This window comes from Streptomyces sp. NPDC008137, from assembly GCF_042957035.1.
Taxonomy (GTDB): Bacteria; Actinomycetota; Actinomycetes; order Streptomycetales; family Streptomycetaceae; genus Streptomyces.
This window is the reverse complement of the sequence record NZ_JBIBHN010000012.1, coordinates 1-57,671: the sequence shown is the minus strand read 5'-3', so window position 1 is coordinate 57,671 and position 57,671 is coordinate 1. Positions and strand designations below refer to the sequence as shown.

Annotated in this window: 43 protein-coding genes and 1 pseudogene (1 of these 44 running past the window's edge); 15 read left to right on the top strand and 29 right to left on the bottom strand. The window is 71.0% G+C overall.

The genetic code is table 11. From position 1 onward, the window contains the following. On the bottom strand, positions 1 to 130 hold the start of the coding sequence (locus ACFZBT_RS20650; protein WP_391105419.1) for a hypothetical protein. It extends 359 nt beyond the left edge of the window; only the first 130 of its 489 coding nucleotides appear in the window; the start codon lies at positions 128 to 130; the stop codon falls past the left edge of the window. After that, positions 84 to 314, bottom strand: coding sequence for a hypothetical protein (locus tag ACFZBT_RS20645; protein ID WP_391105417.1), 231 nt, complete (start codon positions 312 to 314; stop codon positions 84 to 86). The genes ACFZBT_RS20650 and ACFZBT_RS20645 overlap by 47 nt, the downstream gene beginning before the upstream one ends. A gap of 191 nt (positions 315 to 505) precedes the next feature. Here ACFZBT_RS20645 and ACFZBT_RS20640 point away from each other — a divergent pair, with 191 nt between their 5' ends. The 4 genes from ACFZBT_RS20640 to ACFZBT_RS20625 all read left to right on the top strand — a co-directional run bounded on the left by ACFZBT_RS20640 (position 506) and on the right by ACFZBT_RS20625 (position 5,581). Then, complete coding sequence (locus ACFZBT_RS20640; protein ID WP_328336874.1) at positions 506 to 982, top strand: Lrp/AsnC family transcriptional regulator; 477 nt, start codon at positions 506 to 508, stop codon at positions 980 to 982. Between the two features lie 44 nt (positions 983 to 1,026). Further along, complete coding sequence (locus tag ACFZBT_RS20635) at positions 1,027 to 1,722, top strand: HAD-IA family hydrolase (protein WP_391105414.1); 696 nt, start codon at positions 1,027 to 1,029, stop codon at positions 1,720 to 1,722. A 127-nt stretch (positions 1,723 to 1,849) separates the two neighbouring features. Next, a complete protein-coding gene (locus ACFZBT_RS20630; protein WP_391105412.1) occupies positions 1,850 to 4,669 on the top strand; it encodes a beta-L-arabinofuranosidase domain-containing protein in 2,820 nt (939 codons plus the stop codon). A gap of 150 nt (positions 4,670 to 4,819) precedes the next feature. Then, complete coding sequence (locus tag ACFZBT_RS20625; RefSeq protein WP_391105410.1) at positions 4,820 to 5,581, top strand: DUF4142 domain-containing protein; 762 nt, start codon at positions 4,820 to 4,822, stop codon at positions 5,579 to 5,581. A gap of 228 nt (positions 5,582 to 5,809) precedes the next feature. Here ACFZBT_RS20625 and ACFZBT_RS20620 read toward each other — a convergent pair whose 3' ends face one another. Then, entirely contained in the window at positions 5,810 to 6,583 is a 774-nt protein-coding gene (locus ACFZBT_RS20620; protein WP_391105408.1) for a LysR substrate-binding domain-containing protein, read from the bottom strand. Between the two features lie 58 nt (positions 6,584 to 6,641). On the opposite strand from ACFZBT_RS20620, the gene ACFZBT_RS20615 reads away from it, so the two are divergent. From ACFZBT_RS20615 to ACFZBT_RS20590, 6 genes are all read left to right on the top strand, one after another. Continuing rightward, positions 6,642 to 7,025: a DUF5997 family protein gene (locus tag ACFZBT_RS20615; RefSeq protein WP_391105406.1), complete on the top strand. Its 384-nt coding sequence runs from the start codon at positions 6,642 to 6,644 to the stop codon at positions 7,023 to 7,025. Between the two features lie 182 nt (positions 7,026 to 7,207). Then, positions 7,208 to 8,536 carry a sugar ABC transporter substrate-binding protein gene (locus ACFZBT_RS20610; RefSeq protein WP_391105404.1) on the top strand — a complete coding sequence of 443 codons (1,329 nt, stop codon included), beginning with the start codon at positions 7,208 to 7,210 and terminating at the stop codon, positions 8,534 to 8,536. Next, positions 8,533 to 9,444, top strand: a complete 912-nt coding sequence (locus ACFZBT_RS20605; RefSeq protein ID WP_391105402.1) for an ABC transporter permease subunit — start codon at positions 8,533 to 8,535, stop codon at positions 9,442 to 9,444. Before ACFZBT_RS20610 ends, ACFZBT_RS20605 begins: the two co-directional genes overlap by 4 nt. Next, on the top strand, positions 9,441 to 10,385 hold the full coding sequence (locus ACFZBT_RS20600; protein WP_391105400.1) for an ABC transporter permease subunit: 945 nt from the start codon (positions 9,441 to 9,443) through the stop codon (positions 10,383 to 10,385). Before ACFZBT_RS20605 ends, ACFZBT_RS20600 begins: the two co-directional genes overlap by 4 nt. A 28-nt stretch (positions 10,386 to 10,413) precedes the next feature. Further along, positions 10,414 to 11,322 (top strand): 5-dehydro-4-deoxyglucarate dehydratase, encoded by a 909-nt coding sequence (locus ACFZBT_RS20595; RefSeq protein WP_391105398.1) that lies wholly within the window; start codon positions 10,414 to 10,416, stop codon positions 11,320 to 11,322. After that, positions 11,319 to 12,569 (top strand): enolase C-terminal domain-like protein, encoded by a 1,251-nt coding sequence (locus tag ACFZBT_RS20590; protein WP_391105396.1) that lies wholly within the window; start codon positions 11,319 to 11,321, stop codon positions 12,567 to 12,569. The genes ACFZBT_RS20595 and ACFZBT_RS20590 overlap by 4 nt, the downstream gene beginning before the upstream one ends. A gap of 40 nt (positions 12,570 to 12,609) precedes the next feature. On the opposite strand, the gene ACFZBT_RS20585 is transcribed toward ACFZBT_RS20590, so the two are convergent. From ACFZBT_RS20585 to ACFZBT_RS20490, 20 genes are all read right to left on the bottom strand, one after another. Then, entirely contained in the window at positions 12,610 to 13,506 is an 897-nt protein-coding gene (locus tag ACFZBT_RS20585; protein ID WP_391105394.1) for a peptidoglycan-binding protein, read from the bottom strand. Continuing rightward, on the bottom strand, positions 13,506 to 15,050 hold the full coding sequence (locus ACFZBT_RS20580; RefSeq protein WP_391105392.1) for a DUF6519 domain-containing protein: 1,545 nt from the start codon (positions 15,048 to 15,050) through the stop codon (positions 13,506 to 13,508). The genes ACFZBT_RS20585 and ACFZBT_RS20580 overlap by 1 nt, the downstream gene beginning before the upstream one ends. Before the next feature lie 59 nt (positions 15,051 to 15,109). Further along, positions 15,110 to 17,257, bottom strand: a complete 2,148-nt coding sequence (locus ACFZBT_RS20575; RefSeq protein WP_391105390.1) for a hypothetical protein — start codon at positions 17,255 to 17,257, stop codon at positions 15,110 to 15,112. Beyond that, entirely contained in the window at positions 17,257 to 21,078 is a 3,822-nt protein-coding gene (locus tag ACFZBT_RS20570; RefSeq protein ID WP_391105388.1) for a putative baseplate assembly protein, read from the bottom strand. Before ACFZBT_RS20570 ends, ACFZBT_RS20575 begins: the two co-directional genes overlap by 1 nt. Then, a complete protein-coding gene (locus tag ACFZBT_RS20565) occupies positions 21,075 to 24,185 on the bottom strand; it encodes a putative baseplate assembly protein (protein WP_391105386.1) in 3,111 nt (1,036 codons plus the stop codon). The genes ACFZBT_RS20570 and ACFZBT_RS20565 overlap by 4 nt, the downstream gene beginning before the upstream one ends. Beyond that, on the bottom strand, positions 24,182 to 24,586 hold the full coding sequence (locus ACFZBT_RS20560; RefSeq protein ID WP_391105384.1) for a GPW/gp25 family protein: 405 nt from the start codon (positions 24,584 to 24,586) through the stop codon (positions 24,182 to 24,184). The genes ACFZBT_RS20565 and ACFZBT_RS20560 overlap by 4 nt, the downstream gene beginning before the upstream one ends. Continuing rightward, positions 24,583 to 24,918, bottom strand: a complete 336-nt coding sequence (locus ACFZBT_RS20555; RefSeq protein ID WP_391105382.1) for a hypothetical protein — start codon at positions 24,916 to 24,918, stop codon at positions 24,583 to 24,585. The genes ACFZBT_RS20560 and ACFZBT_RS20555 overlap by 4 nt, the downstream gene beginning before the upstream one ends. A gap of 15 nt (positions 24,919 to 24,933) precedes the next feature. Further along, positions 24,934 to 25,470, bottom strand: a complete 537-nt coding sequence (locus tag ACFZBT_RS20550; RefSeq protein ID WP_391105380.1) for a phage baseplate assembly protein V — start codon at positions 25,468 to 25,470, stop codon at positions 24,934 to 24,936. 41 nt (positions 25,471 to 25,511) lie between these two features. Further along, on the bottom strand, positions 25,512 to 26,651 hold the full coding sequence (locus tag ACFZBT_RS20545) for a hypothetical protein (protein ID WP_391105378.1): 1,140 nt from the start codon (positions 26,649 to 26,651) through the stop codon (positions 25,512 to 25,514). Then, positions 26,644 to 27,018 (bottom strand): hypothetical protein, encoded by a 375-nt coding sequence (locus ACFZBT_RS20540; protein WP_391105376.1) that lies wholly within the window; start codon positions 27,016 to 27,018, stop codon positions 26,644 to 26,646. The genes ACFZBT_RS20545 and ACFZBT_RS20540 overlap by 8 nt, the downstream gene beginning before the upstream one ends. A gap of 8 nt (positions 27,019 to 27,026) precedes the next feature. Then, complete coding sequence (locus ACFZBT_RS20535; RefSeq protein WP_391105374.1) at positions 27,027 to 27,725, bottom strand: hypothetical protein; 699 nt, start codon at positions 27,723 to 27,725, stop codon at positions 27,027 to 27,029. A 16-nt stretch (positions 27,726 to 27,741) separates the two neighbouring features. Further along, complete coding sequence (locus ACFZBT_RS20530; RefSeq protein WP_391105372.1) at positions 27,742 to 28,362, bottom strand: hypothetical protein; 621 nt, start codon at positions 28,360 to 28,362, stop codon at positions 27,742 to 27,744. A gap of 91 nt (positions 28,363 to 28,453) precedes the next feature. Beyond that, positions 28,454 to 35,356 carry a DUF4157 domain-containing protein gene (locus ACFZBT_RS20525; protein WP_391105370.1) on the bottom strand — a complete coding sequence of 2,301 codons (6,903 nt, stop codon included), beginning with the start codon at positions 35,354 to 35,356 and terminating at the stop codon, positions 28,454 to 28,456. Then, positions 35,356 to 35,637 carry a hypothetical protein gene (locus ACFZBT_RS20520; RefSeq protein WP_391105368.1) on the bottom strand — a complete coding sequence of 94 codons (282 nt, stop codon included), beginning with the start codon at positions 35,635 to 35,637 and terminating at the stop codon, positions 35,356 to 35,358. Before ACFZBT_RS20520 ends, ACFZBT_RS20525 begins: the two co-directional genes overlap by 1 nt. A 35-nt stretch (positions 35,638 to 35,672) precedes the next feature. Next, positions 35,673 to 37,649, bottom strand: a complete 1,977-nt coding sequence (locus ACFZBT_RS20515; protein ID WP_391105366.1) for an AAA family ATPase — start codon at positions 37,647 to 37,649, stop codon at positions 35,673 to 35,675. A 32-nt stretch (positions 37,650 to 37,681) separates the two neighbouring features. Then, positions 37,682 to 38,545 (bottom strand): Pvc16 family protein, encoded by an 864-nt coding sequence (locus ACFZBT_RS20510; protein WP_391105364.1) that lies wholly within the window; start codon positions 38,543 to 38,545, stop codon positions 37,682 to 37,684. 73 nt (positions 38,546 to 38,618) lie between these two features. Beyond that, the gene (locus ACFZBT_RS20505; RefSeq protein ID WP_391105362.1) at positions 38,619 to 39,374 is read right to left on the bottom strand and encodes a hypothetical protein; all 756 of its coding nucleotides are present in this window, start codon (positions 39,372 to 39,374) and stop codon (positions 38,619 to 38,621) included. Then, positions 39,367 to 40,101, bottom strand: coding sequence for a hypothetical protein (locus ACFZBT_RS20500; RefSeq protein ID WP_391105360.1), 735 nt, complete (start codon positions 40,099 to 40,101; stop codon positions 39,367 to 39,369). The genes ACFZBT_RS20505 and ACFZBT_RS20500 overlap by 8 nt, the downstream gene beginning before the upstream one ends. Positions 40,102 to 40,206: 105 nt before the next feature. After that, positions 40,207 to 40,731, bottom strand: coding sequence for a phage tail protein (locus tag ACFZBT_RS20495; RefSeq protein WP_015662275.1), 525 nt, complete (start codon positions 40,729 to 40,731; stop codon positions 40,207 to 40,209). A 33-nt stretch (positions 40,732 to 40,764) separates the two neighbouring features. Continuing rightward, positions 40,765 to 42,630, bottom strand: a complete 1,866-nt coding sequence (locus tag ACFZBT_RS20490; protein WP_391105357.1) for a phage tail sheath subtilisin-like domain-containing protein — start codon at positions 42,628 to 42,630, stop codon at positions 40,765 to 40,767. A 708-nt stretch (positions 42,631 to 43,338) separates the two neighbouring features. Between ACFZBT_RS20490 and ACFZBT_RS20485 the strand changes: the two genes are divergently transcribed. The 3 genes from ACFZBT_RS20485 (at position 43,339) to adh (ending at position 47,717) form a co-directional block, all read left to right on the top strand. Continuing rightward, positions 43,339 to 43,827 carry a hypothetical protein gene (locus ACFZBT_RS20485; protein WP_391105666.1) on the top strand — a complete coding sequence of 163 codons (489 nt, stop codon included), beginning with the start codon at positions 43,339 to 43,341 and terminating at the stop codon, positions 43,825 to 43,827. A gap of 1,036 nt (positions 43,828 to 44,863) precedes the next feature. Beyond that, positions 44,864 to 46,117: a transcriptional regulator gene (locus tag ACFZBT_RS20480; protein ID WP_391105355.1), complete on the top strand. Its 1,254-nt coding sequence runs from the start codon at positions 44,864 to 44,866 to the stop codon at positions 46,115 to 46,117. Positions 46,118 to 46,199: 82 nt separating this feature from the next. Then, entirely contained in the window at positions 46,200 to 47,717 is a 1,518-nt protein-coding gene (adh, locus tag ACFZBT_RS20475; protein ID WP_391105353.1) for an aldehyde dehydrogenase, read from the top strand. Positions 47,718 to 47,915: 198 nt separating this feature from the next. On the opposite strand, the gene ACFZBT_RS20470 is transcribed toward adh, so the two are convergent. The 4 genes from ACFZBT_RS20470 to ACFZBT_RS20455 all read right to left on the bottom strand — a co-directional run bounded on the left by ACFZBT_RS20470 (position 47,916) and on the right by ACFZBT_RS20455 (position 54,020). Continuing rightward, complete coding sequence (locus ACFZBT_RS20470; RefSeq protein WP_391105351.1) at positions 47,916 to 48,116, bottom strand: hypothetical protein; 201 nt, start codon at positions 48,114 to 48,116, stop codon at positions 47,916 to 47,918. A 38-nt stretch (positions 48,117 to 48,154) separates the two neighbouring features. After that, positions 48,155 to 48,703 carry a hypothetical protein gene (locus tag ACFZBT_RS20465; RefSeq protein ID WP_391105349.1) on the bottom strand — a complete coding sequence of 183 codons (549 nt, stop codon included), beginning with the start codon at positions 48,701 to 48,703 and terminating at the stop codon, positions 48,155 to 48,157. Positions 48,704 to 49,824: 1,121 nt separating this feature from the next. Continuing rightward, positions 49,825 to 52,002: a dynamin family protein gene (locus ACFZBT_RS20460; protein ID WP_391105347.1), complete on the bottom strand. Its 2,178-nt coding sequence runs from the start codon at positions 52,000 to 52,002 to the stop codon at positions 49,825 to 49,827. Between the two features lie 2 nt (positions 52,003 to 52,004). Beyond that, positions 52,005 to 54,020 (bottom strand): dynamin family protein, encoded by a 2,016-nt coding sequence (locus ACFZBT_RS20455; RefSeq protein ID WP_391105345.1) that lies wholly within the window; start codon positions 54,018 to 54,020, stop codon positions 52,005 to 52,007. Between the two features lie 223 nt (positions 54,021 to 54,243). Between ACFZBT_RS20455 and ACFZBT_RS20450 the strand changes: the two genes are divergently transcribed. Then, the gene (locus ACFZBT_RS20450) at positions 54,244 to 55,521 is read left to right on the top strand and encodes a hypothetical protein (protein ID WP_391105343.1); all 1,278 of its coding nucleotides are present in this window, start codon (positions 54,244 to 54,246) and stop codon (positions 55,519 to 55,521) included. A gap of 125 nt (positions 55,522 to 55,646) precedes the next feature. Here ACFZBT_RS20450 and ACFZBT_RS20445 read toward each other — a convergent pair. Then, a pseudogene (locus tag ACFZBT_RS20445) lies at positions 55,647 to 55,880 on the bottom strand (IS110 family transposase); the annotation flags it as partial. Between the two features lie 59 nt (positions 55,881 to 55,939). Next, positions 55,940 to 56,221, bottom strand: a complete 282-nt coding sequence (locus tag ACFZBT_RS20440) for a winged helix-turn-helix transcriptional regulator (RefSeq protein WP_391105341.1) — start codon at positions 56,219 to 56,221, stop codon at positions 55,940 to 55,942. A gap of 226 nt (positions 56,222 to 56,447) precedes the next feature. On the opposite strand from ACFZBT_RS20440, the gene ACFZBT_RS20435 reads away from it, so the two are divergent. Beyond that, positions 56,448 to 57,338, top strand: a complete 891-nt coding sequence (locus tag ACFZBT_RS20435; protein WP_391105339.1) for an NAD(P)-binding domain-containing protein — start codon at positions 56,448 to 56,450, stop codon at positions 57,336 to 57,338. Positions 57,339 to 57,671 lie beyond the last annotated feature (333 nt).

The window sequence follows — 57,671 nt, the reverse complement described above, 5'->3', positions numbered from 1 at the left end:
CGAGTTCCTGCACTCGGAACTTCGCCGTCCAGGTGGTGTGGTCGCCGTCGCCGCCCGCCAGCAGGTAGAGGGTGGGCCGGCGTTCACCTGGTCCGCGCCGGTCCCAGCCACGAGGGGTGCAGGGCCACACGGCTGGAACCGCCCAGAGCCGGGGAGTCGATGGTCACCTCGATCAGCCGCTCGGCCAAGCGTCGCTCCGCGAGGATCCGGCCCGTGGCCTTGGCAGGTGCTGTCCCCTGGAGAGATGCCCCGCCGGCGGTCAGCAGGGCCGCGCAGGTGAGCACCGTGCGGCGTCGTGCACGCGAGGCTGGCATACCCCCGTCTTTCGGCCGACGTCTCCCGGGCCTTGAGGTTGCCGCGCGGACGTACCACCAGCGGCACACGAGAAACGGACGGCCCTCCAGGCCCAATCGTCGAACAGGGTGCGCTCTAGACTGAGCCATTGGTACAGCGGAGGCGGCCGTTGAGTGGCCGCTGTGGAGCCGAGGGACGAGGAGGGTGCGGCATGCCGGTGGACGAGCTCGACACCCGCATCCTGCGGCTGCTGCTGGAGCAGCCGCGCACGAGCGTGCGCGAGTACGCCCGTATCCTCGGCGTGGCCCGGGGCACGCTCCAGGCCCGGCTCGACCGCCTGGAGCGGGACGGTGTGATCACCGGCACGGCGCCGGACCTCTCCCCCGCCGCGCTCGGCCATCCGGTGCTCGCGTTCGTGCACATCGAGGTCACCCAGGGCCATCTCGACGAGGTGGGCGACGCGCTCGCGGCGGTGCCGGAGATCGTCGAGGCGTTCTCCATCACAGGTGGCGGGGATCTGCTGACCCGGGTCGTGGCGCGGGACAACGCGCATCTGGAGGACGTCGTGCAGAAGCTGATCAGCCTGCCCGGCGTGGTCCGCACCCGTACCGAGATCGCGCTGCGGGAGCGCGTCTCCCATCGGCTGCTGCCACTGGTGGAGTCGATCGGTCGCGCGGCCCGGTCCTGACCCCCTCAGGGTCCCTGGATCACGGTCTTTGACATGCTGACACCATGAGCAATCTCGGCGGCGTATCGGTCATCTTCGATCTCGACGGAACGCTCGTGGACAGCGAGCCCAACTACTACGAGGCAGGCCGGCAGACCCTCGCCGAGCACGGCGTCACCGACTTCAGCTGGGCGGACCACGAGCGGTACGTGGGCATCAGCACGCAGGAGACGGTCGCGGACTGGAGGGAGCGGTACGGTCTGCGGGCCTCCGTGGAGGAGCTGTTCACCGTCAAGAACCGCCGCTATCTCGAACTCGCCCGCAGTTCCACGCGCGCCTACCCCGAGATGCGCGAGTTCGTCGAGCTGCTGGCGGCCGAGGACGTGCCCATGGCGGTGGCCTCGGGGTCCTCGCCCGGGGCCATCGAGGCGGTCCTGGCCGGTACGGGCCTGGACACCCATCTGCGCACCGTCGTCTCGGCCGACGAGGTCGCGCACGGCAAGCCGGCCCCCGATGTCTTCCTGGAGGCGGCCCGCCGGCTCGGGGCGGACCCGGCCCGCTGTGTGGTCCTGGAGGACGCCGCCCCCGGCGCCGCAGCCGCGCACGCGGCGGGGATGCGGTGCATCGCGATCCCGTACGTCCCGGCGCAGGCGGACGCCCCGGAGTTCACCACCGCCGGACTGCTGCTGCGGGGCGGCCAGGAGGAGTTCACGGCACGGGCGGCGTACGACTGGCTGGTCCGCTCGGCAGGTCTTTCCTGAACTCGCCTCTCCCGCCCCGTTGACGCTCCCCCGTCCCCTCCCTAAGGTCTGGTCGATCACTCGCACAGCATTCGGAATTTCGAACGCGTCGAGTCCGTGGACCCGTTGGCCTCGTGGAGGAGCACACATGGCACGGCCCCTCTCCAGACGATCCCTTCTCCAGGCGGCGACCCTCGCCGCCGCCGTACCCGCGCTCTCCGAGGCGGCGACCGGCCGGGCGGTCGCCGCCCCCGCGGCCGCGGCCGCCGCCGGCATCCCGGCCGCCTGGACCGTACGGCCGTTCGGGCTGGAGGACGTACGCCTCGGCCGGGGTGTCTTCGCCGACAAGCGGCAGTTGATGCTGGACCACGCCCGTGGCTACGACGTGAACCGGCTGCTCCAGGTGTTCCGCGCCAACGCCGGTCTCGCCACGGGCGGCGCGGTTGCCCCGGGCGGCTGGGAGGGCCTGGACGGCGAGGCCAACGGCAATCTGCGCGGGCACTACACCGGCCACTTCCTGACCATGCTGGCGCAGGCCTACCGGAGCACGAAGGAGCAGGTGTTCGCCGACCGGATCAACACCATGGTCGAGGCGCTGGCCGAGGTGCGGACGGCGTTGCGGCGAGAGCCGGAGGTGCTGAGCGTCGCCGGGAAGTTCGGGACCGCCGCCGACCAGGTGCGGGGCTCCTACCAGTACGTGGATCTGCCGGCCGCCGTGCTCGGCGGGGCCTCGGCCGTCACCCTCTCCGTCTGGGTGCGGCCCACGCACGACGCCAACTGGACCCGCGTCTTCGACTTCGGCGACGACACCACGCGTTACCTCTATCTGGCCGCCCGCAACCAGGCGGGAGTGCCGCGCTTCGCCATCACCGCGTCGGGCCCGGGCGGCGAGCAGGGCCTCGACGGCACGGCCCCGCTGCCGCTGAACCAGTGGAGCCATCTGGCGGTGACGATCGCGGACGGCACCGGCACCCTCCACGTCAACGGCACCGCCGTCGCCCGGAACGCCGCGATGAGCCTCACCCCGGCGGCTCTCGGCACACTGAAGAACAACTGGCTGGGCCGCTCGAACTACTCCGCGGACCCCGTCTTCGCGGGCGCCTTCGAGGGGTTCGACGTCTTCTCGCGGGCGCTGACCGCCGCCGAGATCACCGAGTTGCAGAGCCGCCGGGCCGCCGACGCCTCCACGGGCCGGGGCGACCTGGTGTCGTACGCCTTCGACGAGACGGCCGGCGGGACCTTCGCGGACGCCTCCGGGCGCGGACTGACCGCCACCCTGCGCCGCACCTGGGGCGGGCCCAGCCACCCCGGGTTCCTCGCGGCGTACCCGGAGACCCAGTTCATCGACCTGGAGTCGAGGACCTCTCCCGACTACACGAAGGTGTGGGCGCCGTACTACACCGCGCACAAGATCCTCAGGGGCCTGCTCGACGCGTACACCGCCACGGACGACGACCGGGCCCTGGACCTCGCGTCCGGCATGTGCGACTGGATGCACTCCCGGCTGTCCAGGCTGCCGAAGACCACGCTCCAGCGCATGTGGGGGATCTTCTCCAGCGGCGAGTTCGGCGGCATCGTCGAGGCGATCTGCGACTTGCACACGATCACCGACAAGACCGAACACCTCGCGCTGGCAAAGCTGTTCGACCTGGACCGGCTGATCGACGCGTGCGCCGCGAACACCGACATCCTCGACGGGCTGCACGCCAACCAGCACATCCCGATCTTCACCGGGTACGTGCGGCTGTACGACGAGACGGGCGAGGAGCGCTATCTCACCTCGGCGAAGAACTTCTGGGACATGGTCGTCCCGCACCGGATGTACGGCATCGGCGGCACCAGCACCGGGGAGTTCTGGAAGGCCCGGGACGTGATCGCGGGCACCCTGAGCGCCACCACCGCGGAGACCTGCTGCGCGTACAACATGCTCAAGCTGAGCCGGGCCCTGTTCTTCCACGCGCAGGAACCGAAGTACATGGACTACTACGAGCGGGCACTGTACAACCAGGTGCTCGGCTCGAAGCAGGACAAGCCGGACGCGGAGAAGCCGCTCGTCACCTACTTCATCGGGCTGACGCCCGGTCATGTCCGTGACTACACACCCAAGCAGGGCACGACCTGCTGCGAGGGCACCGGCATGGAGAGCGCCACGAAGTACCAGGACTCGGTGTACTTCGCGAAGTCCGACGGCAGCGCCCTGTACGTCAACCTCTACAGCCCGTCCACGCTGACCTGGGCGGAGAAGGGCGTGACGGTCACGCAGACCACCGGCTATCCCAGGGAGCAGGGCAGCACGCTCACCTTCGGCGGCGGCCGGGCCTCCTTCACGCTGCGGTTGCGCGTGCCGTCCTGGGCGACCGCCGGGTTCCGGGTGACCGTCAACGGGCGTGCCGTGCGGGGCACTCCGAAGCCGGGCAGCTACTTCGACGTGTCGCGGACCTGGCGGGCCGGTGACACCGTCCGGGTCGCCCTGCCGTTCCGGACACGGGTGGAGAAGGCCCTCGACGACCCCTCCCTGCAGACCCTGTTCCACGGGCCGGTCAACCTGGTCGCCCGCTCCTCCGCGACGGAGTACCTGAAGGCCGGGTTGTACCGCGACGCCGGGCTGTCCGGCGACCTGACCGCCTCCCTCACGCCGGTGCCGGGCAAGCCGCTCCACTTCACGCTGGACGGGACCGAGTGGGCGCCGTTCGCCGAGGGGACGGAGGATCCGGCACACGCCTACTTCCGGCGCGCGGAGCCGAAGGTCGTCTTCGGCGGCCGGGACTCGGGCGTGGCGAACCCCGCGAAGGCCGACGGCACCACCCTTCTGGAAGAGGTCTGGGCCGGTGCACCCTTCCGGAACAAGGGGGCGCTGGTGGCGCGGGTGCGGTCCACGGTGGACGTGTGGGTGGCGGCCGGACTGCTGAGCAGGGCCGACGGGGACAAGGTCGTGAGTACGGCGGGTGCGGCCTCGTACGAACCCTGAGCGGACGGAGCGGCGTTCGGGTGGGCCCGGTGCTGTGGGTTCCGGCACCGGGCCCCGTCACATCCGGAACTTTTTTGCGGCAGGGGTGATTGTTTCGCGTCCGGCATCCGTACTTCTCGGTGTTGGGCCGTTCATATCCCAGGAGGCACGATGCGCATCTCGCGCAGCACGGCAGGAACCGCGTTCGTGGGCGGTGCGATGATCCTTACGCTCACCGCGCTCGCCTACCCCAGCATGCTGGGTGTGGAGAACGCGGCTTCCGGCCAGGACCGCATCATCGCCAACACGCAGTGGGGCCCGCTGACCGAGGCGGACCGCGACTTCGTGGTGAAGGTGCGTGCGGCCGGGCTGTGGGAATTCCCCATGGGGCAAATGATCATGGAGCGGAGCACGTCGCCGGAGATGAAGGAAGCCGCGGAGCATCTGCTCGTGGGGCACGGCCGGCTCGACGCGGGCTGCCGCAAGATCTCCACGGACCTGGGCATCACCCTGCCGAACGAGGCGTCACCGCAGCAGCAGAACTTCGTGGCGACGGCGGAAGGCAGCTCGGGCAGGGAGTTCGAGTCCACGGCCGTGACCCTCATGCGCATCGCGCACGGGGGCATCTTCCCGACGATCGCCAAGATCCGGGCGACGACCCGGAACAGCCTGGTGCGGGAGCTCGCCGACACGACCAACGACACCGTGCTCGACCACATCACGGTCCTGGAGAAGACCGGCCTGATCAACCACGAGCAGGTCAGCTTCCAGATCACCGCCCCGCCCAAGCTGCCCCAGGAGCAGACGACACCGCCGCCGCCGCAGCAGGGTGCGCCGGTCCGGGTGCTGGAGGTCCCGGAGGACCTGAAGGATCTGCAGACGGTCGCCCCCAACCCGTCCTACGGGGCTCAGCCGTCTCCGTCGGCCGGCTGAGCCGATGGCGGTCCGGGGTTCGCGCTCCTGCGACGGGCCCCTGGGCAGGCCCTGGGTGGTGTCCGCAAAGTCCCGTCGTCCGCCCGGAGGGCGGGCCTCGCGGCGTCTGGTGCGTGCTCTCGGTGTGCCGGGTGGAGCCCCCCGTACTGGATGTACTTGGGGGTTCGCCCGGTGCGGCGAGAGTGCGTGCCAGGCGTCGCGGGGCAGGCGGGACTTTGCGGAAACGGCCTAGGAACGGCGGCGGGGCTTGCCGCGCCCGTCGCCCTTCGGGGCGCCACGGCCGCCCTTGCCGGTGCGCTTCGCGCCCGCGGACCGCCCGGCCGCCGGCTTCCCGGACACCGGTTTGCGCCGGGCGCCGCCCCGGTCGGACGCCGCGGACTCGTCCGGCTGCTTGCGGCCCCGGGTGCTGTTGACCGTGCGGCCGCGGACGATGCCGATGAAGTCCTCGACCTGGTCCGTCGTCGCGTCCTGGGGCCAGGCCAGTGCCACGCTCGATTCGGGTGCGTCCTTGAGGGGGCGGTGCGTGAGGTCCTTGCGGTGGTGGAGGCGGGCGAGCGACAGGGGCACCACGAGGACGCCGATCCCGGCCGCGACCAGTTCGACGGCGTCGGCCGTGGTGGCGGGGCGTTCGAAGGCGGGCCGTCCGGGGAGGTTCTCCCAGTCGAGGACGTCGTCGAGGGGGTGCAGCACGATGTCGTCGGCGAGATCCTCCGGGACCACCTCGTCGACCGCCGTGACCAGGTGGTCCTTGGGCACCACGACGACCGTCTGCTCGGTGTAGAGGGGGATCGCGCTGAAGACCGTCCGGTCCACGGGCAGCCGGACGAGCCCCGCGTCGGCGTCCCCGCCCAGCAGCCGCTCCGCCACCGCCCCGGCGGCCACCTGCGTCAGGTCCAGCGGGACACCGGGCTGCCGCTCGTTCCAGGTACGCACCCACTTGTCGGGCATCACCCCGGGGACGTACACGAGCCGGAACGAGAGAGAAACATCCGAGCCTGTCACCGGGCCAGGTTACCGGGCGTGGTCAGGGGTCGTGCACACGCTCGATACGCTTGATGCCATGACGTCGCACCAGAGCACCCAGACGATGAAGCCCGCCACCGCGGCGAAGAAGCTGGGTGTGTACCTCGAGGCCACACCCGCCGAGTTCCAGGAGGGTGTCGTCTCGCGCGCCGAGCTGAACGAGCTCCAGGCGAACCCGCCGCAGTGGCTGCAGGACCTGCGGCACAACGGCCCGCACCCCCGCCCGGTGGTCGCGGCGAAGCTCGGGGTCTCCATCGCGGGGCTCGCCCGCGCCGGTGTCACCGAGCCCCTGACCACCGAGCAGATCGAGACACTGAAGCAGGAAGGCCCCGAGTGGCTGGAGCGGGAGCGCGCCACCCAGGCGGAGGTCCGCAAGGAGGCGGCCCGCCTCAAGAAGAAGAACGCCGAGCGCCAGGCCTGACACCCGGCGCCCTCCCTTTCAGGACGGCCCCCACCGGATCATCCGGTGGGGGCCGTCGCTGTTACCCCTGGATGTCGTCAAAGTTTTCGGCCATGTCTTGACATGGCGCGGAAACGCTCCGTAGCTTGGCCGATCATTTAGATTCGTGAAGCGCGTTCACGAATATGAACGGAGCAACCACCATGCGGGATCGTCTGCGAAGTCACCGCCTGGCCGCCGCGCTCGCCGTCTCGGGACTCCTGTTCGGAACGGCTGCCTGCGGCTCCGGTTCCGGCAGTGCCCGGGCCGGCGATCCGAACACGCTGGAGGTGTGGACCCGGAGCGACCCGGAGTCCGCCCAGACCTACCAGAGGGTGTTCGCCGCCTTCACCAAGAAGACCGGCATCAAGATCGACTACCAGCCGGTCATGAACTTCGACCAGCAGTTGCAGAGCCGTGCGTCCACCAAGGACCTGCCGGACGTCATGATCAACGACACGGCCCTGATGGGCAGCTACCAGGCCCAGGGCCTGCTCAAGCCCATCGCCCCGGACTCGATCGCCGGACATGACGAGATCACCGCCAAGTCCTGGGCCTCCACCGTGGGCCTCGACGGCCGGCACTACGGCATCCCGTACTCCCGTCAGGCCATGACCCTGTTCGTCCGCAAGGACTGGCGGGAGAAGCTCGGCCTGCCGCAGCCGAAGACCTGGCAGGACACGCTCGCCCTCGCCAAGGCCTTCGCCACCCGCGACCCGGACGGGGACGGCAGGAAGGACACGTACGGCATGGTGGTCCCCGGCAGTGCCCAGAACGGCTATGTCGCCTGGTGGGGTTCGAGCTGGCTGTGGCAGGGCGGCGTGCGGATCCTTCAGAAGGAGGGCACGGGCTACCGGCCCGCCATGGACTCGGCTGCGGCCCTGCGCACCGTCGGCTGGCTGAAGAAGAACCTCTTCTGCGGCGACAGCGGCGTCATCCAGCCCAGCGCCCTGACCTCCGTCACCGCGAACACCACCAACTTCCAGGACGGCAACGCCGGGATGTACCTCACCGGCCCGTACAACATCTCCACGTTCGACAAGGCGCTCGGCAAGGACAAGTACGAGGTCCTGCCCGCGCCAACCGGCCCGGCCGGGAACAACGACGTGCTGGCCGACGGAGAGAACATCTACTTCGGCGCGAAGACCGGTAGGGCGAAGCTGGAGCAGACACTCGCCGCCTTCCTCGTCTCCCCCGAGGGCCAGACGCTCGCCATGACCGGCGACCACCAGCCCGTCGTGCGCATCCCCGTCAACTCCACCCTCGACGCCGCGAAGGTCCGCCAGGACCCGCGCTGGAGCGTCGTCCAGAAGGCGTACGAGAACGACTCCCAGCAGTTCCCCAACGCCCCCGACTGGGCCCCGATGAAGCAGGACACCGCCGACGCGCTCAACGCGATCTTCACGTACTGCGGCAGCGACGTCCGCTCCGGCCTGAAGGAACTCAACGACACCCTCGCCGGTGACCTCAAGGACCAGGACCTGTTGAAATGACCGCGACCGTGACGACACCCGGGCCGCGCAGAGCCCGGATCCTCGGCAAGAGGGCCGTACTGCCCTGGCTGTTCCTCGCCCCGGGCCTGCTGCTCGCCCTCGTCTTCAAGTTCCTGCCCATGGGCAAGGGCGTCTGGCTGAGCTTCTTCGACGTGCGGCCCTTCCTCGGTGACAAGTGGGTCGGCCTCGACAACTACACCCGGGTCCTGACCGACCACCGCTTCCAGGACGCCATCGGCCACACCCTGCTCCTGGGCATCGGGATGTCCCTCGGCGGCATCGTCGCCGGTTTCCTCCTCGCCCTGCTGCTGGAGGGTCAGGCCCGCTCGCTGAAGATCATCCGCACCGCCGTGTTCCTGCCCGTCGTCACCGCGACCGCGGTGGTCGGCGAGATGTGGCGGCTGATGTACTACCCGACCTCCGACGGCCTCATCAACAGCGGTCTCGGGCTGCTGGGCCTCGGGCCGGTGCCCTACCTGGACAACCCCGACACGGCACTGTGGGCGACGATGGCCATGGGCATCTGGATGCTCGCCCCGTACAACATGGTGATCATCCTCGCCGGACTGGCGGGCGTGGACCGCTCGTTGTACGAGGCCGCCGCGATGGACGGTGTCTCGCTCTGGCAGCGGCTGCGCCACATCACGCTGCCCGCGATCCGCCCCGCCCTGGGCATCGTCCTCACCCTCGCCGCCATCCGCGGGCTGCGCGTCTTCACCGAGGTGTACGTCCTCACCGGCGGCGGCCCGGCCGGGTCCACCGACGTGTGGATGACCCGCGCCTACACCCTCGGCTTCACCCGTAACGACATCGGCGGCGCCTCGGCCGCCTCCGTGGTCCTGCTCTGCGTGACGCTGCTGCTCACCGTCACGGTCAACTACCTCCGCAAGAGGGGAGACGTGAGATGAGCGCCCCCGCCATCGACCCCGTCCGGACCCCGGTGACCGCCTCTCCCGCGCGGAAGTCCGCCGGGAAGCAGCGCACCACCCCCGCCCGCTTCGACACCGCCCTCGGCTGGAGCGACCGGCCCGGCCCCGCCTGGGCGCTGCGCGTCCTGCTCTGCGTGCTCGCCCTGGGCGTCTTCGCGGCGCCGTTCCTGACGATCTTCTCCGGCTCGTTCAGCGAGAAGGCCAGCGGTTCGACCCTGTCGTTCCTCCCCCACCATCCGACCCTGCTGAACTTCCGGGTGGCGGGCGAGCGCGGCATCTGGGACTACTTCGGCAACTCGCTCTTCATTGCGGGCGGCGGGCTGCTGCTGCAGCTCGTCGTCTGCACGCTGGCCGCGTACGCGCTGGCCCGGCACAGGTTCCGCGGCCAGGCGCTCATCCTCACCCTGTTCATGCTGACGATGATGCTCCCCGAGGAGGTCATCGCCATCCCGCTGTCCCTGGTCCTCGGCCATGTGCCCGTGGTCGGCATCGACCTCAAGGGCACCGTCTGGGGCGTGATCCTGCCGCTCGGCGCCTGGGGATTCTCGGTGATGCTGCTGACCGAGTTCATGAAGGACATCCCCGCCGAGATCGAGGAGGCCGCCCGGATCGACGGCGTGGGCGAGCTGCGGATGCTGTGGCAGGTCGTCCTGCCGCTGTGCAAGCCCGCCCTCGGCGTGGCCGGGGTGCTCGGCTTCATCATGATCTGGGACCAGTACCTTCTGCCCCTGATCGCCGCCAAGGACCCCACCGACTACACGGTCACCGTCGCCCTGTCCATCCTGCGCACCGACCCCGAGGTCGGCTCCGGGGTGGTGCTGGCCGGTGCGGTCATCGCCCTCGTCCCCAGCCTGATCGTCTATCTGCTCCTCCAGCGCTCGCTGGTCACCGGCATCGCCGCCGGGGCCACGAAGGGCTGACCACCCACCCCCCACGTTTGAGGGAGACATGAAGTTTCACGGAGTGCTGTTCTTCCCGGTCACGCCGTTCGCGGCGGACGGTTCACTGGACGAGGAACGGCTGGCCCAGCACATCGAGTCGGGTGTCGCCGCGGGCGCGGGAGGTGTGTTCGTCGCCTGCGGCACCGGCGAGTTCCACGCGCTGTCGGCCGATGAGATCGAGCGGGCCACCCGGGTCGCCGTCGAGACCACGGCCGGACGCGTGCCGGTCCTCGCGGCGGCCGGCGGCCCCACCCCGGTCGCCCGGGACCAGGCCGCCCGCGTCGAACGGGCCGGTGCCGACGGCATCCTGCTGCTGCCGCCCTACCTGGTCAGCGCCCCGCAGCGGGGCCTGGTGCGGTACGTCGAGGAGGTATCGGCCGCCACCCGGCTGCCGGTCGTCTTCTACCAGCGGGGCACCGCCCGGCTCACCGCGGAGACGGCCGCCGAGATCGCCGCCCTGCCCGGGGTCGTCGGCCTCAAGGACGGCATCGGGGACATCGAGCGGATGCACCGCATCGTCCGCGCGGTACATGCCGTGCCGGGCACGGAGGACTTCCAGTTCTTCAACGGCCTGCCCACCGCCGAGATGACCGCTCCCGCCTACCAGGGCGTCGGCGTCGAGCTGTACTCCTCGGCGGTGTTCGCCTTCGCCCCGGAGATCGCGCTCGCCTTCCACCGCGCCCTCGCCGGGGGCGACGTCGCCCTGGTCAACCGGCTCCTCGACGAGTTCTACGGCCCGCTGGTCGCCCTGCGCGACGAGGTCCCGGGATACGCCGTGTCGCTCGTCAAGGCGGGGGTGACGCTGCGCGGCCTGGACGTCGGCGGCGTACGGGCGCCGCTGCTCGACCCGACACCGGAACATCTCGCCCGGCTGTCCGAACTCCTCGACCACGGACTGAAGGTGGCCGCCGCATGACCTCCACGCGCATCCGCGAGCTGATCGTCACCCCGATCGCCTTCGGCGACCCGCCGCTGCTCAACTCCAACGGTGTGCACGAGCCGCTCGCCCTGCGGATCATCCTCCAGCTAGTCCTGGAGGACGGCACGGTGGGGCTCGGCGAGTCCCCGGGCGGCACGGCCCGCCTGGAGCGGCTGCGCACCGCCGCGAAGACGGTCGTCGGCATGGACGTCTTCGACACCACGGCCGTGGCCGCCGCGATCGACGCGGCCCTGCTGCCGACCGTGCCCAGCTCCCACGAGCGCGGCTGGACCACCTCGGCGATCGAGGTGGCCTGCCTCGACGCGCAGGGCAAGCTGCTCGGCCGTCCGGTCAGCGACCTGCTGGGCGGCAAGGTACGCGACGCGGTGCCGTTCGCCGCGTACCTCTTCTACAAGTGGGGCGAGCACCCCGCCCTCGACGGCCGCCCGGCCATCACCGACGACTGGGGTGAGGCCCTGGACCCCGCCGGGATCGTCGAGCAGGCCCGGCTGATGCGGGAGCGGTACGGCTTCCAGTCGTTCAAGCTCAAGGGCGGCGTCTTCCCGCCCGACGAGGAGATCGCCGCGATGCGTGCCCTCGCGGAGGCCTTCCCCGGGCAGCCGCTGCGCCTCGACCCCAACACGGCGTGGACGGTGGAGACGTCGAAGTACGTCGCCCGTGAACTCGACGGCGTCCTGGAGTACCTGGAGGACCCCGCCAAGGGCATCGAGGGCATGGCGGAGGTGGCGAAGGAGTCGCCCATGCCGCTCGCGACCAACATGTGCGTGATCGCCTGGGAGCATCTGAAGCCGGCCGTCGAGCAGAACGCCATCCAGGTCCTGCTCACCGACCACCACTACTGGGGCGGACTGCGCCGCACCCGGGAACTGGCCGCCGTCTGCGAGGCGTTCGGGCTCGCCCTGTCGATGCACTCCAACTCGCACCTGGGCATCAGCCTCGCCGCGATGACCCATGTCGGCGCCGCCATCCCCAACCTCGACCACTCCTGCGACACGCACTACCCGTGGAACTCGGCGGACGACGTGATCGTGCCGGGCGTGCTGGAGCTGCGCGACGGGGAGGTCAAGGTGCCCACCGGTCCGGGGCTCGGCGTCGAACTCGACCACGACAAGCTCGATGAGCTGCACCGGCGTTACATCGACTCCGGGATGCGCAGCCGCGACGACACCGGCTACATGCGGCGCTTCCAGCCGGAGTACGAGCGGCTGCTCCCCCGCTGGTGACACCCCCCGTGCGCCCCTCCTCGGCGAGGGGCGCACGCGCTCATTTCCCGGACCCCGGCACCTTCAGCCGGTCCCAGGTCAGCTTGCCGGGGATGCCGTCGGCGTCCCGCCCCGAGAAGCCCTGCTTCTGCTGCCAGAGGGCGTAGGACCGGCGGTCGGCCTCGGACCAGTCGGGGCTCGGCCCCTCCTCGTAGCGGCTGCAGCCCTCGGCGACCAGGCGGCGGCCCATCGCCGTGATGATCGGCGAGCGCTGCCCGACGTGGAAGAACGCGGCGCCCGGGAACGGCTCGTAGGACGGCTTGGGCGCGGGCTTGGGGTCCGGGGCCGGCTTGGTGCCGCCTCCGGCGCCCTTCAGCCGGTCGGAGATGCGTTTGCGCATGCTGTCCATGGTGAAGCCGCGCGGGTCCACCTTGCCCGGCTGCCACTCCTTGTGGCCGATGACGGAGCGCTCGGACCAGCCGTGGTGCCGGCAGATCGCCGCCGACACCTTCTCGATGGCCTCCTTCTGCGCCTCGGGCCAAGGGTCCTTGCCGTTGCCGAGGTTGATGCACTCGAAGCCGTAGAAGTGCCGGTTGCCGTCGGTGTCGGCCTCGTTGTCGCCCGGCAGCTTCGACTCGTTGATCACCGCGCGCAGGACGTCGCTGTCGCCGAGGCCGGCGTGGTTGGCCCGGCCGTTGCCGACCAGGTGCACATGGCCCTTCTTGTCGATGACGCCGTGGCACAGCGGGCCGGGCAGGCTCGAGTAGCCGTCGTAGCAGATGTCGACGGAGGCGGCGGTGCCGGAGGTGACGGTGTGGTGGATCATCACGCCGTTCACCGGGCCCCAGGGGCCCTTGCTGTTGCGGTTGTGGGTGCGCCAGCTGCGGACCTCGTGGACGGTCACGCCCTCGGCTCGCAGGATCTCCACCAGCTTCGACGCGCTGAGCGGCTTGGCCATCAGTTGTCTCCTTCGACGGCGGCTTCCGCCTCCGCTGTGGTCTGGGACCTCCCCTGTGAGGGGTCCTCGGCGGCCAGCTCCTCGCGGCGGGCCTGTTCTTCCGCGGCGAGCGTCGCCTCGTCGGCGGCCGGCATGCCGCTCGCCAGCGGTCCGAACGCCAGGCGCAGATCGACCGCGCTGCCCTCGCCCTTGATCAGGGCCAGCGGGGCGAAGTGCCGGGCGATGCCGGCCGGTCCCCGCAGCAGCGGGCGGCGGGCCGGGTCGACCGGCCACTCGACGCCGCCGGTGGCGGTGCGGGCGGGCACGATCCAGTGGTCGCCGGTGCGGTAGGCGCCGCCCTTGGCGAAGTACACCTCGACACCGTCCTCCAGGGGCAGCCACTCCCCCTCCGTGACGGGGATCGCCCCGCCGCGCAGGTCGGTGCTGCGGCCCTTGCGCCTCGGGCCGCCTCGGTGGTCCCAGCGGCGCAGGTACGGGTTGAGATGCGCCAGCCGTCCGACGCCCGGGTCCGGTTCGGCCGAGAGGCGGACGCGGCGGCCGGGCAGGTCCAGCTCTTCGACGCGCAGCAGCGGCAGGGGCTCCAGGCGGGAGGCGTAGGCGGTGTCGGTGAACTCCACGTGGTCGCCGACGTCCAGGTCCAGCTTGTCGTCGTGGCCGAGGGACGCCAACCGCACCCAGGTGCCGTCGAGTTCGTCGACGGGGAAGACGACGGAGCCGTTCTCCCTGGACCACTTGAAGGTGGCGTCCTTCGCCTCGCCGCCGGCGTGGACCTCCACCCGGTACAGCTGGTTCTCCGGGCCCCGGTAGCGGGCGTCCGGCTTGACCAGGCAGGGGTCCTCGTCGGCGTGGCCGGGCCGCTCGCTGCGGGCGGCGAGCCGGGCCGAGGGGGCCGACTGCCGCTGCGCCCAACGGGTGAAGGCGGCCCGGACGACCTCCTTGGACGGGTCGGTCTCCTCGATCTCCAGCTCGGTGAGGGACAGCGGCAGTACCTGCCAGACGACCTTGAGGCGGGCGGCGGTGTCGGGCATGGCGGCACCGAGGGCGACCTCGCGCAGCGCGGGGTCCTCGGCCGCGTTGACCGACCGCTCCCACACGTTCAGGTAGACGAGGAACGGTGTCTGGGCGGGCGAGGGCAGCCGGTCGCCGGGCTTCTCCGGGTCGCGGAAGCCGTCGGGCTGGTCCCAGTAGGTCCACTGCGCGGGCGGCTCCGGGGCGGACTCCTCGCCTACCTCGTCGGTGACGGGCACGCCGGCCGCCGGGCGGTCGGCGTCGCAGAGGATGCCGTCGACGTAGTAGCGGCCGCCGTGGACGACGAGGGTGTCGATCTCGTGCTTGCCGCCCACGTACTCGATGCGGAAGCCGGCGGCGTCGCGCGGCCCGCCGTGCGGTCCGATCAGGTCGGCGGCGAGGCCCCGGGCCTGGTGGAGCTGGATCGCTGTCTGCTCGTTGAGGTCGGCGTCGAGCTGGACGCGGCCCTGCTGGGCGACGACCGCCGAGTAGTGCCGCTCCGGGCGGAACGTGGAGCGGGAGAGATCTGCGTGCATGAAGGGTGTCCCCCTGTTTCAGAAGTGCGGGTTCACAAGGTCGGTGGCGGGTGCGCGCCTCACGTCACGAAGAAGATCCCGGCGTCGGTGCCGGCCGGGGTGTACTCGGCGAGCCGGGCCCGCAAACCGTCCTCGCGCTGCGGCCGGTACAGGTCGTGGAAGGCGCCGAGCTCGGCACCGTCGTCCGCGCCGCGCCGGATCTCCTCCGGGCAGCGGTCCGCCAACAGCCCGTACCAGGGCGTGCCGTAGCGCCGGGAGGCGATCAGCGGCTTGGTGTCCGCGCAGCGGTGCCGGCGCGGGGTGCGCGAGCCGGAGGGGACGTAGGAGTAGCGCACGCATCCGATGCCGCGCCGGGCCACATGGAGCCGCCCCGTGAAGACCGAGTTCTCGGCGATCCGCACCGCGTGCGTGTGGATCTCGCCGATGACGGTGGTGCGGTGCAGGTGCAGCACGGCGTGGGCGTGGCGGCAGTCCGGGGCGGACAGGGCCTCGCGGTCGTCGGCGGTGGCGTCGAGGACGCTGTCCCGGATGTGGATGTCGAGGGGGTCCTCGCCCACCTCGTCGCCGATGACCTCGATGGTGCCGAGGACGCTGTGCTCGACCTGGAGGCAGGCGGTGGTGCGGTCCAGGACGATGCTCGGCTCCTCGGGCGAGTGCGGATCGCACTCGGGCTCCAGGGACCAGCCGGGCACGAGCGTGCTGTGCCGTACGACGACGGCGCCCATCGCGCCGGTCACGTTGATGCCGCGTCCGGCGACCAGCAGCCCGTCGAGGACGACACGCGGCCGCTCGTGCGGGGCGCAGTCCTCGGACACCGCGCGGATGTTGAGCGCGTCGGGGCGGTTGCTGTACCAGTCGAGCAGGCGGATGACGGGTCGGGTGCCCTCCGCCGCCCGCAGTTCGAGCCGGTCGCCGGGGTCGAGGTCGAAGTCGAGCTGCTCCTGGTAGGCGCCGCTGTGCGTGATCTCGATGATGCCGTCGGGCCCGGTGCGGCCGGCCCGGCGGTCGTGCTGCCAGGCCCGGTAGGCGTCCATGATCTGCCGGTGGGGCTGTCCGGGCCCGACCCGGTAGAACTCCGCGTCCGGGCGCGGCTCGCGGTCACGCTCGTACTCGCCGCCGCCCATGTCGGCCGGGAACGCGTAGTGGTAGTCCACCCAGACGCCCTGCCGGGGCGCGGACCGCGAGCCGAACGCGATCCGGCCGAGCTCCGGGTCGACGGCCACCTGGCCGCGCTTGGGGCGGTAGCGCCAGCCCGACAGGTCGGCGACCACGATGTCCGAGGGCGGTACGGGGTTGTCCTCGCCGTCGCGCCGGATGACGAAGCTCTTGCCGGGGCCGTAGTAGTCGAGCAGCCGGTCGTGCAGGAGACGGCGCGTGATGAACGCCGGGACGTTGTCGACGGTGGCGATGTGTGTCGGCGAAGGTTCCGGGAACGGCTTGGTGGCCAGCGGGGTGTCGTTGCCGAGGATCGAGAAGGTGTAGAGGTTGCGGGCCCTGTCGATGCAGTAGGCCGGGGTCCGGGTCAGCGCGTACGCCTTCAGCCGCCATACGAACAGGGCGACTCCGGCGGGGGTCCAGCCGCCCTGCCGGTGCCGGGACTCGGCGCGGCGGACGTCGGCCGTACGGGCGCTGTTGGCGAAGGGGCCGCCGCCGAGGGCGAGTTCGGCGCCGTCGCGCAGGTCGGTGAGCCGGCCGCGCTCGCCCCGGTGGGTGCCGGTGCCGTACAGCTTCACCGGCTGGGTGTGGGCGACCTGCCGGGACAGCTCGACGGCCCGGGCGGGCCAGGCCGCGACCTGCTCGGACAGTTCCTCCAGCAGGTGCAGGGTGCCCTTGCGGCGGCGGCTCGCGACCGTGGCGGCCACGTCCCGGCGCGGGGCGACGGCCTCGGCGAGGGCGGCCCGGCCGCCGTCGTGCAGGCCGGTGGTGAGGACGCGTTCGTAGCCGGGCAGGGTTCGGTAGCCGACGAGATCGCCGAGGTACGGCAGCACCCAGGGGGCAGCCGTCTCCACGAACAGGTCCTCGTAGCCCTGCTGGACGCCGTCGCGGACGCGGTCGACCTGCTCGGCGATCACGGCGAGCAACGCGCGCAGCGGCTCGCCCTCCTCGGCGTCGCGCAGCCGGTGCCAGCGGGGCAGCAGGTCGGCGAGACCGTCCGGCTCCCTGGGCACCACCGGGCCCGGCGTCTCCAACTGGGGATCCGGGGACATCACTTGACCTCCGTCAGAATCAGGGTGTCCGCGGCCCGGGGCGACAGCAGCGCGAGCTGGGCCGGGCGGATGCCGCGCAAGACGTACACCGACCGGCCCCGGGGCAGGCGCCGAGTGTCGGTGATGTCGGGGTTGAGGCGCAGGAGTTCGGCGAGGGGCACGCCGTAGCGCGCGCAGATCTCCGACAGCGTCTCGCCGTTCTCGGCACGGACCGTGTGGGTCTTCTCGTCGTACGTCGCCGGGTGCGCGGGGACAGTCGCCCTGGGCGGGCCGGGGCGGGTGAGCAGATCGGTGAGCTCCTCCGGGGTGGCGGAGGCGGGCACACCAGTGAAGACGTCGACGTCCACGTAGTCGACGCCGGGCACGGTGTGGGCGGTGGCCAGGACCTCGGAGAGGCGGGCGGGCCGGCCCAGCTCCCGGCCCTCGAAGCCGAGCCGGTTCAGCAGGGCCTGCCGCAGGCGCGGCTCGACGTGCTGCCAGGCGTGGCCGGGGGCCACCTTCACCTGGGCGGCGATCAGCAGCAGGACCAGTTCCCGGCCGTCGACGCGGACCGGGAGGTTGGGGTCGCCGTACTCGGTGAGGGCACCCCGCAGGGCGCGCAGGGTGTCCGAGTCCGGGGCGATGGGCACGTCGTCCGTGCCCGCGACCGTCACGTGCAGCACGCGCCGCCGTCCGTCGAAGAGCTCGCGTGCCGAGGCCCGGCCGATGCCGGCTCGGGAGCGGGCGAAGTCCTCGTAGTCGGACTCGGACACCAGCCGGTCCAGCGCCGAGACGGCCAGCGGGACGGTACGGCGGGTCAGGCCGGGGCCGTCGGCGTCGGCACCGCCGGTGGCCGGACGCGGGTTGGTGACCGCGGTGACGCCCAGCGGCCGGGTGAGGGGCTGGGTGACGCGGTCGGCGGGCACGTTGGCCGCCCTGCCGGTGCCGAAGCGGTAGCGGGCGCGGACGTTCTCGTGTCCGGAGGGCAGCCGGGCGCCGTGCACACCGTCTCCGAAGGTCACGGTCGTCCGGCCGTCGGCGGTGGTGCCGCTGATGTAGACCCGCTCGGTGGGGCCGCGCCCGGCCAGGCTGTCGACCTCGCGCCACAGCACACCGTCGATCCGGATCTCCAGCACCGGGGTGGCCCCGAGGGGGTTGTCGTCGGCGAGCCAGGTCAGCGGGGACTGCCAGAGCGCGAACGTCTGGTTGACGCGGTCGGAGTCGCCGCTGCCGATGGCCTCCTCGCGGCTCTCGCCGTGGGTGGCCTCGACGACGTTGCCGAGGATGCGGACCGTCTCGCGGCGGTAGCGGTGGGCGAGGTCCGCGGTGAGGGTGAGCCGGGTGTGGACGTGGTCGCCGGGGAGTCGGGGGTCGACCGCGGGGTCGGCGGCGGCGACCGTGACCACCTCGGTGGCCTTGACGCCCGCCGTGCCCGGGATGTCGCCGCGTTCACCGGTCACCATGAGCGTGCGGCCCGGCCGCAGCCCCTCGTACAGCTCGGCGAGTTCGATCTCGTTGCCGTGCACGTCCTCGCCGAGGGGCTCGTCGGCGAGACGCAGGGGCTCCCCGGCCGCGTGCACGGTGGTGTCGCGGACGTGGGACAGCAGGACGTCGAACTCGTCCAGCCAGGGGTCGGCGAGGGTGAGTTCGGTGCCGCGTCCGGTGATGCCGTAGTTGGTGTACGCGGCCGTACGCGCGGCCACCACCTGGGTGGTGACGAACGCCAGCTTCGGGTCGCCGGGCACTTTGCCCTCGGCTCCCTTGGCGGGCCGCTGGATCGCCACCCAGCTGCCGACGGTGATGCCCTCGTGCACGGTGTCCAGCTGGAGGGTGCGGCGGTTGACCGGCTCCGGCTTGCTGGCGATGACGACCTCGACGTTCGGCTCGGCGCTGCCAACCGTGTACTTGAGGCTGACCTCGTGGTCGCCGTGCGTGAACTGCTCGCCGGCGCCCGGCCGCAGGGCGATCTGCTCGGAAGTGCCGTTGTGAACGCCGACGTGGACCAGGCCTTCGTCGTCCGGCCGGGACACGAAGAGCGTGCGCTCGGGCAGTCCCGAGTGGAGCCGGGCCGTGACGCCGGGCTCCTGGGAGTCGGCAGGTCGCCGGTTGAGCCAGCTCAGGTCGCGGTCCTGGCCGGAGCGCACGGACAGTTCGACCTGACCGGGGCCGAGGGTGAAGGTGACCGGCTGGGCGACGGGCAGGTTCTCCGCGCGCTGGTCGGAGCTGCTGCCCTCGACGTACTGGAACTCGGCCCGCACCGGGGTCTTTCCCGCCGTGTCGAAGACGACCCGCATGGTCGCCAGCACCGCCCCGGTCAGCGGCCAGTCGGCGGTACGGATGACCCGGCCGCGATCGTCCTGAACCGGCTTCAACGGGGCCGTGGCGCCGAACGGGGCCGCGGTGACGCGCAGCGCGAGCAACTCGCGCAGCAGCTGCGGGGTACCGGGGGCGGCGGCCGTGCGCCAGGCCGGGTAGAGACTGCCGAGGCCGGGGTTGAGGGCGGAGAGGAGGCGGGCGGTGTCGGTGCCGGGTAGCTGCCGCCGGGGGGTGCCAGGGGGGTTGGGGGCCGTGGCACGGAGGGCGGGGAGTACAGCGCCCAGGGCTTTCAGAGCGGCGTTGGAGTCACCCCTCAGGGGCGCGGGGAACTGCGCGACCAGCCCCGACGGCGCAGCAGACGGCCGCGCACCCACCACCACACCCTCCTCATCCGTCTGCGCAGGCGCCAACTCCAGAGCCCGCTCGACAAGTTCGGCCAGCACCGCTTCCAACTGCTCGAACCACGCCGCCACCCCCTCATACGGAGCAGCCAGCACCTGCGCCTCACCGAGCCGGGCAAGAGGCTCGGCAAGCCGCGCCGCGAGCCACTCGGGCGTCTTGACCTCCTCCAGGTCGTCACGCAGCGGTTCGAGGACCTGGTCCTCGAAGTCCTCGATCAGCCGGCTGACCGGCCGCGGGTTGGGAACCTCCGGCGTGGGCGGCTCCTCCCCCGGCTCACCGGGCTGCGCGGGCAGCGCGATCCAGCTCCGCACCTCGTCGAGGAGTTCCTCAAGGGTCGCCGGCGCCGACTTCGGCAGCGAGATCGCCGTGATCTCGTCGTCCCGGTCGACCCGCGCCTTCGAAACCGGCAGCAGCTTGCGCGCACCGCCCGCGCCCTCCCCGAAGACGAACAGCAACTGGTCGCCGCTCTGGAGGGAGAGCCCCGTGCCCTCGACGAACAGCTCGGAGCGCTTCTCGAGGTCCTGCGGCGTGAGCAGCGAGGGACGACGTCGACGGACCTTCAGCTCGTTGAAGTCCCAGCGGGCCGTCAGATCCCGTGCGGTCTCGAACGTCAGCGACGCCTCATCGGCGGAGGCCGGCACGCTGTGGCTGCGCGCGCCGCGCGGGATCAGCACGTTCTGCGCCTCGGCGCGCGGGTCGCGTTCGAGGGTGTACGCCAGATGTGTGGCGGCGGCGACACCGGGACGCGGGCGGTGCCCGACGAGCCGGCCGAGCAGCACCAGGGAGCGGTGCTCGTCGGCGGTGCGGAGGTAGGCCTCGTCGGCGATCCGCTCGGAGTGGAAGGTGAGCAGGTCGCCGAGGACGGCCGTGGCGTCGAGCAGGCCGATCGCCGGGTCGTCCGGGGTGCGGACGGTGAGGCGGTTCAACGCCGGGTAGGCGGGCGAGGCGAGCCGGTCGAGCAGGGCGGCCAGGAACGAGCCGTACTCGCCGACGCGGTAGTCCAGCGCGGTTCTGCCGGGCGGGTTGTGCGGCGGCGTCGGCGCGAGGCGCTCGTCGTGGCCGCCGTGGCAGGCGCCGCCGCAGCCGCAGTCGTCGGTCGAGGGGATCGGGTGCGGGTCCGTCATCGGGCACCTCCCAGGGATATCGCCAGCAGGCCGTTCTCCGGCCGGTCCGGGTCGTTGTCGCAGGTGGCGATCTCCAGCGGGCCGAGCCGCAGCACGCCGTCCTCCCTCTCTCCTCGGTCCTGTCCGGACAGCCGGCGCAGCCGGGTGACCTCGACGCTCTCCACCCCTGGCACGGCGGCGGCCACGGCGACCAGGCGGCTGAGCCGGACCGGTTCGCCGAAGGTCAGCGCGTCGGGGTGGAAGAAGCCGAGCCGCCCGCCGGGCAGCCGTCCGCTGCCGAGTACGCGGTACAGCTCGGCCAGGATCTGCCCGTGTTGATGGCCGGGCTTGACGCAGACGCTCAGCGCGATGTCGAGCGGCACCACGCGGGCGGGCCCCACGACGAGGTCGTGGCCGATGCGCCGGTAGCTCTCCAGGGCCTGGGCGACCGAGTCGAGCAGGCCCGGCGACGGGTCGGCGGTGCCGTACGCGTCGATGGCGATGTGTGCTTCCTGGACGCTACCGGTCCAGCGGATCTCGGCCGCCGCCCGCCGCACGCCCGGCAGGGCTCCGGCGAGGGCGGCGTAGTCGTCGGCGGTGACCGCGCGCAGCCGGGTGCGGCGCAGGTCGAGCGGGGCCAGCTGGCGTACCTGCTCGACGGGTTCGGGCTGGATGCCGCCGGTGGCGGGCAGCGGGTTGCGCACCACGGCGGCCGGGGCGTCGCAGTCGCCCTGCACGACCAGGTGGTTGATGGCCTCGGCGCCGACGTTGCCCGCGGTGCCGCCGCCGAGCCGGTAGCGCAGCTCCAGGCGGGAGCCCGGGGTGGGCCTCGCACCGTGCCGGCCGTCCCCGAAGCGCAGCGCGAGGCGGCCGTCGTCCTCCAGTTCGCCGACGAAGTGCCGCTCGCGCGGGCCGCTGTCGAGCAGGTCGCGGCGCGGCAGCCAGGTCTGCTCCCCGTCGTGCGGGCGGACGGCGGGCAGCGCCCGGCGCGGGTCCTGGGCGAGGGCGGCGGTCGCCGAGCCGCGCAGCACCGTCTCCTCGGGGTGGAGTCCGCTCGCGTAGGCCGGGCCCCAGGCGTGGGCGATCTCCCAGGCGATGTGCCCGTCGAGGACGGTTCCCGCCCGGGACCGGGCGGCGAGGACCTGTGCGCGGCGCAGCTTGGTGTCGAGCAACTGGTCGCTGCGGTAGAGCAGTTCGCGCAGGGCGCGGACCGGGTGGCGGTGCAGTTCGAACCGCTCCAGCACGTTCAGGCCGTAGATCACGGCGAGTTCGGCGATCTCCTCCTGGCCGAGTCCGTCCCGGTCGCGGGCACTGCGCCACAGCTCGACGAGGCGCTGCCGCACCCGGCCCGGGATGGCCGCGATCCGCTCGGCCTGCCCGGCGGCGACGGTGCCGGGGTCGGGGAAGGGCACCGCCTGGGTGACGGGCGTTCGGCAGAGGACCGGGCGGAAGCGGGGCGCGATGCCGGGGTAGACGGACTGGGCGAGCAGGGTGCGCAGGGCGGTGGCCTGGGCGTACGCGGTGCCGGGCACGACCTGTTCGTGCCGTTGCCCGGCACTCTCCAGGCCGAGTCCGGCGCGGTTGGTCGCCGCCTCCCCCACGACGTCGAAGAGTTCGCGGACGTCACCGGCTACGAGAGCCCGGCCCGACTCGGCTTTGTCCGTCAGGACGTTGATCAGCCGTGCGGGGGCGTTGCCCTCCTCGGTGTCGTGGCAGCCGAAGGCGGGAGGGTCGCAGGGGGCGGTCACGGCGGGCACGGGCGGCACGGTGACCGTCTCGGGCAGGCCGGTCAGCGTCCGGCCGTGGTCGACGAGGACGACGTTGCCCCGGGCGAGGGTGACGTCCTCGACGGGCAGGCAGTCACGTCCGCCGCGGGTGGTGAGGCAGAGCGGGAAGCGCAGCGCGTCCTCGGCGGCCCAGGTGATCTCCAGGACCGGCTGGTCCTCGATCCGGTCGAGTCCGGGTGTGACGGAGGTGATCCGGACGGCCTGGCGGTGGGCGGGGTCGGCGTCGCCGGGGGTGCCGGTGCGCGGGCCCTTCACCTCCTCCAGGACGAGCACATCGCCCGGCCTGAGGGACAGCCGCCGCTCGCGGCAGGTCTCCGGGTCCACCCAGGCGTCCCGCAGGCTGGCGGCGGTGGCGCCCCGCGGCAGGGTGCACACCTCGCCGCCCCAGGTCCACAGCCGGATCGCGTTGTGCGCGACCCGCAGCTCCAGCGGGTCGGTGGCGACGACCGGTTCGAAGACCTCCACCGAGCCGCGCTCGTCGAGATCGCCGAGGTCGGCCTCGTCGATCACCGTGCCCGGTTCGGGGCGGTCGTGCGGGTCGAGGCTGCGTACGTCGACGGAGGCGAAGCGGAAGGTGCCCGGGGCGAGCGTGACGTCGTCGGCGGTCCGGACGGTGACGTAGGCGCGGGCGTTGCAGCCGTCGTGCATCGCGTAGTCGATGAGCTTCACGTGGCGGCGTACGGAGACCCGGCGGCGGGCGGTGTCGAGGTAGGCCTCGGTGGCGACCGCGTCCTGGTGGTAGCTGATCTGGTCGCCGGTGTGGGCGAGGAGTTCGACGAGGGTCATACCCAGGTCGGCGGGGTTGCGCTCGACCCATTCGGGGGTGGTGAGCGCGAGCCGGTCCAGGAGCAGCTTGCGGATGGTGTCGTAGTCGCGGGCCGTGTAGTCGATGACGGGCGCGGCGGGGAAGTCCGGCTCCGGCCGGTGCTCGTCCTCGCAGTCGAACGGGGTGGGGCAGTCGGGCCGGAAGGAGAACGTGGCGCTGTGGTAGCGCTGGTCGAAGCCGCGGTACGGCTCGGTGCCGGGCCGTCCGTACGGGTCGGTCTCGACGAGGGAGAGCCGGTAGCGGGAGGTGTCTCCGGCCCGGTCGAGGGTGACGTAGAGCCGGTCGTCGAGCTCAGGGTCCTCCTCGCGTTCGACGCTGACGTCGACGGCGGTGATGCCGGTGACGCGGCGGCCACCGTCGATGCGGACGTTCTCGGGGCAGAGGCCGTGCGGGGCCTTGCCGAGGAAGGTGACGGTGAGCAGCAGGCCGTCGTCGCCGGTCTCGACGGTGTCGACGCCCTTGAGCTGGGCGGCCCTCACCTTGGCGCGGCGGGACGCTGTGGTGCCGGTCGTCATGCGGCGGCCCTCCCTTCGAAGACGTCGTCGCGCCGGGTGCCGGTGGCCCGGACGGTGTACGACAGGAACACGCGGACGACGCCGTCCTCACCGCCCTCGCTGACGATGTCGAGGGCCGTGACCTCGATGAGGTCGCCGAGCCAGCGCTGCAGCGCGGCCTGCACGGAGAGTTCGAGCGTGCTGATCAGCTCGGGGCTGTTGGGCGCGAACACCAGGTCGAGGAGCCCGCAGCCGAAGTCGGGGCGCATCACGCGCTCGCCGGGGCTGGTGAACAGCAACTGCTCGATCAGGTCGTGGACGTGTTCGCCGTGTCCGGCGTGCGCGGTACGCCCGCGGCGGTCGGCACGGAAGGGGAAGGCGAGGTCGGAACGGGGCCTGCCGGCCCTGGTTGCGGGGCTCATCGGACGGTGACCTTTCGCTGCGCGGCTTGGACGACGGGCGGCCCCTGCGGGACGAAGGCCGCGCTGAAGCACTGGGCCGCGGAGGTGTCGAGCAGCACGGGCGCGCCGTCGACGGTTATGCCGGTGCCACCCGCGGTCCACCGGACGGTGGCGCACGGCGAGGGCACCCGGTCGACGGTGTGCGGGCAGCCGGTGACCACATAGCTGTGCGCGGCGGTGCCGACGGCGGCACCCGCGACGCGTACGCCCCCGGCGGGTGGCGTGGCGGCGGTGACCCGGCCGCCGTGCGGGCAGCCGATCACCGTGCCCGCGTCGAGCAGATTCCCGGACAAGATCTCTTCCCCCGTCTATCGCTTCGAGAGCACGGTCAGCTGGCCCTCGTTGATCGTCACTTCACGTCCGCGCAGTACGACCTCGGCGCCCGCGCCGGTCGCGATGACCACGGCTTCCTTGGTGATGCGGATGTAGGCGCCGCCCTGGGCCTGGAGGAGGATCCCCTGCTCGGCGCCGGGCGTGTCGTTCATGACGAGCTTGTGCGCCTGCGGTGTCTGCACGACGACCGGCTTGCTCGGCGAGTTCGCCTGGAGCTCGCGGCGCGCGTCGGGCGGCAGCTCGTCGGCGGCGCCGTACCAGCACCCCGTCCACACCGGGAAGCTGGGGTCCCCCTGCTCGAACTCCACCCACACGCCCGCGCCGGGCGGGGGCACCACGAACTGCCCGGACTCCGGCCCGGTGAAGGGCAGGCAGGGCAGCGCCCAGGTCGACGGCTCGTCGCCGAGCACGTCGGGAACCTCGACGGTGACGCGGCCGATGCGCAGCGGGTCGTTGTTGTCGACGACCCGGCCGCGGAACTTGCCGAGGTAGCGATTGCTGGGTGCCGCCATGGTGGAGGTGCTCCTGGTCGATGGTCGGGTCGTGGGTGGGTTTACGGCCGTACGTAGTCGCTGCGGGCTTCGAGGCCCTCCCGGGAGAGGGTGAAGTTCTGCTGGAAGGAGCCCGGCCGCAGGTTGTGGGTGACGGACTTGACGTAGTAGTCGCCGTCGTAGGCGCGTCCGGCGCCCCGTACGCCGACGAGCTGGCGCGGCTGGAGGATGTAGCCGTGCCGGTTGACGTCGAGGGAGCCGGAGCCGGAGACGACGTCGGCGGAGACGGCGGCGCGGGCGAGCAGTTCGGCCTCGGCCTGCTCGCGCTGCTGCTTGGCGGTGCCGGACAGCGTCTTGCGCTTCAGGGCCGGGGTGGGGCGCCTGCCGAGGGGCGGGCGCAGCGGGCTGATCGGCGGTTGCGGCAGCAGGGTGGACTGCCGGGTGCCGGGGTCCTGCCAGCGTGCCTGCGGCTCTTCGCGCGCCGTCCCGTCGTAGGCGAACGTCATCTGGTCGACGGTGGACTGGGCGTCCATGTTGACGTTGAGGGCGTGCTGGCGGATGCCGAGCCGGACCTCCGGGCCCCAACGGGCGGACGACTGACCGGGGTCGGGGCCGGGCTCCAGGTAGAAGGTGTAGCCGTTGGCGCGGGCGAGCTCGGTGACGTACTGGAGGTCGGTGCCGGTCTGGTAGTGCACGCGCAGGTCTTGGTGCGGGGGCTGGGCGACCTTCTCGGTGTAGACGTCGGGCCGGATGCCGTAGTCGGAGTAGCGGCGCAGGATGGCGAGGGCCCGCTCGGAGGGCGGCAGGTTGGGGTAGCGGGCGGTGCGCTCCTCCAGGTCCATCAGCAGGGTGAGGTCCTCGCCCGTGACGGTGAGGGTGGAATGCCCGGGCCGGTTGCTGGCACCGACCTCCTGACGCACCACCAGCCCGTCGAAGAGCACGGCGGCCGTGCCCCGCACGTTGACGGTCACGATCAGGCGGGTCTTCGGATCGAAGAATCCCTCGGGCAGCAGCCGGCGGCTGATGATGCCGTTCTTGGTGAGGTCGAAGGCGAGCTGGAATCCGCTGCGCTCGCCCGCGGTGGCGGTGATCTGCGCGGAGAGCAGGGCCTCGGTGACCTCGGCGGGCACGGGGCGGGCGAGCTTGGGCCCCATGAGGAGGGTGATGTGCACGGGGCCCTGCCCCACGGGCAGGTCAAACACGCCTGTCCCCCTGCGGGAAGCCACCGGCGATCGGAATACCGATGATCCGCCCGGCCTCGTCGGTCAACTCGCGTGGATCGAGCACCGGGTTGGCGTCGGCGATCTGCCACCACTGCCCGGGGTCGCCGAAGTACCGCTGGGCGAGCAGGTCGGGCCGCTCCCCCGCGCCGACGACGTGAGGCTGGGCCTCCTGGTGGCCGCCGTCGTCCAGAGGCGGCAGCAACCGGCGCTTGGTGTACCGGACTTCACTGCCGTCAGGGCGACGGTGCACCCCGATCTCGGCGTCGTGGTACCGGCTGGTGCGCGGATACGGATGAGCGCCGGGGATGGCGTCCAGGGCGCTCTCGTACGGTTCGACGTCGGCCATGGTGTGGCTCAGCCCCTCCTGATCGATGCGCTCGCTGCTCCGATGCCGCCGCCGAGTCCCAGCGCGCCGAGGCTGCCGCCCCGGGCTGCGGCGGCCAGCCGCTCCTTCTGCGCGAGATGCGCGAGATAGAGATCGGCACCGCGGTGCCCGGCGGGCAGATCACTGACGGTGAGGATCTTCATGCCGATGCTGAGGGAGGCGCGGATGGGATTGAGGTTCACGTCGAAGGCGGACTCGTTCACGGACAGCTCCGTCAACCGCACCGGCATGACCCGCTTGCTCCCCCACGTGAACAGCGTCAGGGGCATCTCGATCGGGCTGATCTCGATGGCACCCTTCTGCGACAGCCGGCTGGCGGCGCGCAGTTGCGCGGTGGTCGGCTGTACGAGCATCTCCAGCGTGGCGAGCTGAGGGTGGATCCCGTCGGGCACCGCGATCTCGAACTGATCCGTCGCGTCGATCTCGGCGGTGAACTTCCAGGTCTCCTGCGCGGGGCCCTTGAGCCTCAGCGCCTCGTTCCGGTCGCCGCTACCGGTCCCGCCGCCTCCGGCGTCACCGCTGTCACCGGCCGACTGCGGGCTCACGCTGCGTTCGAGGGTGTCCGGGTTGAACTGCAGCACGATGATGCGTTGGGGGGTGCCGGTGTCGGGGTCGACGACGACGATGCCGGAGCGGATGGGTTTGGGGATGTCGGCGTAGCGGGTCATGGGTTCCTGTCCGTATCTAGCGCAGACGCTCGGCGAGCCGGACTCGCAGCGGTTCGTAGTCGTGCGCGGGGAACAAGTCTGGGAAGACGCGGAGCATTTCGTTGAGAAATCGCACGGTCACCTCGAATCGGTCGTGCGCCAGGGAAACGTCCGTGAACAGGTACTGCCAGCCCAACGTTCCCTTGGTGACCCGCAAAGCGTCGAGGTAACCGCACAGATCGACATCCATGTGATGGATGCCGCCACGCACGTCACTGAACCATATCTCCGGATTGTGTACGGAGCCTTGCCGGATACGCAGCGAGGCGACCTTGCCCGTGCCCGACAGGCTAGTAGTGTCGAAATCCCGGAGCTCGGACAGAAACTCCCGCTGCTCCGGCGAGGGGTCAGGCGAGCGGTCGACCGGTGCGGAGTCACGCAGCGCCCGGACGAGGGGGATGACATCGAACTCCCCGGCGAACAAAGGGTCTTCATCCTCTTCGGTCATCCCGGCCCCCCAGCCGGCCGCCACATCCGAAAAACGCAAATAACACTCTTTCAACGAGGCATCGAGGACGATACCGTCTCGCTCTGCGAGCGACGCGAAAGCGGCATCCGCATCTGCGACCTCCCCGTCGGGGAATTCCAGGGTGTCCATGTCCAAGAGAACATCGGGACAGTTCCTCAACTCTTCGAATACATCGATCCAGGCGCTCTCAACAGCTGTTGGTTCCATCATTCTCCCCACCTCAGAAATTGATCTTCACTCGTGCAGCGATCAGCTTCGCGAGGTCCTTTCGCAGCCGCTGAGCCGGTTCCCCAGTGAGGCCCGCAGCACCGGAGGACAGAGCCCCGACGAGGTCGTCTACGCTGTGATAGCTTCCGGGGGCGGCAGCGAGCAGCTTGACTATTTTCTGCGCGGTCGAGTCGGATACTCGCGTCACCATTCTCACCGTGGCCGCTTTCGCCTTCTTGATATCGAATCCTGCTGTGATGTTCGGCGCCGGAAAATTCTCCGCCCAGGTGCTTGTCGAACCCTTCTCCTGCCACTGATTGCCGGACACCTTGTAGCCGCCCCAGCGCACCCCCACGCGCCGCGGAAACCCTGGATACTGTCCCCGGTAATTAATGGACACCTGATACCAGATCATGTCTTCCGGGTCGGCCGGAATCGTTCCGTGCTCGACCACGTGCCCGAGAGCCGCTTGAGCGGGATGCTCGATCTGCACCATGGCCCTTGTATTGATGGCTCCCAACGCGGGCACGAGGTTGGACGTGGACGAATGGCCGCCGATCTTCGCCGGAAGCATGTGCATGCGCACCCAGAATCGACCTCGTTCGGAGCGTCCACCCGGGAGTTTATCCAGCTCCTTCCAGCCCACCGGATGGGCGCTGCGTCGCTCGTCCGCCTCCGTACCCTTCGGCGTGCTCTTCTTGATGAATCTGGCCTTGAAGTTGAAGGCCATGGGCCCGTCGGCGAACGGCGGCAGGATGGTGTCCGGCTTCGGCGGCTCCTTGTCGCCGGCATTCCGCTGCTCCAGCAACTCCGCCAGGCCCTCCATGGCGTCCCGGAGCCGCTCGATTCGACGCTGGAAGGCCACGTCGCCCAGCGTGCCTCGGCTGATGCCATGACGGTTGCGGGGTTTGGGCAGGGAGTTCTGCATGGTTTCGACCGTCTGGGCCTGGCGACGTGCCGCGGCAATGACATCCGTCATCGCATCCGCGAGGTCCGTCTTTCCCTTGTTCCTGAGTCCCTGGATCTCTGTATCCCAGTCCCCGAAGTACCCGGTCATGGCCTGCAGGACACTACGGACCGCCAGGTCGGCGCTCTTGCCCTTCCCGTCGAAGAGGAGGGTGTGGGGCTCGCCGTCCTTCGTGCGGAACCGGACCCTGGGCAGTTCGAAGTCCGTGATGCCGTTGTTCTCCCGCTGACGCTCTTCTTCCCGTCGCCGATCGCGGCCGTGACCACGGGTCCGGTCCCTGCCGTGTTCGTTCCGGCGTCGCCACTGCTCCCGCAGCCGACGCAAGCGATCGCTCAGGTGATTGCCTATCCTGCGGCGGGCCTTTCCATAGAGCCTGCGGCCTGCCCTGCGGGCCCTGTTGACCGCCGACTTGATGGTCTGGCGGGCGCGGCGGAGCGGCCGGCGGCGGGGGCGGTCCTTGTCGGTGTCGCGGCGCTTGTCGTCGTCACGGCGGCGGTCGTCGGTGCGGTCTTCGTCGCGACGGCGGCCGTCGTCCCGTCGGCGGTCGGTCCTGCGGTCGTCGTCACGGCGACGGTCGTCCGTGCGGCGTTCGCCCGGACGCGTGTTCTTCGGGTCGCGGTCACGGTCGCGGTCGTTCGCGTCGCGGCGGCGGTCGGGGCGGGCCGGGCCGCGGCGGGTCGGGGTGTCGCGGCGGTCGGGCCTGTCGTCGTCCTTCAGGCGGCGGTCCGCGTCCCGCATGCGCTTGCGGGCCGCGTTCACCTCGCGGCCCTCGTCGCGGCGTTCGTCGTCGTCGCGGCGCTTCTTCGGGCGGGTGGTGTGTGCGGGGCGTCGCTTCTTCTCCGGGGTGGGGCGCTTGCCGGGGCGGGGCTTCGACGGGGGGCGGGAGGTCTTGTCCGGGGACGGCTTGCGTGGTGCCGACGGGCGGCCGGCGGGGCTGTCGTCCGTGCGGTCGGCCGGGCGGTCCGGGGTGCGGTCGTCGGTCGGAGCCCGGCGTTCGTCCTTGGGGTTGGCGGGAGCGTCCGGCTTGTCGTCGGCGGGGCCCGGCTTGTGCTTCTTGGTGCGGAGGTTCTTGAGCATGCCGCCGAGCCGTTCGGCCACCTTGCCCATGAAGCGGCCGACGCCCTCGACGAGGAACTCGTAGACCAGCTCCAGCAGCGCCACGACCCCGGCCGCGACCGCCTTGGCGAAGGGCAGCGCGCCGTTGCCGCTCTTGACCGACTTCAGGAAGTCCATGAACAGGCCGAAGGCGGCGAGGATCTCGCTGAGGGCGCCCCACGCGGTCTGCAGGGCGTCGATGATCGCCATGACCCAGCCGGCGCCGGGGATGAGCTTGGCGACGACCTTCTCGACCACCATCACGCCGATGATGACGGGGAGTTGGGGAAGAGCCTCGTCCCAGGCCATCTGCGCCATCTGCTCGACGGTGACGCCGCCGGAGATCAGCTCCTGGAAGTCCTCCACCGGGATGCCGATGATCTCCTGGACCTTCTGGTTGAACCAGGCCCTGACCGCGGTCTTGATCTCCTCGAAGAGGTGTTCCTTGGCGCCTGTCTCCGCGGCGGCACCGGCCTTGCTGATCCAGTCACCCGGGTCGGAGACGATGTCGTTGAAGATGGCCGCCCACTCACCGAGCGCGGCGACCGCGGCGGCACCGAACTCCAGCGCGCCGACGGTGACCGTCTCGGCGATGTCGACCGCCGCCAGCAGGCCGCCCTCCAGGGCGTCGAGGCCGGCCAGGAGCGCGCCGCACAGGCCGTCGAGGAGTTTCCCGGCGACCTCCTTCAGCGCGTCGGCGAACTCATTGACCTTCTGTACCGCCCAGTCGCGCGCGCCGTCGATGGTGTTGCGCCACTTGTCGCGCATCGCCGGGTAGTCGGCGAGGAGCTCGTCGCCGAGGGCGATCAGCGCGTCGGCGAAGGTGTTGATCTGGTCGATGACCCAGTTGCGGGCGTCGTCGATGAGCTTGAAGACCTGCTGCTTGAACTTGTCGATGAGGTCGGTGACGACCTGGCGGGCCTTCTCGAAGACGCTCTTGATGGCGTTCTTGAGCTGCTCGAATAACTCCTTGAGCTTCTCGATGGCCTCTTCGAGCCAGTTGTCGGCGTCGTCCTTGCCGTCCTCCTGCTTCTTCTCCGCCTCCTTCTCGGCGCCCGTCTGCTCGTCGTCGATCTTCTTGTTGTCGTCCTCGGTCCGCTTGTCGACGTCCTTGTCGGTGTCCTCCTCCTTCTTCTTGATGTCGTCGCGGACCTTGTCGTACTTCTTGCCCTTCTTGCCGTCGATCTCCGAGACCTTGTCGTCCTGCTCCCCGCGCCACCGGTCTCGTGAGTCGGCGATGTCGGAACGGCCCTTGTCGCGGGCGTCGGACTGCTTCTTGCCGCTGGCCGTGACCTCCTTCTGGAGGTCCTGGTCGTGCTGCTTGCGGTCGTCCGCCGCCTTCTTGTCCTTGGCCTGGCGCTCCTGCCCCATCCTGTCCCGGCCCTGGGAGAAGCCGGCCTGGATCTGCGGGCCCCGGTCGTGCTCGGCGACCGCGGAGGCGGACTCGATCGGCACACCGCCGCCCGACACCGACCGCGCGCCGCCGCCCTTCGCCGTCTTCTTCCCGCCGGGCACCTTGCCGGTCAGGGTCTCCTTGGGCACGTCGGGATAGATCTGGTCCTCGCCCATCGGGCGGGCCGCGTCGTCACGTCCCGACCGATGCAGTTCGTTCTTCCGCTCGTCGAGCTTGCGGCCCTGCTCGTCGGTGCGCCGCGGGTCCGAGTCGTTCTCCAGCGGAAGCCTCGGGGCGTCGCCCACACGGGCGTTCTTCAGCCCCTCGTCCTCGGTCGGCAGCCCGAGGATGGAGTCGATCAGGTCGTCGAGCGGGAGGATCTCCTTCAGCAGCTTGCCGAACAGCTGGGCGCCGATGGTGACGGCGATGTCCCACCAACTGGGCTCCGGCACGTTCGCGCCCGGGACGTCGCCTTCGGGCTTCTGCTCGCCGTTGATCTCGGGCGTCTTGCCCTGAGCCGCGTCCGTACGGGCGACCTTGGCGTTCGTGTACGTGCCCGGGGCCGCCGCACGCGGGCCGCCGGGGACGGTGCGCGGGGAGCCGGAGGGCCGCTGCGTCTTCGGCGGTGCCTTGCGCAGGCTGGTGCGCTCCTTGTCGACCGAGCGGCCGACCGCGCTGCCGACGCCCTTGAGCGTTTCCAGGGCCTGGTGCGGCTTGAGCCCCGCGGCCGTCGACAGACCAGACTCGGGGGTGGCGTTGGAGACGTCCGGGGGCAGGGTCTCCTTCTTCGCCTTGGGATTGGCCTTGGATCCGCCGGATGCGGAGGGGCGGCCGCCGGAGCGGACGGGGGCGGGGGCCGGGGACTTGCGGCCGCCGCCTCCGCCGCCGCCCCGGCGCGACGCGGTCTTCGCGGCCTTTCGTGCCACCTGGCGCTTGCTGCCCGTCGGGCGGGAGCGCGAGCCCGTGGAACCGCCCGATGCTCGGCCGGCTTCCGGGGACTCGGCGGCTTTGGGCGTGTTGGTCTTCGCTTCCGGTCCTGCCGCCATAGGCGAAGGCCCGTTGCCCGGTGCCAGTTTGGGCGCGCTCGCGGGTCCCGGAGTGGAGACCTTGTCCGGGCCGCTCTCCGGGCCGGGGGTGGTGGCCGGGCCCTTGCCTTCGGTAGCGTCCTGGCCGCCGCCGGGTGACGTTTCGGGTGCGGGAACCGTCGCCCCCTGGTCCCCGCCGGTCTCACGCCGGCCGTTCGCCGAGTCGGCCTCAGGCTTGTCGGCCTGCTTGTCCTTGCCCTTCTCGACCCCGGAGTCGGCCTCCTTGCCGCCGCTGCGGTCGGGAGCTCCTGCTTCCGGCTTCTTGGCGCTCTGAGCCTGGCTCTCGCCGCCCTTCTCCGTTCCCGTGCTCGACGGCGAACCGGCACCCTGTGTACGGGCGTCCTCGCCCGACTTGGCCAACTGGTCGGGCGCGGCGGTCTCACCGGGCCCCGCAGCGGCACCGGTCGCCGCGCCGTCCGAGGTCCGGGCCTCCTCGTCGCGTCGTGCGGCCTCGGCGTCCTCCTTGCGTTCGTCCGACTGCTTCCGGTCCCGGTCCGTCCCGGCGGCATCGGCCATCGAGGCCGCACCGGGAGACGCAGTACCGAGGGCACCGCCGATTCCGGACGTGTCGGTCTGCTGCGCGTCAGCCGTACCGCTCAGGAGGTCCTCGAAGGACTCGCCGCCGGGGCCTTCCTCCTCCTCGGAGCGGGCCGCGGCGTCCCGGGGTGTGCCGGGCGTGGCCTCCTGCGGTGCCGTGTCCGGCGCCGGGGCGTCGGAGGCGGACGACAGGCTGGGCAGCGGGGCCGTACCCTTCCGCCGCTCCTCGACGAGGCTCGGGTTCTTCGCCGCGTCCGTGAAGCCGACGAGGTCGGCATCGGGCACGGGCTGCGCGCCGGCCGCCCCGGCCGTGTCGTCCCCCGCGTCCCGTTCCGTGTCGTCCTGCGCTGGCTCCGCGTCCAGCCCCAACGGCTCGTCGTCGCCGTCCTGTTCGTTCTCGGGGTCGCCCACCGCACGGGCCGTGCCGGTGTCACCGCCGGTCCGGGACTTCTCGCCGGGCTCGGCGCCGCTGCGGTCGACGGTGCCCGGGGCAGGGGCCTGGCGGCGGGTCGTCTCGGACGCGCCCTCGTCCTCGCGCCGCTCCTGCTCGCCGGCCTGCCTCTCGGGCTCCTGGGCGGCCTCGTCCTCGGGGCCGCCCTGGTCCTCCTCGGCGTTGCGCTCGTCCTTCTTGTCCTGGTCCTGCTGGTCGCGTTCGGTGTCCGAGGCGTCCTTGCGTTCGTCGGCGGCGTCCTTCTCGGCGTCCCGGCCGGAGGCGTCCTTCTCGTCCTGCTGGTCCTGCGAGCGCTCCTGCTCGTCCTGGGAGCCCTCCTGCTGCCGCCCGGCCGAGCCCGCGCCGCCCTGGGCGTTCTCCTGGTCGGCGTCGCCGGAGGCGGATCCTCCGTCCTCCTGGTTCTCGGCGTCCTCTGCACGGTCGCCGCCGGGCGCGGGCCGGCCGTCCTGCGGTTTCCCGTCCGGCTTGCCGGGCGCGTTGGGCCGTACGTCCTGCTCGGGGACGGGATCGGACTCGGAGTCCTCGCGAGCGCGCCGCTCCTCCTCTATCTCCTCCGCCGCACCGGGGACAGCCAGCGGAGCCGCCGCGGAGTCCATCGGCAGCGGACCTGCCCGCTCCGTCTCCTCCACGCCCTCCAGCAGCCGGTCGACGGCGGGCACGGGCAGCCGCAGTTCCAGCCGGTCCAGGACGCTGTCCTGCACCTCGGGCGCCATGCGGGCCAGCTGGATCCGGACGCGGCCCGACCGGTCCTCCGGGTCGCCGCGCAGGGAACGCAGGAGGCCGTTGGCGAGGCGGTCGACGAGGGTCGCGGGGTCGAGCTGCTCCGTGCGGCGGCGGTCGGCGTCGACGGTCGCGTAGCGGAGCCAGCCGGGGGAGGCCTGTGCCTGGTCGAGGTCCGCGGCCGCGTACGGCCCGGGCTCCGTGCTCCGTACCAGGTCCTGCGCGGCCGACTCGGCCTCCTGTTCGATGGCCTGCTGCGGCAGGCTCACCGCGCCCAGGTCGCGGCCGGCGCGCAGGGTGCCGAGGCCGTGCGGGTTCTGGACGGTGTGCAGGAGTTCGTGGGCCAGCAGCCGACGGCCCTCGTCCGTGCCCGGCCGGTACGCCCCCTCGCCGAAGAAGATGTCCTGGCCGACGGCGACCGCGTCCGCGCCGAGCAGGTCCGCGAGCTGACCGGCGTCCCGGCCGGTGTGCAGGCGTACGCGGCTCAGGTCGTGCCCGAGGCGCTCCTCCAGTTCCCGTCGTACGCCGGGGTCGAGCGGCTGACCGGCGCCGCTGACGATGTTCTTCGGCTCTGGGGCGCGGGACGTCGCCGCACGCTCCTTGCGCTTGCGGCGGCGCTGCTCGGCGGACTGCTCGGAACGGCTGTCCTGGGTCGGGGAGTTGCTCATCACGCCGCCTCCCCACGGCCGCACAGGCCTTCGTGCACCGCGCGCGCCAGTTCCTGCCCGAGGCGGCGTGCGGACAGGCCGGCGGGCAGCGGGGGCAGGCCGGACAGGACGTCGGCCGTCCAGGGGCCGTCGGCGGGCACGCCGCGCTCGCGGACCAGCCGGGTCAGCTCGTCCTCGAAGGCGGCCGAGACCCGTTCGGGATCCGCGCGGAAGCCGTCGAGGACCAGCTCGCCTATCTCGACGCGGATCTCGCGCGGCGCCGGTGCCGGCGTCGCACTCACGTGCGTCCCACCGGTCCGCGTCCCGCCCGTCTGCGTCACACCCATCCGCGGACCTCCGTCGGCGTCAAGGAGCGTTCCAGCTTGAGGTATTCGGTGCGAGCCCCGGCGAGCATGTGCCGCATCTGGAGCGCCTCGCCCTCCTCCGCGGCGAGGAACGCGCCGGACAGGGCGATGTTGCGGATCGAACCGCCGGCCACCGTCAGCTGCGCGAGCAGCTCCGGGTCGATGTCCTTCACGGGAGCCTGCGGCGGCAGCACGCGGCGCCAGATCTCGGCACGTTCGTGCTCGGCCGGGAAGGGGAAGTCGACGACGAAGCGGATGCGCCGCAGGAAGGCGTTGTCCAGGGCCTTCTTCATGTTGGTGGTGAGGATGGCGAGGCCGCGGTAGGCCTCCATCCGCATCAGCAGGTAGCTGACCTCGAGGTTGGCGTACCGGTCGTGGCTGTCCTTGACCTCGCTGCGCTTGCCGAACAGGGCGTCGGCCTCGTCGAAGAGCAGGAGCGCGCCTCCGCGTTCGGCGGCGTCGAAGACGCGGCGGAGGTTCTTCTCGGTCTCGCCGATGTACTTGCTGACGACCTGCGAGAGGTCGATGACGAACAGGTCGAGGCCGAGTTCCCTCGCCATCACCTCGGCGGCCAGGGTCTTCCCGGTGCCGGAGCCGCCCGCGAAGAGCGCGGTGACACCCAGGCCACGGCGCAGGGTCGCCGCGAAACCCCATTCCTGGTGGACCACGGCGCGCTGACGCACATGCGCGACGATCTCCCGCAGCACACCGGTCTGCCGCTCGTGCAGCACGAGGTCGTTCCAGCCGGCCTGCGGTTCGATACGGCGGCCGAGTTCGTCCATGCCGACCCGGGCTTCGTCCAGACCGGCCCGCCAGGCCAGGCCGGCGGCGTCGAGCTCGTCCTCGTGGGGCAGTTCACGGCGCACGGTGACGGCGGCGGACCGTACGACATGCGGCGGCAGCTGGAACTGGGCGATCAGGGACCGCAGTTCACTCTCCTCCATGTCGGCCACGTCGCTGAACGCGTCTGTCCACAGGGCCAGTTGCTCCTCGTCGTCCAGGCGCGGCACGGCGATCCTGGTGCCGTGCGGGCGGTTAGTGCGGCGCGGGTCGTCGCTCGACACGACGACGGGTACGGCGGCCCCGGCCAGGAACGCCTCCGTGGCCGCCTGCTGGTCCCGGTCCGGCTCGCCGAACTCCAGGAGCAGCGCGGCGGGCAGCAGGATCGCCTCGCGCTGCCACAACCGGGCGAACCGGTCGCGTTCTGCGGGGTCGACGGGGATGTCCTCGGCGCTCAGCGCGTACAGCCCGAGACCGGCGCGCGCGGCGGCCGCTGCGGCGATGTCGGCACGGCTGCGCAGGTCGCCGCCGACCAGTTCGACGAGCAGCGGCGCTTCGGGCCGTGCGCCGTCCTTCCAGCCGGCGGCGACCCCGCTCGCCGCGAGGTCGTACGACGGCGGCAGCCGGTCGGGCACGGGCGTGCGGCGCAGCCGGCCGTGCAGCCGGGCGTCCAGGTAGGGCGAGCCGAGCAGGAAGTGCAGGACGCGTTCGTCGAGCCGGAGCCGTGAGGTCGTCAGCCCCGACACGTCGTCCGGCTCCACGATCCGCCAGCGGCGCAGCGGGGACACGGGCGGCAGCGCGCTCCAGTGCGGCTCGTCCAGGGCGGCCAGGGCGAGCGAGAACGTCGGGTACGCCCGCTCCGGATCACCACTCGCCGCGGCGCATCGGGCGCCGGTGGTGGGCTCCAGCTCCTGCGCGGCCGTGAGAAGGACGAGGTCCCGCTCGAACGCGGTGAGCCCGAAGCAGGCGACCACGGCGTCGAGGGGCGCGGTGCCGGGACCGTCGGCGGGCTCGGGCAGGGGTGCGTGCGCCTCCCGTCCCTCGGTCGTCCCGTCCGCGCCGCGCAGGGCGTGGGCATCGACGCGGGCCAGCACGCGCCGGATCTCCGCCGTCAGCGTCGTGCGGTCGCCCGTCGCCGCGGCGACCGCGGCCGTTCCCCGCGCTCCCATGTCGTCACCTGCCCCCGTCGCTTGCATGTGCCTCAGCTCTCCGCGTCCTCACTGCCGTCCGCGTTCCTGTCCGACGGCTGTGACCGTGCGGACTTCGCAGGTCTGGCGGCCGGCTTCTTCGCCGTCCTGGCCGGTTGCGCCGGCTTGCGGCCCCGAGCCGACTTGGCGGGCGGCTTCGTCTCGGTCCTGGCCACGGCCTTCGTCGGCTCGGCGGGTTCCGCGGCCTTCCTCGAGGGCCCGGCCGGCTCGTCCGCCACCGCGACGGTTTCCCGGGACGGCGCGCCCGGCGCCCCCAGCGGCAGCACCCGCACCTCCGGCCGCTCCACCGGCTTCGCCGGCACCGGCGTCTCGCGCCCGTCGATGAGGACCAACACCGCCTGGTAGACGACCGACAGGGTGTACGGCGTCTGGTGGAGCATCCCCCACAGCTTGGACGTCTCGTCGACGTCCATCGCCGTGGGTGTGAACCGCACCCACTGCACCGCCTCGGCCAGGTCGCTCCCGGACAAGTGCGGCCGCTGACCGGCGAGTTCGATGATGTCCCTGGGCAGTACGGGTATCTCGTGCAGGGTGCGCACGACCGAGCCGATCAGGCGTTGCCCGACCAGTTCCGCCTCCTCGCCGTACGCGCTGATCAGGTAGTGCAGGTCGAGCGCGGCGGCCGGCCGCCGGACCAGGGCACCGTCGGACGCCCGGGCCGGCAGGTCGTTGTTGCGCTGTGAGGTGTTGGGCGTGACCTGGTACAGGAACACGGTGATGGTCGGCTCGAGAGGCGGGTCGGCCGGTGGCTTGCGCGGCTCGACCTTCACCGCGATGTCGATGTCCGGCGGAAGGTTGGCCTCGATCAGCAGGGCGAGGGCCTGGGTGACATGGGCGAGGGCAAGTGCGTTGCTCATGGCGTCGGTTCCTCGGTCCCTCTCCTCGTCCTGGTCCTTCTCGTCGTACGGCCGCCGTGCCGTCGCGTGTCACTCACTCGCGTCCCCTGGCCAGATAGTCCGCCAGGCTGACCGCGGCCCGGGGCCGCTCGGCGTCCCGGGGCCGGGGCCTTTCTCCACCGCCCTGCGGCGCGCCGCCCGCGGTGACCTCCAGCCGCCCGATCCGCACCTGCACCACCTGCTCGGCCGGGCGCCCGGGGCGGCGGGCCGCCGCCTGCCGGACGGCGTCCCGTGCGGCCGCCGTGTCCGCCGCGCTGGGGAGCAGCGGGGCGGACACGGCGGCTGGGGAAGCGGCGTCCGCACCAGGGGGGGTCGGGACGGACGCCGCGTTCGTGGGGGCCGCCCACTCGGTGCGGCCCCGGCCCGCCGTGCGGCGGGCGGTGTCGGGAACCGGCCGCAGCACGGGGCCCGTGGAGGTGACGGGACGCAGCAGCGGCCCTTCGGACTCGGCAGGCCGGGCGGCCGGACGAAGCGCGGGCTCGCCGGGTGCCGGGGCGGGCTCGGTCCGTACGACCGTCCGCTCCCGTTCCGTACGGACGACCTCGCGGGCCGTCGGACGCGCCCCGTCCGGCCGGGCGGCGGCGGCCGGTGCGGCGACGGGCCACAGCGGCTCGGTGCCGTCCGGGTCCGGTGCGGTGGCCCGTACCGTCTCGACGCGTTCGAACGGGCCGGCCAGTCGCGGCCGTACCCGCACCACGCCGGGCCGCCGCGCGGCGGGCGCCGCGTGCCGGGCGAGCAGTCGGTCGAGGAAGTCGGGCTCCGGCCGCCCTTCCGTGGTGGAGTCAGACATCCGCACACAGCTCCAGGTAGTAGCGGCGCCGCAGCGGGCTGAGCGCCAGGATCTCCGGCTCGCTCCAGCCGTAGGCGGTGGCGAGCAGATGGACGTCGAGCAGCAGGTCCCGGGCCCAGGCGTCCAGTTCGGTCCACAGGTAGGAGGCGATGTCCAGCTCGGCCCGGGTGGGCTCCCCGCATTCGGGACAGGCGACGGCGAGCGTGACGTCGGCCCCCGGGTCGGCGGCCCGGGCCGCCTCGGCGACCCGCCGCTGTACGGCGACGGGCAGCGTGTCAGCGGACACGGGCCGTCCGTCGCGTACGGCGGTGACCACACACCGCGCCAGCAGCGCCCGGCGCGGGTCGGCGTCCCGGGCCGCCGCCGTCAGGTCGGCGACCCCGGGCACCCGGAACTCGACCTCCCAGCCGTCCTCGGCGACCCGCACCAGCGGATCGCCCCGGTCGGCCGGGCTGCGGGCGAACTCCCCGGCGTCCAGCTCGAACTCCATGTCCGCGCCGCACGCGCCGCACTCCAGGCGCACCTGCATCCGCTCGCCGAACAGGGCCCGGCGCAGCGCGAACAAGTCCGCCTCACGTTCCCCCACCGGCAGCGCCAGCAGTGTCTGCCGATCGCCGCCCAGGTCCGGCCGCGCGGCCCCGTGCAACAGCAGGGCGCGCCCGGCCGGGTCCTGGGCCAACCCGGTCTCCCAGGTGGCCAGGACGTCGGCCGCCCGTGTGATGACCATGCCTCCCCCAACACGTGCCCCATAGGGGCGCGGGGAACTGCGCGACCAGCCCCCACGAACCCGCGGACGAACAACAACCCCACCACGGCGCCCCCAGCGGAGCGCCTACGCCGGGTTCAGGAACGACGGCTCCTCCGGCTCCGGCACCTCGTAGTCCCGCTCCCAGCCCTCGCACTCGAGCTTCAGCGTCTGGATGGCCACCGCGTTGGCGTTGGCGTCCAGTTCGCCGAGGACCTGGTACTCGCTCGGCCAGGTCCGGTACAGCTTGTGCGAGACGGCGACCTGGCCGGCCTCGTTGAGGACCTGGATGACGATGTCCTTGCGGAAGTCCGCGAGGGACACCTCCGAGCCGAGGCCCGCGCCGACCTGCCAGACCTTGTTGGCCCAGCGGTCGAACTCGGGGTCATGTGTGACGCCGCGTTCCAGGGTGATGCCCTCGAACTCGGAGCGGCCCGGCGACTTGCGCGGGGACGAGGGGTCGCCGCCGTGGCGGTGCTTGACGACCTCGGTGGTCCGCTTGAGGGGACTGATCTTGCTGATGCCCGCGACCGTCCGACCGTCCCACAGGACCAGGAACTTGAAGTTCTTGTACGGGTCGAAACGATGGGCGTTGACCGTGAACTCTGCCATCGAAATGTCCTCAGGGATTCCTTGGAGCGTTCCTTAGAGCGCGAACTGTCCGGACGTCTGCTGGATCTTGACGACCACGAACTCGGCCGGGCGGACCGGCGCGATACCGACGAGGACGTTGACGATGCCGTTCTCGATGTCCTCGTCGGTCGTGGTGTCGCTGTCGCACTTGACGAAGTAGGCCTCGCGCGGTGTGCCGCCCTTGAAGGCGCCCTGGCGGAAGAGCGTGTGCAGGTAGGAGGAGGCGCTGAGGCGGATCTGCTGCCACAGGTTCTCGTCGTTGGGCTCGAACACCACCCACTGCAGGCCCCGCTGGAGGCTCTCCTCGACATGCAGCGCGAGCCGCCGTACGGGCACGTACTTCCACTCGCTGTCGAGGGCGTCGGAACCCTCCAGTGTGCGTGCGCCCCAGACGACCGGGCCGGTCACCGGGAACGTCCGCAGGACGTTGACGCCGAGCGGGTTGAGCAGGCCGGTCTCGCGGTCGGTCAGGTTGACGGTGAGCGAGTGGACGCCCGCGAGCCGTGCCTCGGTGCCGGCCGGGGCCTTCCACACGCCGCGCTCGGAGTCCGTACGGGCGATGACGCCCGCGACCGCGCCGGACGGCGGGAAGGAGCGCAGCCGGCCGGTGAGCGGGTCGGTCAGCTGGAGGTGCGGGAAGTACAGGCCCGCGTGGTTGCCGCGGACGGCGTCGAACGCGGCGAGCCCGGCACGGGCCGTGTCCACGCTGACCCAGGTGCTCGGCGCGTCGACCAGCAGGAAGATCCGCCGCTCCTGGCACAGCCGCTGGGCGGCCGAGACGACGGTGACGGCGTCCTCCGCCTTCTCGTACGCCGCGAGTTCGGGCAGCACGAGCAGGTTGACGTCGGCGACGCCGCGCAACGCCTGGACGCCGGACTTGTCGGCCTCGGAGCCGATGAGGTCGCGCGGTCCCGGAGCCTCGCCGTCCTCGCCGCCCTCCAGCGGGAAGACGGGCGGGTTGACGGAGGCCTCGAGGCCCAGGTCGTTGGCGCACTCGCCGAGGAAGCGGACGACATCCTCCGGGTCGGTGGAGCCCGCGACGACCTGGACCCGGCGGCCGAAGGCGGTGACCTCGGCGCCCGCGAAGGCGTGCTTGCCGGGCGCGTCGGGCAGGGCGCGCAGCTTGCGCTCCAGCAGCAGCGCCAGCTCGGCGACGGAGGACGGGGCCTCTCCGTCGCAGTCGGGGTCGTAGAGCGTGAACTCCCGCTCCACGTCGCCGATCTTGACGGTGAGGTCCACGGCGAGGTCGGGCAGCTCGTGCCCGAACGGCTTGGAGACGGTGCCGGACGGATCGGGCCGGCCCTCGCCGACGACCTCGACGCGGATCAGCCGGGAGCCGGCGTTGACGACGGTCTGCACGTACCGGCCGCTGGACGGGTCGGCGGACAGACCGGTGAAGCTCTCGCGGGCCTCGCCCTTGGCGTCGTGGACGCGCAGGTTGAAGGTCTCGTCGGGGCAGGGCGTGTCGAAGTCGACGGCGACGCGCAGGCCGTTGCCCCAGACGCCGGGTTCCCTGGCGTGCACCTTGAGGACGTCGCACTCGCTGTGGCCCTCGGTGGACTCCAGCGTGACGCAGGCGGCCCGGCCGCTGCCGGCCTTGGCGACCCGGACGATCACGGCGACGGTGCCGCCGTTGCCGAAGAACTGGTGAACGGCGTAGCCGACGGCGCTCTGGGCGCTCAATCCCCCGAAGCGGCGCTCGAACTCCGTGAAGCTGGTGACGCGCACCGGCTCGTTCAGCGGACCGCGGCGGGTGTGGCCCACGAAGGCGGTCACCGACGTGGTCAGGGTCGAGATGGTGCGGGTGCTGCTGGGAAGCTCTTCGACGTAGACGCCGGGATACGTCGGCTTGGCGGCGTTCACTGCACTCATCGGCATTCCCCCTCCTAATCCCTGTCTCGGGCACCGGATGAAGGCACCAAGAGACGGTGAGGGAGGGACGTTCCGGTCATGCGCGAGGAACTGCCCCCCGAGCGTCGGCGGTGGGCACGCGCACCTCATCAGTTCCCCCGTCAGTACCCGCGCGATTCGGTCGCACAGGTCAAGCAGCGCGCTTGTGACTCCTGATGCTCAAGTGCTCAATCCACCTTGGTGCGTGCGGAGTTGACCGAACAAGACGGGTTCTGGCCAGCACACTGGAAGGTTTTGTGAAGGCAAACTTCCCTGATTCGCACATCCTGCCCGCGCGCCCCCGTGGACCGGCCCACACTTCGCACACAGGGGGTTGCGTCTCGGGTGGCGGGCATACCTGGGAGGCCGCGCGCTTCCGGCGACGACGGCCCATCCGCCCGGTGCGCTCCCCGAGTTCTCCCCGAGTCGTTCATCGGCCACTGGCCGGTTTCGTATGGGCGGCATGGACGCGCTCGGAATTGACCGCGGCCTTACGTGCCGCGTCGTCGAGTGCCCTCTTTCGACCGGGACATGCCCGACCCAAACGCCAGGCCGCGCCACCCCTTCCGGCGCCTAGAAATATCTACGAGCATGACGGGGCCGGACCGGCGCCGCGGATCTCCCGGATCCCCGCGGGCCACCGGCCCGTGTCCCGCGTGCGTCCTTCGGGGCGCGCCGACTGTGCCTGGGGTGGCCATGCAGAGCGTCATGTGGAAGCAAGCCGTCGAGTGGCTCGCCGCGGCCGCCACGGACCCCCAGGAGTGCAAGCGGGAGTGGGACTACGGCGCGGGCACGGTTCTCGTGGAGGCCGGGCGGTACTGGGACGTGCTGAGCGTTCCCGACCGGCTCGGCCTGCTCGCGCTGGACTATCTGTGGCGCGACCCGCTCAAGGTGCCCGGCCCCACCCTGGTGGACTGCACGGCGCGCAGAGTGGGCTTCTTCCTGCCGCCCGACCCCGTCAGCGAGTGGGTGGGGTTCGGGGTCCGGCACGTCGGCCGTGGTTCCTGGGTCGCGGTACCGCCGCCGTACCGGCCCGCCGGCCGCCTGGAGTGGCTCGTCCCGCCGGACGGCACGGGCGCCCTGCACTCCCCCGGCACACTCGAGTCGGCCCTGCGCGAGGCCACGGGCGCGCTTGCGGTACTGGCACCGGTCAGCGCGGAGCCGGTGGCGCTTGACGGCTGGTGAGGCGGGCGGCGGCGGGAGGAGGGGCTGGGGTTCCCGGCCGCCGGTCAGCGGCCGGACGAGTGCCGGACGAGGCGACCAGGCCTGCGTACAGGCCGGGCGCCGGGTGAACTGCGGGTGGAATGACCGGGCCTGTGTGGCGGCCGGGGGCCGGGGATGCGCCGGCGGCGACAACCGGACCTGTGTGGCGACTGGCAGCCGGGGGTGCGCCTGCGGCGACAACCGGACCTGTGTGGCGACCGGCGGCCGGGGGTGCGCCTGCGGCGACAACCGGACCTGCGTGCCGACTGGCAGCCGACGGTGCGCCTGCGGCGACGACTGGACCTGTGTGGCGACCGGCGGCCGGGGGTGCGCCTGCGGCGACAACCGGACCCGTGTGCCGACTGGCAGCCGGCGGTGCGCCTGCGGCGACGACTGGACCTGTGTGGCGGCCGGCAGCCGGGGGTGCGCCTGCGGCGACAACCGGACCCGTGTGCCGGCCGGCGGCCGGATGGGCGCCGGAAGGGAGGACCGGGCCCAGGTGCGGGCCGGTGTGCCACGCGGGGACGGCCGTCCAGGTCTCGCTCTCGGTCGGCGCGGCGAAGGAGACCCACTGGCCGTCATGGTGCTCCGGGACGGTGTGGCCCCTCGCCTCCCATTCGGCGACCAGGGCCGCGTAGATCGGCGGATGGCCCGAGTATCCGCTGGTGAGTTCGGCGTACGGCCGGGGCGCGGCGTCGTTCCCGAGCAGGCGCCGCGTCGTCGCAGTGCTGTCCATGCCAGGGCAACGTGACGCCGCGCGCCGGTGGTACGCGGCCGGGACCCCGTCCGTCGGGTCGAGTGAACCCGTCACCCGTACGGCGGCACACGGGGGCGGACAAACATCCAGTCAGGCGGTCGCCCGTTCAGAGCGGAGCCACTTCCCGGCCGGTCGTACCCGGCCAGTCAGGCGGAACCCCGGACCCCGGTCCGCCGGTTTCCTCGACCGGGCCCGGCGCGTCCGGTAACACTGACCTCACGCCGAGAACCGGTACGACGGCTACGACGGCAGGGAGAGGCCATGTCACAGCGCCCTGACCTCCGGCAACGCAGGACCGTGCTGGAGCACGAGTGGTCCCACTGGGTACCGCGGCTGAGCGTCCCCGGCACGCGGCCGGGCGGCAGCGCGGCGCTGCGCCACGAGGTGACCGAGTCCTGGGCGCGTTCGCTGGGCAGTGTGGACCCGGGCCGGGACAGCGCCCCGGTCACCGACGGCGGCCCGGTGCACCAGCGCTGGACGTCCTCACCGCTGTACCGGCCGGTCTCGGGCCTCGCCGGCGAACTGCACAGCATCGCCGAGGACGCCGGTTTCGTCACGGCGGTCACCGACGAGTCCGGCACCATCCTGTGGACCTGCGGCGGCCCGACGATGCGCCGCAAGGCCGAGCGGGTCAACTTCGCGCCGGGCGGCCGGTGGGACGAGCAGGCCATGGGCACCAACGCCCTGTCCCTCGCACTGCGCACCGGCCGCCCCAGCTCCGTCTTCTCGGCCGAGCACCTGGTCTCGGCCCTGCACGGCTGGGTCTGCTACTGCGCCCCCGTGCACGGCCCGGACGGCCGGGTCCTCGGCGTCCTGGACCTGTCCACGACCTGGGACCGCTCACACCCCCTGGCCATGTCCACCGTACGGACACTGGTGTCCACCATCGAGGCCCGCCTCGCCACGGAACAACTCCGGCCGGTTCGGCCGTCCCAGCCGCCGAGCCGGCTGCGGCTCACCTGCCTGGGCGCCGAGCAAGCGGTGCAGGCCCTACCTGACGGTCGACACCTCCCGCTGCGTCCACGCCAGTTGGAGATCCTCACCCTGCTCACGCTCGAACCCGACGGCTTCTCCCCGGAGCGGCTGCGCGCCGCCCTGTACGGCGACCGGCCGGTCACCGCGTCCACCTTCAAGGCGGAGATCTCCCACCTGCGCCGCGCCCTCGGCGGCGGCATCGCCCCCCGCCGCTACGCCCTGACGATGCCGGTGTCCTGCGACGCTGCCGACGTCCTGCGCGCCCTGGAGCAGGGCGACACGGACACCGCCCTGCTCCGCTACGGCGGTCCCCTGCTGCCCCGTTCCGAGGCACCCGGCATCGAGGAGTGGCGCACCCGCCTCGAAGTGGCCGTACGCGAGGCCGTACTGGCGAGCATCCGCCCGGAGCACGCCCTGCGCTACGGCGAACGGGCCCCGTACGACGCGGAGATCCACGAACACGCACTGCGTCTCCTCGCGCCGGACGACACCCGCCGCGCGCTCGCGGCCGGACGGCTGACCGCGGCCGTGCGCGACTGACGCGGCGCCAACCTAGCGCCAACCTCCCGGGAGCACCATGAAGGGCGTCATCTGTCACCGCCCCTCACCGAGGAGAGCCGCCATGGTGTACGCGCAGCCAGGAACGGACGGCAGCATCGTCAGCTTCGCCCGGCGCTACGACAACTTCATCGGCGGTGACTTCGTCGCCCCGGTCGAGGGCCGCTACTTCGAGAACCCGAGCCCCGTGACCGGCAAGGTCTTCTGCGAGGTGGCCCGCTCCTCCGCCGCCGATGTCGACCTCGCACTGGACGCGGCGCACCGGGCGGCCGACCAGTGGGGCCGCACGTCCGTCGCGGAACGCGCCGGCATCCTCAACAGGATCGCGGACCGCATGGAGGAACATCTGGAGAAGATCGCGGTCGCCGAGACCTGGGAGAACGGCAAGCCGGTCCGAGAGACGCTGGCCGCAGACATCCCACTGGCCGTCGACCACTTCCGGTACTTCGCCGGCGTCGTGCGCGCACAGGAGGGCAGCATCGCGGAGATCGACGCCGACACGGTCGCGTACCACTTCCACGAGCCGCTGGGCGTGGTCGGCCAGATCATCCCCTGGAACTTCCCGATCCTGATGGCCACGTGGAAACTCGCCCCCGCGCTGGCCGCCGGCAACTGCGTCGTCATCAAACCGGCCGAGCAGACCCCGGTCAGCCTGCTCTACGTCATCGAACTGATAGCGGATCTGCTGCCCCCAGGCGTGGTCAACGTCGTGAACGGCTTCGGCGTCGAAGCAGGCAAGCCGCTGGCCTCCAGTCCGCGCGTGGCGAAGGTGGCGTTCACCGGGGAGACGACGACCGGCCGCCTGATCATGCAGTACGCGAGCGAGAACATCATCCCGGTCACGCTGGAGCTCGGCGGCAAGAGCCCGAACATCTTCCTGCCCGACGTCACGGCCGCGGACGACGACTTCCTGGACAAGGCCGTCGAGGGCTTCGTGATGTTCGCCCTCAACCAGGGCGAGGTGTGCACCTGCCCGTCGCGCGCCCTCATCCACTCCTCCATCTACGACGAGTTCATGGCCCGTTGCGTCGAACGCACCCAGGCCATCGTCGGTGGCGACCCGCTGGACCCGGACACCATGATCGGCGCGCAGGCGAGCAACGACCAGTACGAGAAGATCCTCTCCTACCTCGACATCGGCCGGAAGGAAGGCGCCGAGGTCGTCACGGGCGGCAACCCCCGGGCCGTCCCCGGCCTGGAGGGCGGTTACTACATCGAGCCGACGATCTTCCGCGGCAGCAACGACATGCGGATCTTCCAGGAGGAGATCTTCGGCCCGGTCGTCTCGGTCACGACCTACGACTCCGTCGACGAGGCCCTCAAACTGGCCAACGACACCCTGTACGGCCTGGGCGCCGGAGTCTGGACCCGCGACGGCAACACGGCCTACCGCCTCGGCCGTGAGATCAAGGCGGGCCGGGTCTGGACCAACTGCTACCACGCGTATCCGGCCCACGCGGCGTTCGGCGGCTACAAGAAGTCGGGGATCGGCCGGGAGACGCACAGGATGATGCTGGACCACTACCAGCAGACGAAGAACTTGCTGGTGAGCTACTCGCCGAAGAAGCTGGGCTTCTTCTAGGCACGGAAACTGGGCGCCTGACCTGGGTAGATGCCGGTCAGGCGCCCATCTGCGGGTGCGCCTGGACCACGAGCGGAATTCGGCCTTGCTCCCAATTCCTTCCACCGGTACCCCACCTCTGACCATCTGTTCCGGGGCATTTCCGGGCCAGGCCCGGGCTGTCGTGTGACGTCTCACGAGAATTTCGACGTCCTGTTGTCAGGAGATCTTTGACGTCTTGCCCTGGCTCTCACGCGGCGCGTATGCCTTGAAGCGGGTGACCGGCTGGCTGTTGTTGCGTGGGTGAAGGCTGGGGTCCTCGCCATCGAGGAGGACCCGGAAGCGCGTGTCCTCGACGAGGATGCGGACGGTTTTCCCGGCGTGGGTGCGTCCGATGCGGAGTCGCTGCCGGGTGACCATGACGACGCAGTCGCGAGGGACGCGGCGCGTGACGCCGATCAGGCCGGAGGCAGGTGGGGGCAGCGGATCGTTCGCGACGCGGGCGCCTCGAAGGTGGACTCGTCGCTCCGGAGAGATCGGCGACGGCAGGGTCTTGGCGAGCACGCCGTCGGCGACAACGTGGACGAGGTGCCCGTCAAGGCGGAGTGCCACTTGCTGCTGGGCCAGGGGCGTCCCGACGTTGAGAGGGCGCCGTCCAGCTGGCAGAAGCCCGCGGCGTCGACGGCTCGGGTCACTTCGACGACGGTTCCGGCAGGGAGTTTGCTGGAGCGCGCCGCGACCGCGGCGACCGGGGGCGGGCCGGCCGGACGGGCGCCACGTAGTCGGAGATCCTCCAGGTCTGCGCTGGTCAGGTTGGACGCGGAGGTGCGGACGTGCTCGCCGCCGATCAGGACGTGAACGCTGTGCTCGTCGGCCCACACGTGGGCGAGGCGTCCGGCGTGCTCCGCGGCCAGTCGCAGCCGCTGGACGCGGGGCAGCACGTCGAGGACCCCGCTCGCTGCGACCACGGTGTCGAACTCGACGGCGCTCGAGTCGGCCAGCAGCACGGGCTCAGTGGTGGCCGGCGGCAGCAGAACAGTTGGCGGTGCGGGCAGGGGGTCGAGTGAGACAGTTCGGGGAACGGCCGGTGCGGTGACTGTCGGCACAGGGTCGCCGGGCTGTGGCCGGGTTGGGCGGAACAGGCTGGCCGGGGTAGCCATGTCCAGGGCCTGGTGAGGGCGCTTGTAGTTGCTTCCTTGCGGCTTTGGAAGATGAGATTCCTCGGTCAGAGAGGGGCCTGTTCCTGCCTGTGTGGCAGGTGACTTCAGGGCACCTACCGCCGCCTTGTGTGCTTTATGTGCCAGGTTGTGAGTTCCTCGTGACCGCAGGGGTCTGCGAGGTCCGTCTTCCCGTGGGGGGGGGAAGTCTTGAATCGACGCACCGAAGGTGCGCGCCTTTCGCGCGCCCAGAAGAAGCCGAGATCGGCCATGTGCACGGTTGCCGCGTCCGGCGCCGTCGCTATGACGTTGGTGTGCGCGGGAACCGCGTCCGCGGGTACGGGCCCGCGCCCCGTACCTGGCGCGCAGCCTCCCGTCTCATCCGAGCCTTCAGAAGCGGGGAACCCGCTGACCGAACGGGCTCTGGCGGCCGGCGGGTGCTCGGACGCCTACCAGATCGGCACGACCTCCTACGCCTACCGCGGCACGGAGACGATCGCCTCGGTCAAGCAGTTCTACTCCCCGAGTGCAACGAGAACTACGGCTACGTGTGGGTGTGGAAGTCCTTCCTGGACGAGAACATCAACTTCGATCCCCAAGTTCGACTACGACGACTCCTTCAACCCGAAGACCGCCACCCAGCCCACGGGCGCCCAGTCCGCCATGGCGTGGACCCGGAAGGCTGGTGGCCACTACCCCGAGACCCTCCCCTCCTCCAGCGGCGAGAGGGTGACCAACCGGTACGACACCTCGGGCAACATGATGTCGCAGACCGACACCACCAGCGGCTCCGACGGTGCAAAGTGGACCTACGACCACAACCCCGGTCACGCCCGACCAGGGCATCTCAGCAAGATCGTGTTACGAGCTCTACGCGTAACGGATAGCAACGTCTTTGCAGGCCCTACTGAGCCACCTCCGGCACAGCTCTGTTCGTGGTCCGCATCCACATACGCGCAGCCCCACGTGTATCACTCCCCATGGGGGCGGTCCGGCCCTCTCACCGCAAGCCGTTTCCACGCGCCCAGCCATGCAGCTCGGAGCCGCCGTGACCAGCGCGGCACACCCTCGGGTTCCGGACCTCTTCCCCCGGCAGCCTTCCCTGCCGCCCCGCCCCGCCCCGCTACGAACTCCTCGATGTCGCTGGCGAATGCCGCTACCTCCGGCTCCAGCCGCTCGAGGAGAGTCAATCGCTCGCGCAGCGCTGTGCGCAGGCGCGCGGCCTCGGTGCGGTCGGCGGTCAGCACCTGGGCGCGGCGCTCCAACCGCGTCAGGGCCTGCCCCTCGGCCAACCGGGCGCGCGCCGCCCAGTCCCGCGCTGTCCTGGAGAGGATGTCGATCACCGATTCGAGATGTCCCCTGAGCTCTTCACGGGCGGCCTCGCGCTCTGCCCCGGTCAGCTCCCGGAATCCGCCGAACAAGGCGTCCGAAGTGGCTTTGAGCAGGTACCCGGCACCGGTGAAGAGCGCCGTGACCCGGTCTCGCGTCGCAGGGTCGAGCGCCAGCAGCCGTGCGTCGACCACGATCGGCTCCAGCGCGGCGGCCTCGGGGCAGAGTTCGACGATCGCCCGGTGCTGTTCCGCTGCGGTCTCGGCCAGGGCGGTCAGCGCTCCGGCCATCGTCCGCGCACATCCCTTCTCGATGTACTCCAACAACCTCGTCTTGGTCCGCAGTGCCTCGATCTCCAACAGCATCGCCCGCTCCAGGGAGCGGACGATCCGGTCCAGGGACGAGCAGGAGCGTTCGACGGCAGCTTGCAGTTGCTGCCGTTCCCGTACGATCCGCCGTGCCTCGTACTCACGGTTGGTGTCGGCGGCGGTGAGCTCCAGGCGCAGACCCGCCTCCTCGTACGCGTGCCTGTGTGCTTCGTGCAGACGAGGCCCGAACTGCACCGCGGCCCGCCAGCGGTCCCTCCACATGCGGGCGCCCAGCTCCCCTGCGAAGTCCTCCTCCAGACGACGGCACAGATCTCCGGGCCCGCCTCGCATCTCTTCCGGCACGGAAGGGGCCAAGGCGAGGAAAGCGGTCGCGGGTTCGCCGGACGGGGGGACTCCCACCACGTCCGTGAGCAGGTCGCGCAGCTGATCACGGAGTTCGGCGATCCGCTCGGCGGCCGCGGCTTCCCGCTGGGGCCGGGAGACGAAGTCACGCTCGGGACCGGTCGAGTAGTCCTCGGCGCTCATGAACCGTTTGACCTCGCGGTCCCACCAGGTGAAGGCGAAGGTCACCCGGCGGTAGTCGTCGGGCTCCCGGACGAACCGGCGGAGCGCCTCCAGCGCCGCATTGTTGGTGTAGGAGTCGGGACGGCGGGCATCCAGCAGCAAGACGATCGCATCGGGCGTGCGCCGGACCAGCTCCGCGTACACCTCGCCGTGCGACGGAACGGGCGAGCACAGGCCCGCGGTGTCCAGGAAGCCGAGGCGCCGCAGCTCGGGACGCGGAATCTCGCAGGTGGCCTTGTACAGGAGCGGCGCCAGCCCGGGGTCGGTGAGGTGACGTGCGAACGCGTCCGGTGCGGTGAGGTCGAACACCGCCGGCTCCCGTCGCCGGAGCGAGAGTTCGAATGTCCGTGCCGGCAGGGGCTGCTCCGAAGCGCCTTCGAGTTCCCGGTCCAGTTCGGCCAGGAGGACCGGAGCCCGCACCGGCGTACGGTCACCTCCGGTGAGCTCGTGGACCTCCTCTACACCGAAGTCGTCCGGCGACCGGAGCCAGCCGGCGAGGGCCTTGGCGTTGGTACGGGCCCGGCTTTCGGTCTGCCGCGGCAGTGTCACGCGGACCTTGGTGCGGAACCGCAACAGGCCCCTCGGCCGGGGTCCGAAGCGAAACTCGGTGGGGACGGCGGTGGTGGGCGTCTTGGCGACGGGGAGCCAGTTCAGACCGAGCATGCGCACCATCAGACTGGTCTTGCCGGAGGAGTAGGCCCCGAGCAGCAGCACCTGCGGCGTCCGGACGGACCACAGGTTTATGACTTCGGAGAGGTCGAACTGCAGCGGAGTCGTGTCCGGGCCGCCGCCGTCCACCCCGCCCTCCACGTCGCGCGCCAGCGCGTGTCCCCGCTCCAGCAGGGCAAGGGAATCCTTGCGGAGGCGGTCCGGTACGGACGGTGCCCGTCGCCTCCACCAACCGGCACCGGCTTTCGTTCCGCTCACTCCTACCGCCCTGCCCGCTCCGTGAAGTCGTGGGCGAGGGCCGTGAGCTGGTCCCTGACCCGCTGTGCCCGCGCGGCCTTCTCCTCCCACAGTGCGACGTCCTGCGCACGGTGGGCGAGGGAAGCCCGCGGGCTGCGGAGCGCCTGCTCGAGCCGGCGTTCAGCCGGGGCCGCCAGGTGGTCGAAGATGCGGCCGGCGAAATTTGCCTCCTCGGCTGCGTACCGCGCCCGGAGCTTCCCGGCGAGGGCGTCACGGTCCTTGCCGAAGTCCTTGACCAGCTTGCGGAAGTCGGCGGCCGTGAGAGCGGCGAAGAAGACCGTCAGCACAGTGCCGACGAGCGCTTTGGCGGTATGTTTCGTCGATTCCTTGGACGCTTTTTTGACCGCCTCTTTGGCCGCCTCCTTCGCTGCCTCCTGGGCTGCTTGCTGGGCGGTGAGCTTGCCCCAGGCTGCGGCCGCAGCCTTGGCGGCCGCCGTCCCCGCGATGGCCGCTGCCGCGTTCGCGGCTTCTTGGGCGTCGGCCCCCGGCCGGCCGAGCGGCACTGCGGCGCCCTCTCCCTCACCCCCGTCGGCGGGGGCCTCGAGCCGCCCGACGTCCCGCAGATCCTGTTGCAGCCTGCGAAGGTGCTCGTCGGCGACGCATACGCCGCGGACGTTGACCCGCTCCCAGAACGAGCTCTCCTCCTCGGCGCGCGCGATGGCGGAACGGATCTGCCGGTCGAGGCGCTCCGCGGCGGACTCGCCCGCACCCACCCAGTTCGCCGCCTCGCCCACCAGCGTCCGCACCAGGGTGAAGTGCTCCAACACCGTGTCGGCACTGACGCGTCCATAGAGCGAGGTGAGCTCCGGAGCCCGCTCCGCGGCGACCGTTCGGATCTCGTCCCGCATCTGCGTCCGGCCGGGCTCGATCACGTCACGCTCGAGCCGGGCCCACTCGTCCAGATACGCGCGGCTGAACGCGGCGCGGCGTCGGAACTCGTTCTTCGCGGTGCCCAGCACGTCGGCCAGCTCCTTGGCGTGACCGGCGCATCGCAGGAGCAGCAAGCGCACGCGTGAGCGTTCTATCCGCTCACCGAAGGGGCCGACGAGGTCGTCCAGCGCCCGGCGCAGGGGCAGGTATCCGCAGCGCTCCAGCTCTCGCTGGAAGTCGCTGTCGGCGGCCAGAGCTGGCTTCTGCTGCTGGCGCGCGACCAACTGCCGTGCTTCGTGGGAGTCGTAGAGCACGATGTCCGTCAGATGGGCCCCGAGGTTCTCGCGCAGCACGTCGACCACACCGCCCGGTCCGGTCAGTCGCGGGTCGTGGTGTGGGTCGTACTCCGGATCGTCGTCGCGGTCTTCCAGGGACCTGGTGACGACCCCCAGTACCGCTTCCCTCCGGTCCGCGAGCGCCCGGGCGAAGACGCCGGCCTCCCCGGCGTTCCCGGCGCTCTCCGGATAGAAGGTCCACAGGACCAGATCCGATTCGTCCTCCCGCAGGTACCTGAGCGTCACGTCTTCGAACGCCTGCAGGCGATCGGCGAGGCCGGGTGTGTTGATGAGCCGAAGCCTGCGGAGCAAGGGCTCGCGCAGGTACAACCGCACCTCCCGGCACGCCACCTGTTGCTCGCTCAGCGCCTTCTGCTGCCGTAGGAATTGCACAGCGTGCTCGACCGATTCGAACCGGGTATTGGTGCCGTCGGACCAGACGCGCTCCGCGTACTCCTCTGGCGCCCCTTCGTCGAGGGGGTTGAGAACCGCTACCACACCATCGGTCGGCTTGCTGTCGGTGATCAGCAGCTTCCGTCCGAGCAGTGAATTGATCAGCGACGACTTCCCGGAGGAAACCTGTCCGATCACCATGATGGACAGCGTTGCCGATACCCGGTCGACCACCCGGGTGATCCAGTCGCGGTCGAGGACCTGTGACTGGGGATCCAGTTCGATCTCCGCCTCCGACACGAGGAATCGAACCTCGTCCGCCATCACCCCCAGGCGCTCGATGTCCTTGTCCCGTCGAAGATCTGCCCAGTGGGATGTCATCCCCTTGCCCCCGTCCCCGGCGTTTCCGCCCATACCCCTTGCGACGTCCACCATAAGTGTGACCACAGACACTCGCAGGAAAACAACCATGAGCTGGATCTTGCGCGGCCGAACCGATCTCATCACAATTCCGTATGCCTGCTACGTCATTGTTCTGGTCTGGGTTGTGCAATGGTCTGTCAGAAGCCGAAAAAGGACCGCTTGAGGGGGCAGACGGGAGATCATGTCCCAGACTGCTGAGGACTGCATCGGAGCGCCCTTGAACGCGTCCGCGGAAACAACTGGAACGCCGGTTCTGGATGCTCTGGAATCTTTCTATGCGCGGGACATCGACGACCTGGCCTCATGGGCCGGACGCACGCTGAATGACGCCGTGTCGCGGGGACGCGACGTCGCCTCCACCATGGCGGCTCTGCGCGCGGACGAGTTCATGACGGTCTACCTCAACCAGATTCACAGTGTGCCGCCCGAGCGCTGGGCCCGGGCTCTGCCACTGCCGGACGGACATCTGCGAGCCGCATTGCTGGGCCGTGAACTGGTGGATGTGCCCAGGAGCGGCCGCCCGAACCTCTTCATGGACGGCCGGCTTTACGGAGCCGAACGTCTGCCCGAACAACTTTCACCGGACTGCAGGGAGCTGAAGGCTCCCTTGTGCTACGCCCACGACATCGTGTTCGAAGACCCCTTCGACGACGAGCATCACGCTCTCGAACAGCTTCGAGTCCTTCGAGAATACGAGCCGGACACGGCTGGGTATCCCGCTTTTGACCCCCGAATCTTCGTCCGTACCCTCGAAACCCTGTCCCAACTCACTCCGCTCATCCGGTCCGGAACTATCATCTTCATTCCGCGACAACTCACCGCTCATCCGACGAGCATCGCGACAGCGGGTTCCAGCTTCGCGGGTGCCGGCGGGGAGGTGTCGCGACGGGAACTGGCGGAACGCACCCTGCGCGCCTGGCTGCTGACAGGCGGCCGCGCCGTTCCACTCTTTGCCTCTACAGCCGAGGAAGCGGTGTTTCGGGAAGTCGCAGGTGTCCTCGGCGGGCTGTTGCCCGAAGCGGAGGGTACGTTCATGCGCCGACTGGCCAACTTGGCCCTGCCGTCCAGCGGGCAGTTGGACACCCGGCGGATGCTGGAGATCCGCCATGAAGAGGTGTTCACCCGGTTCCGGATCCGTCAACGGGCGGCCCTTGCCGCGGTCGGCGACGGTCACGATGTGTCCGCTCGGCAGCTGTATCGCGAGGAGATGCGGGCGGCTGCTGACGAGGTCAACCGGCGCAGCAATCGCAGTGTGCTGGCGAAATTCACCGTGCCGAAGGCAATCGGTTGGTTGACTGGGGCGATGCTTGTGGTGCCTGATGGCTGGCAGGCGCTTTTCGCCGCTGTGGGCGCGCTGACCGCGGAATCGGCAGTGGAGGCGTGGCAGGACCGCGATCAGCGTGCGCAGCAGGCACTGCACCACCACTACGCGACTCTGTCCGGGCCTCCTCCTGATTAAGACCGTGTCCTATGTGGTGAGGCGGAGGAGCCGCCTGTACCAGCACAGGGCGGCGGCAAGGCCGAGAAAGGCCTGAACCGCTCAGAGCTCGTAACACGATCATGAGTGATTCCTCATGCTGTCTGTCAAGCGGCGAGGGTGGTGGGAGGCACGGCCTCGTAAGTCCGTCCGTCGCGTAGGAGAGCCCAGAGGACGTTGACGCGGCGACGGGCCAGAGCGAGGACGGCTTGGATGTGGCGCTTGCCTTCGGAGCGTTTGCGGTCGTGGAACCGGCGGGAGCCCTCGCAGCTTCGGATGCTGAACAGTGCGGAGATGCAGAAGAGTCGTTGGAGTCGGCGGTTGTAGCGTCGTGGGCGGTGATGGTCCCACTACAAGGTGCCCGTTGGAGCAGCGCCGATCCCGACTGCCTGCTGTCGGCTCACGGGAGGGCCTCGAGACGCTCCATGTGTTCCTCGCCCCACTGACCGAGTGGGGCGAGAGCGGCGATGAGCGAGTGGCCGAAGTCGGTCAGCGAGTACTCCACCTTGGGTGGGACCTGGTGATGGACCTCACGGTGCACCAGGCCGCTGGCCTCCAGTTCCCGCAGTTGCAGGATCAGCATCCGTTCACTGATACCGGACACTGTCCGGCGCAACTCGCCGAAGCGCAGCGGGCCTTCGCCGAGCCAGAACAGGATCAGCCCCTTCCATTTCCCTCCCATGATGTCGATGGCAGCGTCCAGCCCGCAGGTATAGCTCCGCCTCTTCACCGGCACTCTCCTAACAAAAATGTGGGTACCAGACAAAATTGTAGGTACTTGCAGAAGTGTTGGTAGGCCCACAGCATGGAGCAGGCATCGCACCGGATCGCGACAACTTCATGCGATTGGCCTGCGCTTGACGCTGCCTCAGCCGCTCAGGAAGATCCGTCTCTGACAGGAGCAACGTATGACCGGGCATCACCGCACTCCCGTGACCGTCGTCGGACTGGGCTCGATGGGCAGCGCACTGGCTGAGGCATTCATCGACGCCGGGCACCCGACCACCGTCTGGAACAGGACTCCGTCGAAGGCCGCGCCGCTCGTGTCCAAGGGTGCCGTTCACGCGCACACGATGGACGAGGCGATCGCGGTGAGTCCACTGGTCATCGCATGCCTGACCACATTTGAAAACACCATCGAGGCCCTCGAACCGGCCGCTGCCGGGCTCAAGGGGCGGGCCCTTGTGACCCTGAACAGCGGTTCACCAGCCGGGGCCCGGCAGATGGCCGAGTGGGCGCTTGGGCAGGGAGCACGCTACCTCGGTGGAGCGATCAAGAACGTACCGTCTGCCGTGGGCGCCGCAGACACCCTCCTGTACTACGGCGGCGACAACAGCGTCTTCGAGGAGTTCGCTTCGACGCTGCGGGTGCTGGGGGGCGACACTGTCTACCTCGGTGCCGACGCCGACCTCGCCGCCCTGTACGAAACGGCGGTGGGCGGCACCCTGCTGCCCGCGCTCGTCGGTTTCTTCCAGGGCGCGGCAGCAATGCAGGCCCGTGGCCTCACGGCGGCCTCGATGGTTCGGTTCAGCATCAGGTGGTTCGAAATGATCAACTCGGTCCTGCCGGTCTTCGCCGAGGAGATTGACAGCGGGGATTACAGCAAGCCCGCCTCCTCCGTAAACCTCTTCCTGGCCGGAGCCGCCCATGACGAGGAACTCGGCAAGGAAGCGAACCTCGACGTGGGTTGGCACAAGCCCTTCCACGGCCTGCTCGAGCGCGCGGTCGAAGCCGGCCACGGCGACCACAGCATCTCTGCCCTGACAGAGATCCTCAAGAACCCTGTGCAGACCGGATAGCCCAGGACGGCGCACCATTGCATGGGAATCGGGCCAATCAACCAGCTCCCCAGACCGCAGGCGGACACGCTCAATTGCGGCCACCAGCGTGAGGCCAACGCCAGTGCCCGGACTGCCTCGCCGGGTAGCAAGTATCCTGACAACTGCCTCTTTGTCGCCATGCTCGACACCCAGAACGGTTCGTTGAGACGAAGGCCATCACTGCCGTGCACCACCGGCTCAGTTACGTGACACCCTTTAAAGGGTGTTGCAGAAGGCTTGGTGGCGGGCATGGCTGAGCAACGCCTGACGTGCTGTTTCACCCGGCTAGGGCGAGGTTGTGCATGGTGGCGA

Excerpts from the sequence above, each read along its gene's own strand:
- ACFZBT_RS20645 (WP_391105417.1), bottom strand. The coding sequence starts at position 314 with ATGCCAGCCTCGCGTGCACGACGCCGCACGGTGCTCACCTGCGCGGCC.
- ACFZBT_RS20640 (WP_328336874.1), top strand. The coding sequence starts at position 506 with ATGCCGGTGGACGAGCTCGACACCCGCATCCTGCGGCTGCTGCTGGAG.
- ACFZBT_RS20635 (WP_391105414.1), top strand. The coding sequence starts at position 1,027 with ATGAGCAATCTCGGCGGCGTATCGGTCATCTTCGATCTCGACGGAACG.
- ACFZBT_RS20630 (WP_391105412.1), top strand. The coding sequence starts at position 1,850 with ATGGCACGGCCCCTCTCCAGACGATCCCTTCTCCAGGCGGCGACCCTC.
- ACFZBT_RS20625 (WP_391105410.1), top strand. The coding sequence starts at position 4,820 with ATGCGCATCTCGCGCAGCACGGCAGGAACCGCGTTCGTGGGCGGTGCG.
- ACFZBT_RS20615 (WP_391105406.1), top strand. The coding sequence starts at position 6,642 with ATGACGTCGCACCAGAGCACCCAGACGATGAAGCCCGCCACCGCGGCG.
- ACFZBT_RS20610 (WP_391105404.1), top strand. The coding sequence starts at position 7,208 with ATGCGGGATCGTCTGCGAAGTCACCGCCTGGCCGCCGCGCTCGCCGTC.
- ACFZBT_RS20605 (WP_391105402.1), top strand. The coding sequence starts at position 8,533 with ATGACCGCGACCGTGACGACACCCGGGCCGCGCAGAGCCCGGATCCTC.
- ACFZBT_RS20600 (WP_391105400.1), top strand. The coding sequence starts at position 9,441 with ATGAGCGCCCCCGCCATCGACCCCGTCCGGACCCCGGTGACCGCCTCT.
- ACFZBT_RS20595 (WP_391105398.1), top strand. The coding sequence starts at position 10,414 with ATGAAGTTTCACGGAGTGCTGTTCTTCCCGGTCACGCCGTTCGCGGCG.
- ACFZBT_RS20590 (WP_391105396.1), top strand. The coding sequence starts at position 11,319 with ATGACCTCCACGCGCATCCGCGAGCTGATCGTCACCCCGATCGCCTTC.
- ACFZBT_RS20585 (WP_391105394.1), bottom strand. The coding sequence starts at position 13,506 with ATGGCCAAGCCGCTCAGCGCGTCGAAGCTGGTGGAGATCCTGCGAGCC.
- ACFZBT_RS20580 (WP_391105392.1), bottom strand. The coding sequence starts at position 15,050 with ATGCACGCAGATCTCTCCCGCTCCACGTTCCGCCCGGAGCGGCACTAC.
- ACFZBT_RS20575 (WP_391105390.1), bottom strand. The coding sequence starts at position 17,257 with ATGTCCCCGGATCCCCAGTTGGAGACGCCGGGCCCGGTGGTGCCCAGG.
- ACFZBT_RS20570 (WP_391105388.1), bottom strand. The coding sequence starts at position 21,078 with ATGACGGACCCGCACCCGATCCCCTCGACCGACGACTGCGGCTGCGGC.
- ACFZBT_RS20565 (WP_391105386.1), bottom strand. The coding sequence starts at position 24,185 with ATGACGACCGGCACCACAGCGTCCCGCCGCGCCAAGGTGAGGGCCGCC.
- ACFZBT_RS20560 (WP_391105384.1), bottom strand. The coding sequence starts at position 24,586 with ATGAGCCCCGCAACCAGGGCCGGCAGGCCCCGTTCCGACCTCGCCTTC.
- ACFZBT_RS20550 (WP_391105380.1), bottom strand. The coding sequence starts at position 25,470 with ATGGCGGCACCCAGCAATCGCTACCTCGGCAAGTTCCGCGGCCGGGTC.
- ACFZBT_RS20540 (WP_391105376.1), bottom strand. The coding sequence starts at position 27,018 with ATGGCCGACGTCGAACCGTACGAGAGCGCCCTGGACGCCATCCCCGGC.
- ACFZBT_RS20535 (WP_391105374.1), bottom strand. The coding sequence starts at position 27,725 with ATGACCCGCTACGCCGACATCCCCAAACCCATCCGCTCCGGCATCGTC.
- ACFZBT_RS20530 (WP_391105372.1), bottom strand. The coding sequence starts at position 28,362 with ATGGACACCCTGGAATTCCCCGACGGGGAGGTCGCAGATGCGGATGCC.
- ACFZBT_RS20525 (WP_391105370.1), bottom strand. The coding sequence starts at position 35,356 with ATGAGCAACTCCCCGACCCAGGACAGCCGTTCCGAGCAGTCCGCCGAG.
- ACFZBT_RS20515 (WP_391105366.1), bottom strand. The coding sequence starts at position 37,649 with ATGGGAGCGCGGGGAACGGCCGCGGTCGCCGCGGCGACGGGCGACCGC.
- ACFZBT_RS20510 (WP_391105364.1), bottom strand. The coding sequence starts at position 38,545 with ATGAGCAACGCACTTGCCCTCGCCCATGTCACCCAGGCCCTCGCCCTG.
- ACFZBT_RS20505 (WP_391105362.1), bottom strand. The coding sequence starts at position 39,374 with ATGTCTGACTCCACCACGGAAGGGCGGCCGGAGCCCGACTTCCTCGAC.
- ACFZBT_RS20500 (WP_391105360.1), bottom strand. The coding sequence starts at position 40,101 with ATGGTCATCACACGGGCGGCCGACGTCCTGGCCACCTGGGAGACCGGG.
- ACFZBT_RS20495 (WP_015662275.1), bottom strand. The coding sequence starts at position 40,731 with ATGGCAGAGTTCACGGTCAACGCCCATCGTTTCGACCCGTACAAGAAC.
- ACFZBT_RS20490 (WP_391105357.1), bottom strand. The coding sequence starts at position 42,630 with ATGCCGATGAGTGCAGTGAACGCCGCCAAGCCGACGTATCCCGGCGTC.
- ACFZBT_RS20485 (WP_391105666.1), top strand. The coding sequence starts at position 43,339 with ATGCAGAGCGTCATGTGGAAGCAAGCCGTCGAGTGGCTCGCCGCGGCC.
- ACFZBT_RS20480 (WP_391105355.1), top strand. The coding sequence starts at position 44,864 with ATGTCACAGCGCCCTGACCTCCGGCAACGCAGGACCGTGCTGGAGCAC.
- adh (WP_391105353.1), top strand. The coding sequence starts at position 46,200 with ATGGTGTACGCGCAGCCAGGAACGGACGGCAGCATCGTCAGCTTCGCC.
- ACFZBT_RS20470 (WP_391105351.1), bottom strand. The coding sequence starts at position 48,116 with ATGGTCACCCGGCAGCGACTCCGCATCGGACGCACCCACGCCGGGAAA.
- ACFZBT_RS20455 (WP_391105345.1), bottom strand. The coding sequence starts at position 54,020 with ATGACATCCCACTGGGCAGATCTTCGACGGGACAAGGACATCGAGCGC.
- ACFZBT_RS20450 (WP_391105343.1), top strand. The coding sequence starts at position 54,244 with ATGTCCCAGACTGCTGAGGACTGCATCGGAGCGCCCTTGAACGCGTCC.
- ACFZBT_RS20440 (WP_391105341.1), bottom strand. The coding sequence starts at position 56,221 with ATGGGAGGGAAATGGAAGGGGCTGATCCTGTTCTGGCTCGGCGAAGGC.
- ACFZBT_RS20435 (WP_391105339.1), top strand. The coding sequence starts at position 56,448 with ATGACCGGGCATCACCGCACTCCCGTGACCGTCGTCGGACTGGGCTCG.